We start from the raw sequence: 56873 nt of genomic DNA on the forward strand, positions 1-56873 counted from the left end.
CTCCTTGTCTTCCTGATTATCCTTGTTGTAGGCCAGCGGCTGGGACTTCATCAGGGTCAACAGGCTGATCAGGTGGCCGTAGACGCGGCCTGTCTTGCCGCGCACCAGCTCCGGCACATCCGGATTTTTCTTCTGCGGCATGATGGAAGAACCCGTGCAGAAGCGATCCGGCAGGTCGATAAAATCAAACTGGGCGCTGGTCCATAGCACCAATTCTTCGCTCATTCGCGACAGGTGCATCAACAGCAGGCTGGCAACGCTGGTAAATTCAATCGCAAAATCGCGATCCGACACGGCATCCAGAGAATTTTCAGCCGGTCGCGTGAAGCCCAGCAGTTCAGCACTCATATGACGATCAATCGGGTAGGTAGTGCCGGCCAGAGCGGCAGCTCCCAAGGGCAACACATTGATGCGCTTACGGCAATCCAGCAGGCGCTCATGGTCACGTGCCAGCATTTCCTGCCAGGCCAGCAGATGATGGCCGAAAGTAACCGGCTGCGCGGTCTGCAGGTGCGTAAAGCCGGGCATGATGGTGTCAGCTTCACGGTCGGCCAGCTCTACCAGCCCTTCACGCAGACGAATCAGCTCACCTTCAATCACATCCACGGCATCACGCATGAAAAGGCGAATATCGGTCGCTACCTGATCATTACGCGAACGGCCGGTATGCAACTTTTTGCCAACAATGCCGATTTTCTGGGTCAGCCGCGCTTCAATGTTCATATGCACATCTTCAAGGGGCACTGACCACTCAAACTCACCGGCATCAATTTCGCTACGGATCTCAATCAGCCCCTGAACAATCGCCTCACGCTCGTCATCCGTCAACACCCCGATGCGGGTCAGCATGGTGGCATGCGCGATAGACCCTTGAATGTCCTGATGCGCCAGGCGCTGATCAAAAGTGACCGAAGCGGTGAAGCGCTCTACAAAAGCATCAGTAGGTTCACTGAAGCGACCGCCCCAGGATTGATTGGTGGTTTGACTCATGACAACAGTATCCTGCTTGAACATTGAAATAATCGTTGGCAGAAAGTGTACCAGAGTCGCCCTTATCAGCGGCATGTCTGCAAGCGGGATTTTTCCTTGGCTGTCGAGTGCTTTATGATAAGAGGGATTATTGTTTTCATACGCCGTCATGGCGACTAGGGAGAAAAACGTGCAATCCATCACCAAGCTGCGTATCGCCACGCGCAAGAGCCAGCTGGCCATGTGGCAGGCTGAGCATGTACGTGATCGCCTGATAGCGTTCCACCCCGGCCTGGACGTCGAGCTGGTCGCACTCTCCACCAAGGGCGACAAGATTATCGACACGCCACTTTCCAAGATCGGCGGCAAAGGTCTGTTCGTCAAGGAGCTCGAGGAAGCCATGCTGGACGGGCGCGCCGACATTGCCGTGCATTCCATGAAAGACGTACCGATGCATTTTCCTGAAGGTCTGGGTCTATCGGTAATACTTGAAGGTGCCGACCCCACGGATGCCTTTGTCTCCAATCACTACCATCACGTTGATGAACTCCCGGAAGGGGCACGTATCGGCACCGCCAGCCTGCGTCGTGGGCTACAACTACGTGAACGCCGTCCGGATCTTGAGATCCTGAATCTGCGTGGCAACGTTCAGACCCGTCTGGGCAAGCTTGATGACGGTGAATTTGATGCCATTATCCTGGCGACTTCGGGGCTCAAGCGCCTTGGTCTGGAGGCACGGATTGCCCAGGCACTACCGCCAGAAATCTGCTTGCCTGCCTGTGGTCAGGGTGCTCTGGGTATCGAATGTCGACTGCATGATCCCGAACTTATCGCACTGCTGGCCCCGCTGGATGACCCGGATACAGCCACCCGGGTGCGCGCCGAACGCGCCATGAACACCCGCCTGGAAGGGGGTTGCCAGGTACCCATTGGGGGCCACGCCGTGCTCGACACGGATGCTGAAACCCTGTGGTTGCGCGGCCTGGTCGGCAACCCCGAAGGCACTGAAGTACTGCGTGCTGACAGCAAAGGTTCCATGCATGAACCGGAAGCACTGGGTATCAGGGTTGCCGAGGAACTGCTGGAACAGGGCGCAGGCGATATTCTTGCCGAGGTGTATGGCGCGCAGTGATGGCTCCTGTGCTGATCTTGCGCCCCGGCGAGCGTGGCGAGATGCTGGCCGATACACTGCGGCAGCAGGGTTTCAATGTTGAGCACCTGAACACGCTGACGCTGCAGCCACTGCCGGAAAACGCTGAATTGCGTTCACTCTGGCTGGATTTTGATCAGTTCCGTAAAGTTATCGTTATCAGTCCGTTTGCAGCCCACTGCCTTGAAGAGGCGCTGGATCGTTACTGGCCGCAACTACCAGCCGGCATTGATTATTATTGCGTTGGGCAGGGCACCGCTGACATATTACATCAACAGCTCGGCGTTCAGGTGCACGTCCCTGAGGCAGAACGCAATGAGGATACCAGTGAGGCTTTACTCGCGTTACCATCATTGCAGCAGGTCGACCAGCAGAAGGTGCTGATTGTCGCAGGCGAGGGCGGTCGTGATCTTCTGGCGGATACCTTGCGCGCCCGCGGTGCCCGTGTGACCCGCGCCAGCGTGTATCAGCGACGTTATCAGCCGCCGGATCCCAGCGGCATGGCACGACTTGAATCAGGAAATTTTCAGGCGTTGATTGTTACCAGCGGCGAACAGCTGCAACATCTGGCAAAATGGTGCAATCAGGCAGCCTTGAACCAACCGCTAATCGTTTCCAGTCGCCGTTTAGCTACACTAGCGGCAGATTTGGGGTTTTGCGCCCCAACGGTGGCAACGGGAGCAACTCCGGCTGCACTGACAGCCGCGTTGACTCGCACCTGCAACCCACCGGGTGCCGATGTCGATCAAGGAACTTAACAAGGGCTAGCGACAGATGAGCAAACAAACAAACGATCAGGATGACGCACAGAAGACGCCTGCCGAGGCTTCGCAGAGTGACGCGACATCGTCATCGTCTGCGTCTTCAGTAAAGACGGCCAATCAGCAACAGCGTCGTGGCAAAGGCAGTGCTAACACGTCTTCCAAGCCGAGCGGCCAGCAGAATTCAGCCAAGGGCAGCCAAAGTGCTGCACAGCCTGCCAGCACCCAGTCGGCCAAGACAGATAGCGCTGCCAACAATAGCGCTGCCAACAATAGTGCCACTACAAAAGGGAGTGCCGCTAACAAGGATAACGCCACTGCCAGCCCGTCGGCTGCCGCTTCCGGTGCAGGCACCCCAACTGACGCAGTCCCACAGCAAGGCAGTGGCGGCGGCGGCAGCAAAAGCGGCATTTTTGCCATTGTGCTGGTGGTTGTCCTGGCGGTTGCCCTGGCCTTTCTTGCCTGGGAGGGTTGGCAGCGCCTGGAGAACCAGCAGCAACGCCTTGATGAGCTTGCCCAGAAAACTGACAACAGCGCTACACAGGCAGACCTGGCCGAGTTGAATGAGCGATTGGAAAGTGGCGAAGCCGAGCGTAATCAGGCGCTGGAAAGCACCACCAACGAGATGCAGCAGGCCTTTTCAGAGTATCGCTCTGAGGTCAATGACACACTTGATCAGGTGCTCGACCAATTATCCCAGGAGCAGGATGCCGATGAGCGTGAATGGCTGCATGCCGAAGCTGCCTACCTGTTACGCCTGGCCAACCAGCGCCTGCAACTGGAACGCGACGTAGAAGGCGCTGCTGCCCTGCTGCGCACGGCTGACAGCGTTCTTAACAGCGCGGACAACCCGGCGTTGACCCCTGTCCGGCGTGAAATTGCCAGTGAGCTGGCTGCCCTGGATGCTGTTCCACGCGTCGACCGCACCGGCATCTATCTGGCGCTCAATGCCCAGCAGGAACGCATTGCCACTCTGCGCCTCGATCAGGAAGTTGAGGAGCAGCCGGTGTCGTCCAATATGGAAGAACCGCCCACCGGCACTTTCCAACGCCAGCTGGCACGCTTTGGTGAAGAGCTGAAAGACCTGGTGGTCGTGCGTGGCCACGACGAAGCCATGGAAGTGCTGATCACGCCCGAGCAGGAGTCCTATCTGCGTCAGAGCCTGCGCCTGATTCTTGAGCAATCCCAGCTGGCAGTCCTCAAAGAAGAACAGGAGCTGTTTGAAGCCGGCATTGACAAGGCACTTGACCTGCTTAACCGTTACTACGACACCTCGCGCAGCGAAACCCAGGGCGTAATCTCCCGTCTGGAAGAAATCAGGCAGACTAATGTGACGCCTGAACTGCCCGATATCAGTCGTTCACAGCAGGCACTGGCCGAATTCATCGAGAACCGCTATGAATCGCGCGGAGGTGAGTCATGAGAAAACTCGTTCTCCTCATCATCGCCGGTCTGGCCGTTGGCGCCTTTTTCGGCCACCTGATGATGTCGGTTCCCGGCTACTGGTTGGTACGCGTTGGTGATACCTCAGTGCAAACGTCCTTCTGGTTTGGTCTGGTGCTTCTGTTTGGCACCTTCATTGCCTTGCACTTTGCGCTGCGCCTGCTGACCGGCATTATTCGTCCGATGGGGCGCTTTCGCAGCTGGAACAGCCGGGCTCGCAACCGCCGTGCCATGAAACGCACTGTTCATGGCCTGGTGGCATTGACCGATGGCAAATGGAAAAAAGCGGAGAAGACCCTGGTGCGGGCCGCAGATGATTCCAGCACGCCCTTGGTCAACTATCTGTCAGCCGCCCTGGCTGCCCACTACCAGGGCAACCATGACAAGTCTCAGCAACACCTGAACCAGGCCCAGCTGACGACCGATGGCGCTGATACGGCTATTGGCCTGATGCAGGCTCAACTGATGATTGACCGTCAGCAGCCTGAAGATGCCCTGGCGATCCTCAACCGTCTCGACAAAAAGATGACCAACCATCCTCAGGTGCTCAAGCTGCTCAAGCAGGTGCACCTGAGCGTCAATGACTGGGACGGCCTGCGTCGTCTGATCCCCCGGCTGGCAGCCCAGAAGCTGATCTCTCCGACGGAACGCGAGCAGCTGGAATATCGCGCCTATCGCGAGATGATTCTTTTTGAGGCCAGAAATCCCGACGATATCGAACGAATTCGCAGCCTGTGGGCGGACATGCCGGATTATCTGCGTGGCAATACTGAACTGATCGTCCTGTATACAGATGCCTTGGTGCAGGCTGATGAAGATGCCATTGCCGAGCGGCTGCTCAACCATTCTCTGGACCATCACTGGGATGCGCGCCTGGTGACCCGCTATGGCCTGTTGAACGTGGATGCTAACCGCCAACTGGTGAAGGCCGAAAAATGGCTGCAGGAAAGGCCAAATGATCCTGAGTTGCTGCTGACCTGCGGTCGACTGTCGCTACGTACCGGCAAGTGGGAAAAGGCGCAGGAATACTTCGAAGCCAGCCAACGCCAGCGTCCCAGCGGGGTGGTATGTGCTGAGCTGGCGCGCCTGTATGCAAGCCTTGGCGAACATAACAAGAGCCAGCTTTACTATCGCCAGAGCGTGGAAATGCTGGCCAAATCGCTGCCTTCCTTGCCACAGCCCAAACAGCCGGAGGGAACATCTTCAGCGACAGATGAGGTTGTCGACGCCAAGGACAGCACCAAATCAGCCTGACGCCCACCTTCTCAGCGAAATTCTGTCGTTTTATATTTCGGGTGCCTTTACCGGCACCCGTTTTTTTTCACCATCAGGTACTGCACCCAGCCTGCCGCCATGATCCAGCCCATGACGCTGACGCCAAGATAAACCACTGCCAACCAGGGTAGCTCCCCTTGCCAGAGCACCCATACTTCGAGGCTGAACAGCGAAAACGTTGTAAAGCCGCCGCAAAAACCGCTCGTCCAGAATGCCTGCCAGCGCACCCGGGACAACCAGACGATCAGCGCTGACCCCAGTACGTTGACTCCCAGAGTCGCCCAGGGAAATCCTGATCCAAAGAACTCTATTGCCGTCATCGACATCCAGTAGCGCAAGCCTGCACCCAGTCCACTTCCCACCCCGACGGCGAGATACATCATCAGCGTGCGGTTCATGTGGTTATCGCCGCCATAATCCCCAGATGGCCGCCGGCGATCATCGCCAGACCACCGCCAAGGCTGACCACAAGATAGACGATCGCCAGCACAGGGTGGTACGTCCAGAGTCTCAGCACCTGCAGGCTCAGCGTTGACACCGTGGAATATCCGCCTAACAGACCGGCCGCCATCACGGCCCAAACCAGTGCTCCGGGGTTCTCTCCCGATGCCTGCCAGATCCCAAAGGCAGCGCCCATCATCAGCGCCGCCGTCAGGTTGACCGTGAGCGTGCCCCACGGGAAAACGCCACTTGCATAACGGCTGACGCTGCTGCCGATCCATAACCGCAGCATGCCCCCCAAGGCACCACCCAGCATGACCCCGATTATTGTTATCATATCCACCAATGACTCTCCGACTTTATGCATCCTCAACCGGCGTTTGACACACCATGACACTCCCTTTGTATCTGGGTTTACCCATGTGGGCCAACCAGGACTGGTGCGGCAGCCTTTATCCTCAGCATGCCAGATCAAACCTGCTAGGTGACTATTCAGCGGTTTTTTCCAGCGTTGAGGGCAATACCACGTTTTATAGCGGAGCACCTTCAACGTCAACGCTGAACGCCTGGGCGAGCCAGACACGCAGTGCATTTCGCTTCTGCTTCAAGTTGCCAGCAGCCATTACCCACGAACAGCGCCTGGCTGACCCGCAGGCTGCGCTGGACTTTCTCGACGCATTGGCACCGCTTCATCATCAGCTGGGGCCTACCATGATTCAACTGCCGGGCGATTTTGGCCCTCGTGACATGCCTCGCCTGGAAGCACTATTGAATATATGGCCACGCCATTTACCCTGTGCCGTTGAAGTCCGTCACCCAGCGTTTTTTCATAAAGGGGCGGCTGAGCAAGCGTTGAACCGATTGTTGATAACTTTTTCAGCTAACCGCGTCATGCTTGATGTCCGCCCGGTCTTTGCTACCTCGGCCGAGGATAGCCCGGGGCTTGCTCACGCCCAGCAGGAAAAACCCAGACTCCCGTTACACGTGCTTTCCACCGCTGGTCAGCCGGTCATACGCTTTATTGGCCATCTTGACAAACAAATAAATTCTGATTACTTCGCGGCCTGGATAAAACAGCTTTCCTTGTGGATAAATCAGGGGAAAACCCCTTTCTTATTTGTGCATACCGCGGATAATCGCCATGCGCCCGCCATGGCGCGATGGCTGTATCAACAACTCACAGCCCACACCGGATTAGCCGCTTTAGGTGCTTTTCCAGGCGAAAAGCAAGCTGATCTTTTCTAGTTATTTTTTTCAGTTGAGATCACTGGCCAGCCTGCCTTTGATCGGATAAATTGTCCGCCATGCTCGGAAAGTAGTGATTATTCGACGGTTGCTGTCGACTTATTCCGGCCTGCTGTTCAGCATACGCAATGTTACGCATCCATGATGCAACACATATGCCGTTATCAAATCGAACACAACTATTAAACAGGTGATGTATGGCGAAACATTCACATGCACAGTGGTCATCGCGAATGACCTTTGTGCTGGCGGCCGCAGGTTCTGCGGTGGGTCTCGGCAATATCTGGCGCTTTTCCTACCTGGTAGGTGATAGCGGGGGCGCTGCCTTTGTACTGGTCTATCTGGCGTGTGTCGCCCTGGTCGGCATGCCTATTCTGCTTTCCGAGTGGATGATCGGTCGTCGCGGCCAGCAAAACCCTATCGACAGCATGGTGACGCTGGCCAAGCAAAGTGGCATCAGCAAGTCCTGGGCGCTGATCGGATTCAGTGGAGTATTGGCAGGGTTCCTGATCCTGTCTTTCTACAGCGTGATCGGCGGCTGGTCGCTGAACTATACCCTGAATGCGGTCACCGGCACTTTCACAGGCCAGGACGCTGACAGTATCGGTGACATTTTCAGCAATATGCTGGCCAGCCCGGGTACCTTGCTACTGTGGCACAGCGCCTTCATGCTGCTGGTAGTGGGCATTGTCGCCCGCGGCGTTACTCAGGGTATTGAAAGTGCCGTCCGCTCCATGATGCCTGCATTGGTCATCCTGATGCTGATTCTCGCTGGCTACGGCATGACTACCGGCCACTTCGGTGAAGCCCTGGGCTTCATGTTCAGCCCGGACTGGGGCGCCCTGGATGGCGGCGTCGTACTGGCTGCCATGGGGCAGGCATTCTTCACTCTGTCGTTAGGCATGGGTATCATGATGGCCTACGGCTCCTACCTGGGCGAAGACGTCAACCTGTTGAGCACAGCGCGCACGGTGATCATTATTGACACCGCCATTGCCCTGCTGGCAGGTCTGGCCATTTTCCCGATCGTGTTTGCCAACGGCATGAGTGCTGGTGAAGGCCCGGGACTGATCTTTGTCACCCTGCCAATTGCGTTTGGCAACATGACCGGCGGTATTGTGCTGGGGCTGATGTTCTTCCTGCTGTTGACCTTTGCAGCCCTGACCTCGGCCATTTCACTGCTGGAACCCACCGTTGAAATGCTTGAAGAACGCACCGGTCTATCCCGCCTGACGGCCACCGTTATCAGCGGGGGGGCTGTCTGGCTTCTGGGCGTCGCGGCACTGCTGTCATTCAATCTGTGGTCGGAGGTACTCTTCCTGGGGCTGAATATCTTTGATCTGCTCGACACCTTCACCGCCAAGATACTGTTGCCGTTAACCGGGCTGGGCGCCATCGTCTTTGTTGCCTGGTGCCTGAAGCGCCAAAGCGTGGAAAAAGAGCTGGGCCTGTCTTCAACCGGCATCAGGGTGTGGAATATTATCGGCCGCTATATCGCGCCGATAGGAGTGATAGCCGTCTTCATTGCTGGCTTTATCTAACACCAGAACGCGTGAAAACGTTTCTGCGCCCTGTCATGGTTCACTCATGACAGGGCGTGTTTCATATGTGCGGGCCACCGGCTGAAACAGGCAGATGGCCTTGGAAAGGATGCGGAAGATTAATGCAGCTCAGGTTCCGGCAGATCTTCGATTTCCTGGGTAAGCTGCTGAAACTCCCGATGCAGCTCGATACCTCGCCGGGCGCGCAGGCTGCGCTGGGCGGAAACGCGCTGGCGTTCAGCATGTTCATTGACCTGCATGCTCATGAAGATATCGAGCAGCTCGCTTTTGACTGAGGTGACTCGTTCGATATTACGCATGATCGACGTTCCTCCAGGTGAATATGCCTTCGTCCACCTGCACCTGCCACGCCTGTTGCTATCCATGACGCCTACAGCATGATGCAGTGCGGCACTTCAATTATTACTATAACCTAGTTGACAAAATGATGAACCTTTACGAAAAAAATGCCCAACGCTGTTTAAACGACAACATTCTAACAAATATATTAGTAGATGATAACACTGCCATTTTTGTAAAGGAATCAGGCATACTGACGCCTGGAGACCCCCTTACTGTCCTTATCCCCCAAAGGCGAATCTGACAGGGTCAAAAAAAAGACTGTTAATCATTAGAGGAGCTGAATGTGAGCCGCGCCCTGTTCGATGAAATGAGACGCCGTATGGAGCACTTCCGTCGCTCCGAGCAGAAAGTGGCGCGCTTTGTGCTACGCAACCCTGACGAAGTCATTCATATGCGCATCGTTGATCTGGCCACTGAGGCCAAGGTCAGCGAGCCAACAGTGGTGCGTTTTTGTCGGGCCCTGGGCTGTAACGGCTTTCAGGATTTCAAGTTACAGCTCGCCCAGATGCTGGCCACCGGTAGCCAGTTTGCCCAATTTTCAATGAACGACAGCGACTCGGTGGCTGAATTCTCCTACAGTATCTTCGATTCGACGGTAGGCACCCTGCTGTCAGTCCGCGACCGCCTTGATAACGACGCGCTGGGCCGTGCGGTCAATGCGCTGGCCATGGCAAACCGGGTCGAGTTCTACGGTTTCGGGGCTTCCGGGGCGGTGGCCTTTGATGCCCAGCACAAGTTCTTCCGTCTGCAGATTTCCACTTCCGCCTATGCCGACCCGCATATGCAGAATATGTCGGCTGTCACGCTTAATGAAGGCGATGTCGTCGTGGCGATATCCCAGACGGGCCGCACCAGGGCCCTGGTGGCCAGTGTACGTCTGGCCCGCGAGGCTGGTGCTACGGTGATCGGCCTGTGCCCGAGCGACTCCCCCCTTTCCGAGGAAGTTACCCTGCCACTGTATATCGATGTACATGAAGACACCGAAATCTATACGCCGATGAGTTCACGTATTGCCCACCTCGTACTCATCGATGTACTGGCGGTCGGGGTTGCCAAGACCCGAGGACCCAAGCTTGCCGAACAGCTCAAGGCGGTTAAAAAAAGCCTGAACCCGTTGCGCTTTCCGGAAGACAACTGATCCTGTGGTAGAATCCCTGTTCATCTTTCGACCTCTGCAGTGGCTTCTATGGACGACGTGACGGCGATTCTCGATCAGCTTAATGCCGATCAACGCGAGGCAGTCAGCGCCCCGCAAGGTAATTCACTGGTACTCGCGGGCGCCGGTTCCGGCAAAACCCGGGTATTGGTGCATCGCATCGCCTGGCTGATGCAGGCAGAAGGTCTCTCGCCTTATGCGCTGCTGGCGGTAACCTTCACCAACAAGGCCGCCCGCGAAATGCGCACCCGGCTGGAGGCCTTGCTGGGTATTTCCCTGCGTCATGTCTGGGTCGGTACCTTTCACTCCATCGCCCACCGCCTGCTACGTACCCACTGGCAGGATGCGCGCCTGCCCCAACACTTCCAGATCATTGATTCCGACGATCAATTGCGCCTGGTTAAACGTCTGCTGAAGGATTACGCGATTGACGACGAACGTTTTCCGCCCCGCCAGGTGCAGGGCTTTATTTCAGGCTGCAAGGAAGAGGGGCTGCGCGCCCATCAGGTCGATGTGGCAGGCGATGCCTACATGGGCCAGATGGTCGAACTTTACGAGCGCTATCAGCTGACCTGTGAGCGCGGTGGCCTGGTTGACTTTGGTGAACTGCTGCTCAGAAGCCTGGAGCTTCTGCGCGACAACCCTGCCCTGTTGGCCCATTACCGCGAGCGTTTCGGCCATGTGCTGGTCGATGAGTTCCAGGACACCAACACCCTGCAGTATGCCTGGCTAAAGCTGATGACCGGCATGCAGATGCCGATGACCATCGTGGGCGATGATGACCAGTCGATCTACGGCTGGCGGGGTGCCAAGGTCGAAAATATACGCCGCTTCGAGCAGGAGTTCCCCCAGGTTAAAACCATACGCCTGGAGCAGAACTACCGCTCAACCAGCGCCATTCTGGAGGCCGCCAACTTCCTGATCGGCCATAACAGCGATCGCCTGGGCAAGAACCTGTGGACAGAAGGCGCCGAAGGCGAGCCGATTTCGGTCTATGCGGGTTTCAACGACCTGGAAGAAGCACGCTTTATTGTTGATACCCTCAAGGAACAGGTCGACAAGGGCATTCAGCGCAGTGACGTGGCAATTCTTTACCGTTCCAACGCCCAGTCTCGTTTGCTGGAAGAAACCCTGATCCGTCAGGGCGTGCCCTATCGTATCTATGGTGGCCACCGCTTCTACGAGCGACTTGAAATCAAGAATGCCCTGGCTTACCTGCGCCTGCTGCTGAACCGTGATGATGACGCCTCATTGGAGCGGGTCATTAATGTGCCTACTCGGGGTATCGGCACCCGCACGGTCGAAATTATTCGCCAGCGCGCCCGCGAACAGGGCATCTCGCTATGGCAGGCGCTTCACGACAGCCTTCAGGATGCCACCCTCAGGGGGCGGGCAGGCAATGCCGTTCAGCAATTCACCAACCTGATCGAACAGCTCGATAATGATGCCTCAGGGCTTGTCCTGCATGAGATCATGGATCATGTCATTGCCCATACCGGCCTTATCGAGCATCACAAGAGCGAGCGCGGAGAAAAGGGCCAGGCCCGAGTGGAAAACCTCGAGGAACTGGTGACCGCTGCACGGGCCTTTACCCAGGGCGATGCCTTTGAAACCCCCGAAGCCGGTGAAGGCATGGCTGCACTGGAAGCGTTTCTTTCCGAAGCGGCGCTGAATGCCGGTGACCACGAAGCCGAGGAATTTGAAGACAGCGTCCAGCTGATGACCTTGCATTCCGCCAAGGGGCTGGAGTTTCCGGTGGTATTTATTGCCGGCGTGGAAGAAGGCCTCTTCCCCCACAAGATGTCGCTGGAAGAACCCGGCCGGCTGGAAGAAGAGCGCAGGCTCTGCTATGTCGGGGTCACCCGCGCCATGCACAAGCTCTACCTGACCCATGCCGAAACCCGCCGCCTGCACGGCAAGGAAGTCTTCCCGCGGCCATCGCGCTTCCTCCGCGAGCTGCCCCCCCATCTGCTGGAAGAGGTACGCATGCGCGGCCAGGTATCGCGCCCGGTCACCGCTACACGCAGCTCCCTCAGCCAGCAAAGCATTGAAAGCAGTGGCGATATTCCCAGCCTGCATGTCGGGCAAGGGGTTGAGCACCCGGTGTTTGGCGAAGGCATTATCCTCAATGCCGAAGGCGAAGGCCCCCGCGCCCGGGTGCAGGTCAGCTTTGAAGGCGAAGGGGTGAAATGGCTGGTACTCGGGTTTGCCAAGCTGACGCCGCTATAAAGCCTAGAGATATTCATAAGCATAAAAACGGGGCCTGCATGGCAGGCCCCGTGGTCTGATTCAGATTGCTTGGCGGAAATACGTCAGACGTTCACACCAAACGAGCTGGCCAGCGGATGCAGACCGCCGCCAAAGCCCTGGCCAATCGCCTTGAATTTCCACTCATCACCGTGGCGATAGACTTCGCCAAAGATCATCGCGGTTTCCACGCTATAGTCTTCGCTAAGGTCATAGCGGGCCAGTTCCTTGCCGTCCTCGCCATTGACAACGCGCATGAACGCATTGGACACCATGCCAAAGTTCTGCTTGCGGCTATCGGCGTCATGAATGGTTACCGCGAAGGCCAGCTTCTTGACGTCAGCAGGAACGCTTGAAAGATCAATCTTCACCTGCTCATCGTCGCCGTCACCTTCACCGGTCCGGTTATCGCCCTGATGCTCTACCGCGCCATTACCACCGACCATGTTGTTGTAGAACACAAAGTCGGTGTCGCTACGTACCTTGCCGTCTTCGCCACACAAAAAGACCGAAGCATCAAGGTCAAACTCCTGACCGTCGGTAACGCGCGGGTCCCAGCCAAGGCCGACGACCACGTGCTTGAGCCCAGGGGCTTCTTTGCTAAGGGAGACGTTACCGCCTTTGGAAAGAGAAACTGCCATATCTGACTCCTTTGTCCATATTGGATCGTTCACATTGAATCGTAAACGCCTGGCGGATTCAGTTGCCAGGCAATGGGTTACGCTGTGGCATTGACACCGTAGCGCTGGCACATGGCCAGCAGGCCACCGGCATAGCCCTGGCCAACGGCACGGAATTTCCACTCACCGTTATGCCGGTAGACCTCGCCGAACTCCAGGGCAGTTTCAGTGGAGTAATCTTCACTCAAATCGTAGCGCACCACCTCATTGCCAGTGTCGTTATTGACGACCCGGATAAAGGCGTTCTGCACCATGCCAAAATTCTGTTTACGGCTATCCGCTTCATGGATGGTCACCGTCACTACCAGACGCTGGATGTCGGCGGGCACCCCGTCGAGATTGACTTCGATCGCCTCGTCATCACCCTCGCCTTCACCGGTGCGGTTATCGCCCGTATGCACGACTGAACCGTCCGCCGACTTGAGCTGGCCATAGAAGATGAAGTCTGCGTCGCTGCGCACCTTGCCTTCGCTGTTGACCATAAAGACCGAGGCATCCAGGTCGAAATCGTTGCCAGAAGTGGCACGCTCATCCCAGCCAAGCCCGATCAGGATGTTCTTGAGCCCCGGGTCGGACTTGGACAGCGAGACGTTGCCACCTTTGGAAAGCGATAGTGCCATATGCGTGTCTCCTTTCGTGTGCTGTGACGTTTGCGTGCGTACTTTGAACAACTTTTAAAATGTGTGAATCACAAAATCACCTAGGGGTCAGGGCGCCATGACAACAAGACTGTCTGCCACCGTGTACTGGGCGACGATAAAGGCAACATAGCACACCGCCATCACTGCCCCTGCGATACGCCCGATCCTGCCCACAAAGAACAGAAAGGCGGCGAAGATCAGTGTCACTGCCACCACAGCGACCAGATCCAGGGACATAAAGCGAGGATCAATCAACAGCGGCCGTGCGATGGCAGAAATAGCCATGACTGAAAATATATTGAATATGTTGCTACCGATGATGCCCCCGACAATCATGTCATTCTGGCCCTTGCGCGCCGCCGCCACGCAGGCGGTCAGTTCAGGCAGTGAGGTGCCGAAGGCAATCAGCGTCATACCAATGACGGCTTCAGGAACATCAAGGGCAAGTCCGCCTGCCACCGCCCCCTGAACCAGAATTTCGGAACCCACCAGCAGGGTCAGTATGCCCACCAGCAGCATCAGCCCCGGGAAGCGACCGCCCGCATCGTGCTCTTCAACTTCATCTACATCGAGCTTACTGGCCTTGTACTGGTAGAAAACATAGCCGATCAGCGCTGCAAGCATCACCAGACCGCCCCAGGTAGGCAAAATGCCGGCGACTATCGCCGCCACCATGCCGGCAGTCGCGACAAGCATCACGACTGTATCAAGCCTTACTTCGGCACGACTGAAAATGACCGGTGCGATCAACGCTGCCACGGCAATCACCATGAAGACGTTGGCAATGTTGGAGCCGATGACATTACCTACCGAAATACCGGGAAACCCCGACAGGTTGGCATTCATCGAGGTAAAGAGCTCTGGCGCAGAGGTTCCGAAGGCCACCACGGTGGCGGCAATAAACAGTTTGGATAACCCCGACTTGCCTGCCACTGTGACTGCATTATCAACCGTCCAGTCTCCTCCCTTGATCAGCAGCCAGACGCCGAATGCGATAGCGCCAAGCGCAATGAGAGAAAGCTGGTAGGTACTGAGTTCATGCATGTGGATTCCTGAAAAAATGCAGCAATAAGAAGAGGATCAGTCAGGGTAAACAAAGCGCTTAAAGGTCGAATTCTTCAGGCTTGAGGCCAAGCTCCTGGGCGATTTCACGAACAACGGCCTTCTCGTCATCGTCAAAATCACCGTCAGCGGCACCAATGGCGCACACAACGCGAACAATGACCCGGGCCTGGTCGTCTTTACCGCGCACCTTGCTGATCGTTTGCAGCGCATTGGTCTTGCCAATTGCCTGATCAAATTCGAAATCACCCACCGCCTTGTTGAATACCTCGATCACCTCACGGATGTCGAAATGCTTCAGTTCATCAGAGCGTTCCAGAAAGGCGGCCATCTTCTGCTTTTCAGACGCATCCACACTCCCGTCAGCCGCAGCCACCAGTGCACAGCCTGCGACCACGGCTTCCATAAAGGAGCGGTTCTTGAATTTCGCGACCTCAGCGGTGAGGTTTTCGCGTGCCTTGGTGATATTTTCTTTCAGCCAGTTCATAGCCATCTTGTTTCTCCTTTCAGTCTTGCCTTAGGTATCTTGAGAGTCTGTCGTAGTCAGATGACAGACACAGCATCATCGGCCAGATCATTGACGGTGCGCCCTGATCCCGGTTTACCGTGGGCCGTCATCGTCCAACCCTCAGGCGTCCGGGTCATCGAGGCCATGATGACGCCGGTGTGGCCCCCCTGATCGGTCAGGGTGTAACGGCATAATTCTTCATTTTTTGCTTCGTCGACGAGGCGGCAAAAGGCATTTTCAACTTCATTGAAGGTCTGGCCACGGAAGCTGTTGACCGTAAAAACAAGGTGAGTGACGTTCGAGGGCAAATCGGTCAGGTTGACGTAGATAACTTCATCGTCGCCTTCACCCTCACCGGTCAGGTTGTCGCCGCCGTGACGAATCGCGCCATCCTTGGAGACCAGTTGGCCAAAGCTGACGGTATCAACAGGCGTTTTGGCCGCATCCAGCAGGATCACGCTGGCATCCAGGTCTATTTCACCGCCGCCACCACCGCCAAACAGGGACGCCAGAAACCCGCCGCTTTTCTTCTGAACCGGGTCCCATCCCAGTCCCATAAAGACCTTGCTCAAGCCTGAATCGCTGTTCTTGGCCAAAGAAATGGTCTGGCCTTTGCTGAGTGAAATTGCCATGATGACGGCGCTCCCGATAATGGTCCAATGGATTCAATGATAAGGAGATGCACATTGAATTAATAATCACTTAGTAATGATAATGGGGGTAGAGTTCCGCTTTTTAAAGCCATTCTGTCTGCTCATTGCAGGCCCATTGGTTCAATGCCTCCTGCAGCAACCCAGTTGATCGGTCCCGCTACTCAGCTGAGAGGGCTGTAGAATCCATCAGTTATCGGGTGACATTGATCAGATGATGGCATCTGCATGGCCGTAACGGCCTTGGTTCTGGCAGCCTCATCGACAACCCCGAACACCTCCTGACGCGCCACTGTGCGCCTTGCCCAGGCGCGATGGGTGGCAGGTTCGCACATCATTCCGCCCACCCTGAACACTGCCTGTGCCTCACTATCCAGCGCGGCACGCGCATGTGCAACGTCTTCTCTCGATACTTGAAAGGCGCGGTTGATAACCGGCGTTTGGGCCGGATGAATCACGGTTTTCGAGATAAAGCCGGCCGCTACATCACGCAGCGTTTCGCGTCGCAATGTGTCAAGGTCATCAATCACATCATAGACCGGAGCCGCCACCGGGTAGCCCGCTGCAATCAGGAGGCTGCTGGCCATGGAGAGAATCCAGCCAAGCGGGCCTTCCCAGGAGGTCACTCCTCGTTCACGGCGAAGCGCCAGGGTTGAGAGCAGATCATTGCCGCCCAGGCGGATGGCCGCGAGACGCGAGGCATCCTCCGGGTGATCATCCAGGATGTCACGCAGAGCGCATATCTTGCCAGGATCAAAGAAGCAGGCGCTTTCAAGCGTCGGCATGACGGCAAGCCCGGCGTCTCGCGTCAGCGCAAGCCAGTCAGGCAGTGTTTCTGGCACAACCTTGGGCGCGACCAGCCCTTCAATCGCCGTTCCCGCTGCCCGAGCGCTCAGCGCATACGCCATTTCCCTGTTCCGGGGGCGCAAGAAGGTACGCACCGGCAGGCGCTGGGGCAGGTCACTCATCAGCTGATCAAGGCAGCGGAGGCCATCGTCAACATCCTGGGCGGCCAGCGCATCCTCAAGGCAGAGAACGATTGATGCAGCCGGCGGTGGCAGGCGACCGTGGAGAATATCAGCGACCCGAGGATGTAAAACCGGCATGTAAAGGGTGGCCCCCAGCGAGTAAGCGTCAAAACGGTGCATGTCAGGACACCTTCTCGATCAGGGTAATCGCCCGGAAGGGGCCGGTAAGATCAGGGTTCACCTCTGTTTCGATGCCATCCTGCTGGCACAGGTGCACCAGCGCCGCCAGGTCCGGGTCATCGGCGTCACGCAGGTAAACCTTGCGCGGCCGACGACGCAGGACTGCCCGCGTGGCTTCGGCAATACCCGGCTTGATGCGGTTGAGATTATCAACCTCATGGCGCGCGGCAATGGCTTGCACACACGCCGCCGCTTGCTGCTGATGACGCCCGCGCAGCGCCGAATCGCGCTCAGCGGGGCTTGCCTGGGTCAGCGCAGCGTCAAATACCGCCATGACCCGATCCACAAACCCACGCGAACAGTCGATATCAGCAAGGTGATCCACCGTCATGGCGGCGTGAAAGTCGCCCGGGGCAAGCAGATCAGGACGCAGGATTGAACGGCTGATCAGGCCGGATACATTGGCGCCCAGGATGCCGCTGGGAATCAGCCAGTCGTCGTGAGAACCCGACAGCCAGGCGTGGCCTGAAGGGTCCGCCAACACCACAAGGCGCGGCGGCTGGCCCGAGAGCGCCTGCCAGGCGCGGGCTAGCTCGCCTGAAATTGCGCCCTTGCCGGTCCAGCCATCCACAAACAGGATATCGGCATCGGGGCGCTCGGCGCGTACGTGGGCCATCGCCGCTGCATCCAGCCCACGGTCACGGATGATCGATACGGCGTAATGCACAACATCAACGCCCAAATAGGTCAGGGCGCGCCTTAGTAGCACCCCATAGGGAATACCGGCGCGCACCAGGGAACACAACGACAGCGCTGGAGATAATTCACCGTCGGCAATATCTTGGCGGATGCGCAGGGCAATCCGGGCAATATCGGCGGCAATCCGCTCCAGATGGCGTTCCAGCGCCTGTTCGTAGATCGCCAGGTAACGGGCGTCCGGGCGGCGCTCTTCCGAGATCATTTCAGAATAGTGTGCCTGCCCGGCCTGGATCAGGCGCTCCTTTTCGGCAATATCCGTCGGCGCCATGCGGATTGGGGTAAGCAATAAGGTAACGTCTTCAGGGGCATAGCTGTGCTGAAGAGGCTTGCGGGGTTCGGGCATGCTTACTCCTTGCCAATCGCGCTGGCGACCTGGGACCCTGGCGGTATCATCATCATATTGGCCAACTGCATAAACGGCAGATCCGTCAGGCTATCACCCATGGCCAGAATGATACCGTGCCGAATTTCCGGGCGTATGTCGATCAGGTGGGCCACAGCGGCGCGCTTTGAAATGCCCTGGGGCGTAAAGCTCAGGTTATTACCATTGCGATGGTAGACAAACTGCTCACCCGCCAGGAGGCGTAGAAAGCCTTCGAGATCATCAAGCCAGGCTTCCTCGCCGTTGGACTTGACGCAGAAATAGATGGAGCGCCCTTCTTCACGCACGACCCAATGGCGAAAACGCCCGGCAGCATTGTGCTTGGCGGTCTCGGCGTTCAGGGCCTCAAGGCCCGCTTCAGCCGCGCCTGAAAGGCGGCTGATGTGGTGCGACCAGTCCCGCTCGATCCTGCCATCAGGGTCGAGAATCACCGCACCGTTAGACGCAATCTTCCAGCTATCAAACGCAATGCGACAGCGCGAGAGCGCTTCTGTCGAGCGTGCTGTTACCGGCACCAGGCAGGTGGCCTTGAGTAACCAGGCCGTCAGTGCGGCCTGGGAACCGGTCATATAGGAATGGTGACCATTGGTGGCCTCTGCCGCGAGGCGCGATGCGCAGACGGGTTCAGTCATCTTGCGTGCGGTCTGGAAGAGGGTATCGTCGAGGTCGGTAAACAGCACAGGGCGCTGGCCACTTTCGGGCCGCCCGGGTAGCGAAGCATCGGTGGGTGTCATGAAATAGCGCCTTCCCTGACCAGGTGTACCTGCTGATTCCCATCCACCACCCAACAGCGGCCCAGGGCCGATGTCAGCGCGTCGGGAACGCCGGAAAGCCCGGTTTCGGTAAACACTATCATCTCGTCCCACTCCCCCGGGTCGACGTTATTGAGGTACATGCTGATGCCGATACCGTAATGGTCGGGAAACGTGATCTGCTGGCGGATCACTGGGCCTGGCAGCACGGGTGAGCGGGTGGTGGAAATAAAACTTGCCGCATGGCCGTGGCGTTCCAGCTGCTCAGCCGCCAGAAACGGGTGCCAGACATGTTCGCCGGTGCCAATCACCAACACCCGCGACTGCGGAACCAGCAAGGGGCACAGGTGGCGGTCGATATAGGCGGCCCAGGCCAGCCTGTCGGCAGCCATGGCAGCTGGACTCAGCCCGCTTCGCGGCACCCCGAAGGCAGCGCTGGGGTCGGGTGCCCAGGGCGGGCAAACTGCCGCGCATGCGGGCGGAAGGCTGCGCGCCTGGCTGCCAGGAGCAGGAGACCAGGCATAACGCCCCGAGAGCAGCGCCAGCGCACTGACGGAGACGCCAGGCAACGCTTGCTTTATGGTCGTTATGCAGCCCCCATCTGACCAGTCCGTCAATGTGACCAGAACGATTTTCGACACAGCGACTCCCGCTTGATGAAGCGCCCCGACAAGCCCTTTAAAGGTGTTGCCAGTGGTCGTTTCATCATCTACCAGCACCAGGGTGACGTCTTCCGTATCGGGAAGCACACCGGCCCGGGGCGGCAACACCATATGCTCAGCCGCGTGTGAGTGCTCTTCACGGGTATTCAGCCAGGGGCTGACGCCTTCCGGGCACAGCCGTGTCGTGGGCAGATAGCCCGCTGCAAGGTGCGGGCGCTTGCGACACAGGCCATCGAAGACGCCCAGCCCCAGGCCAACGGCTGTTTCCGCATAGCTCATCACCAGCACCGGCCCGCTGCCCAGCGGTTCCAGCAGCTTTTCAGCCAGCTGATCCAGGGCGGCGCGGTGGCGGGCAGCGCTGACCGGTATATGGCGGCCCAGCACGGTCGAGACAAACAGAAAGGCGCGCTTGGGGTTCTGGCGCTCGGCGATCCGAAAAAGGGCCTCGTCCGTGCCGTCTCCCTCATGATCATCGATTGCAAGGGTCAGGGTGCCGGTACCCAGCAAATGCTCAATCATGACGATGAATTGTCATCAGACAGGAACGCATCCCGGGCGCGCTGGCTTTCATCGTTATCACGGCGCGCCATGCGTTCACGTTCCGCCTGGGCTTCGCGTTCAACCCGAGCGGCCTCATTCGCTTCGCGGCGGGCAGAAATCACACGACGAATCCGCCATGCCAGATAGCCAATACCTGCCGCCAGCAGAGTCAGAAAGACAATGTTGAAAATCGGCAAATGGCGATAGCCCGGTTCAACCTGCCAGACTTTGACAGCGTTCGGGAACATCGAAAAGATTGGCAAACGCCAGCCGTAATGACGAACGGCGACCAGGTTCTCTTCGTCCTGAGCAATCGACCGGGCGCGGGTATGCAGGTTGGAGCTGTCAAACTTGCCGTAGATAATGGCATCTTCATTGCGGTAGTTACGCGGTTCTCCCTGCTCTGTTTCTGTCAGTACGAAGTAGACGTCTGTGGTGCTGACGGAGCTGCCGGATTCGTTATCAGCGCCATTTTCCTGGGTATCTACCCGCTTGACGTCTGTGCCCACCAGGCGCACCACATCCACCTGTGGCAAGGCATAATGCAGGCCTGCGCCGATGGCGATGACAATCACTCCGATCAGAGCGTATCCAAGGCGTTTCATCTATGATCTCCTGTAAACTCATTGCTGGGGGTGGCGACATGTTAGGGTCTGAATATTATTCGCCATGATGCCAGTTTTCGCATCATCGTTCTTCTCTAATCCGATGCTAATCGACGCACCAAGGGATAACGCCATGGTTACTACGCTGATCGCAGGACAAAACGCCAAACTTGCTAACCAGAAACTCACCTTTCGCCTGCTTGTCGGTAATGTGCAGAACGTAAGCCTCGATGCCTCAGCCATTCTGCTGGCCAACACAGGCAAGGTATCCAGTGATGATGATTTCATTTTCTTTAACCAGCCCACCCACCCCTCGGGTGCACTGATTCAACAGGAAGGCGCTACTTTTGCGGTTGATCTCAGCAACGTCCCCGGCCATCTTGAACGTATCGCCTTTGTGCTGACCGCTGACCCCGGGCTGTCCGCATTATCAGACGGTTACCGCTTTGAACTGACCGGGACTACTGATCAGTTTGATTTTAGTGGCCAGGGTGCGGGGCGCCCCGAAAAATCCCTGATTGTCTGCGAACTGTATCGTCGCAATGGTGACTGGAAGGTAAAAGCCGTTGATCAGGGCTTTGCCGGTGGTATGGCGCCTCTGGCTGAGCACTTTGGCGTTGACGTTGAGGGGTCGCCTGACCAGGCATCGCCCACTCCAACAGCGGCCCCTACTCCGCCCCCCAAGCCCCAGGAAAAATCCTCCGTCAATCTCAGCAAAATCACCCTGGACAAGAAAGGCGACACCATTTCGCTGGAGAAAAAGTCCGCCTCCTTCGGGAAAATCCACATCAATCTCAACTGGAACCAGACCGCAGGCACGGGCAAGAAGGGGTTGCTGGGCGCCTTGATGGGCAAACAGGGCGGTATCGATCTTGATCTTGGCTGCATGTTTGAATTCAAGGATGGCACCAAAGGGATTGTTCAGGCCTTGGGCAAGCACTTTGGCAGCCTGGAACAGCCGCCTTACATTTTCCTGGATGGCGATGACCGCACGGGGTCTATCAACCAGGGTGAGAACCTCTACATCAATGGCAAACAGTGGAGCGATATCAAACGCGTCATGGTGTTTGCGTTCATTTATGAGGGCGTCGCCAACTGGGCTGAAACCAACGGCCGGGTCTCCATCAAGGCGCCTGACCAGCCGGAAATTGAAATCCAGATGGATGCCAGCGGCCGGAACGAGAATTTCTGTGTGATCGCAATGCTGGAAAACAACAATGGCGACTTAAGTATTTCCAAGGAAGTCAATTACTTCAGCAGCCATAAGCCCGCCGATGACCATTACGGGTTTGGCTTCCAGTGGAAAACCGGCAGCAAGTAAACAACCCGACATCACTGCCTTTGGCAAGCGCCTGAGAGACGTTGTGAGGCAGTGCCGCGCCATGATGGTCCTGCTTCAGACGCTTTGTTTGCCTTTCTGGCCTCAGCCATAACAGGGGTCTGGGAAAGCGATGCCGGGTCCTCCGCTTGCCCTGCAAAACCTGCTTGGCGCATACTCATTCATGGACACCGCGCTTATAGCGCTCAATAAAAAAACCGGATGTGGAGTTCTGCTCATTATGCAACGCCGTCACTTTCTTAAAACCGCTGGTCTGGGCGCTGCGGGTGTCGCCGCCGCGCCTTTTGTTTCTTCGGCTCACGCCCAGGAAACCATTACCTGGGACATGGTGACCTCATGGCCGAAAAATTTCCCTGCTCTGGGGACTGGTGCCAACGACTTTGCCGCACGCGTTGAGGCACTTTCCGGCGGGCGGATGCGTATCCGCGTTCATGGGGCGGGTGAGCTGGTGCCCGCGCTGGAAGTGTTTGATGCGGTATCGGCAGGCACCGCTGAAATGGGCCATTCCGCTTCTTACTACTGGCGCGGCAAGGTGGCAGCATCGCAGTTCTTTACCGCCGTGCCGTTTGGCATGAACACTCAGGAAACCAACGCCTGGCTGTATTACGGCGGTGGCCAGGAACTTTGGGACGAGGTATACGCCAAGCACAACCTCAAGCCGTTTGCCGTGGGTAACACCACGACGCAACCGGGCGGCTGGTTCAAGAAAGAGATTAACTCACTGGACGACCTGCAGGGTGTAAAGCTGCGCCTGCCAGGGCTTGCCGGTGAGGCCATGAACCGCATTGGCGTGACGACAGTGACGATTGCCGGCGGCGAGATCTTTACCGCCATGCAGACCGGTTCTCTGGATGCCGCCGACTGGGTAAGCCCCTACAATGACCTGGCGTTTGGCCTGCACCAGGTGGCCGATTACTACTACACCTCGGCCTGGAACGAGCCCAGTGCGGTGTTGGAAGGCACGGTGAATCTGGACGCCTGGAACGCCCTGCCGGATGATCTCAAGGCGGTGGTTGAGGAGGCGGCCCGTGCTTCCAACCTGTCGATGATCAGCGAATTCACCTACCGTAACGCCGAAGCCTTGAACACCCTGGTTAACGAGCATGACGTCAAGCTGCGCGCCTTCCCTGAAGACGTCATGCAGGCGCTTTATGACGCTTCTCAGGACGTTATCCGCGAACAGACTGAAAACGACGCCGATTCCAAGAAGGTCTATGATTCCTACCGCGCCTTCCAGGAACTGGTCCGCCCTGTTACTGACAGCGGCGAATTTACCTATCTGAAAAACCGTGAACGCGTCGGTGGCTGATTGCCCTGGTGATATCCACGCCACCGCAAAATGCAGTGGCGTGTTATTGATCCCGGGGAAAACCGTCAGATCGTATCGTGTACCGAGCGGATTCGGCCGTTGTCGTCCAGCGCCACCATCACAAAACGCGCTTCCGTCACCTTCTGGCGCTCATCCAGCCGCTGGCCACAGGGTGGACGAACCCACACCTCGACATCTATTTTAAGAGAGCTGTGACCAATTTCTTGCACCTGGGTAAAGACACTTACCATTGAGCCCACCCGCACCGGGCTTAGAAAATCCATGGCTTCAATGGCCACAGTGGCCGTGCGGCCACCTGCCTCTCGGCCTGCGGCAAGCTCGGCGGCCTGATCCATCTGGTTGACCAGCCAGCCTCCCGGGATATCGCCATAGAAGTTGGTATCCTGACGAGACGCCAGCAGTTTCAGCGTAAGCTGGCCCTTTGGGGCCGGTGCGTCATCCACGTCGTTAGTTACCTGATTGTCCAAAAGAGTCATATAAACGTCGCTTTTTAGGGTTATTGTTTTCGCGCAGGGCATAAAAGCTCATGTTACTTTTACTATCTGAGTCAGTAGGCAGACGGCCAACTATTTGTTGCATTGCAATAACATAGCAGCAGTTAACCACAAGAGGACCTTTGTTTGAACAGCTGCGCGACATCTTTCTTGCTTCTTCGCCGGCCAGTGCACGCCATCTCGCTTAGCGTACTGCTCATGTTGGCCCTCACCTCAGCCAATGCAATGGCATCGCCGGTCAGTGGCACCTTGAGTGCTGTCGGGTCAGATACCATGGCGGGCCTGATTCTGCGCTGGGGTGAAGTCTTGAGCCAGCGCCATCCGGACGTCAACATCCAGTTCCAGGCCAGTGGCTCAGCCAATGCGCCTGCAGCACTGATGGCGGGTACGACTCGGCTAGGGCCGATGTCCCGCCAGATGACGGACACCGAGCGCCAGGCCTTCGAGCAACGTTATGGTTACCCGCCGCTGGAACTCAAGGTCGCCCGCGATGCACTGGTGGTCATTGTCCATCGTCATAACCCGCTGGCCGAGCTGACACGCCAGCAGGTGGATGCTCTGTTTTCGACCACTCGCGAGTGCGGTGCCGACGCCGCCATCAACCGCTGGCAGGCGCTGCCCGCTACCCGTGATTGGCCATTTGGTGCCATTAGCCTGCACGGACGCAACAGCGCCTCCGGCACTTACGGCCTGTTTCAGCAAAGAGCTCTCTGCGGCGGCGCGTTTCGCCCCACGCTCAGCCAGCACCCCGGCGCTTCCGCCGCAGTCGCCGCGGTGGGCGAATCGCCAGGCAGCATCGGCTATGCAGGGTATCATCACCTGACGCCCAACGTTAAAGCGGTCAGCCTGATCAATGCCGACGGCCAGGCCATTGCACCCAATGAAAATAGTGTGCAAAACGGTGACTACCCCTTATCGCGCTATCTTTACCTGTATGTCAATGCGCCGCCCGAACGCCCCTTGCCTGCTGCAGAAAAAGCGCTGTTAGACTTGATATTTTCACCCGAAGGTCAGCAGATTGCCCGTTCAGCGGGTTTTGTACCGCTCAGTGAAACTCTTCGCCAACAGCAGGCAGACTGGTAAACAGTACGGGATAGACAGCCCGGCAAAATGTCATCTAAATGTCACAAAAAAGTCTTACGCTATGTGCTAGGCCATGACAAGCGTCCTATCAACCACCTTCTGCGACCTCAGCCTGCACCATGCTATCACCATGACCCAGCCACCACGGCTTTCATCGTCAGCTCCGCGGACACTTGCGGAACCGCGCTACCAGCGCCCCCATCGGCAACGCCTGGATCGCCTGGCGACATCGGTGATTACTGCGGGTGCCTTTGCCGTGCTGGCTGCCATCCTGGCCATCGGGATCTTCTTGCTATGGGAGAGCCTCCCTCTGCTGGCGATGGACGATATGGCGCTGATCAGCTCGCTTTCGCCACTGGCATGGGGAACATTAAAAGCTGCGCTGGCCGCCATGCTGTTTGCCCTGCCACTTGCGCTGGGCGCGGCTGTATATACCGCCATGTACATGCCCGCACGCCAACGCACCCGGATCAAGCCACTATTGGAAATGATGGAAGCCATTCCCGGTGTGGTGATCGGTTTTATTGCCGGGCTGATACTCGCGCCCTGGGTGGAACGACACCTGACAGTTACCCTGGTTCTGCTGGTCTGGCTGCCTGCTAGCGCCCTGGTGGCAGGCATGCTGTGGCATGCCCTGCATAAACGTTGGCGTCAGCGTCTGCCTTTCAGCAGCGCTGCCCTCTGGCTGATTCCCTGGTTTGCGCTGATGGTCCTTCTCGCGCTCTGGGCAGCCCCACTGGCTGAACAGTACCTGCTGGGAGAAGATTTACGTCGCTTTCTTGATTTACAGCTAGGCATCGATTACGCCACCCGCAACGCCATGATAGTGGGCGCGGCAATGGGATTTGCAGTGATACCCAGCGTCTACGCACTGGCAGAAGACGCTCTTTCGGATGTGCCACCTGCCCTGCTGGAGGGCGCTCAGGCGCTGGGAGCTGACCGCTGGCAGGCACTCTGGAAAGTCGCCCTGCCAGCGGCCGGGCCAGGCATATTTTCCGCGGTGATGATCGGCGCCGGGCGAGCCGTAGGTGAAACCATGATTGTATTGATGGCCAGCGGCAATACGGCCTTGCTGAGCGCCAGCCCGTTTGAGGGCATGCGCTCCATGGCCGCCGCCATCGCCATAGAGATGCCGGAAGCAGCACCAGGCAGTAGCAACTACCATATGCTGATCTTTGCCGCCTTACTGCTGTTTGGCTTCACTTTTGTGGTCAATACCCTGGCTGAAACGGTCCGATTGCGCTTGCGTACCCGCCTGAAACGTATGGGGGGTGGCGCATGACACGCATCTGGCCATGGCTATGCGCTGCCAGTGTGGCGCTCTCATTATTCATGCTAGGGCTCTTGCTGGCCCTGTTGCTGACCCGTGGTTTAGGTCATTTCTGGCCATCCACCCTGGAGGTAGCCACCCTGGATTCCGGCGAGCTGATTGCCGGAGAAGCCGTGCGGGAAACAGCGCTACCCCAGCGTGACGGCAAAGAGCGGCTCTACTTTACCGCCAATCGGGATATCGACGGCGCCCGCTGGCGCTGGGTAGCTATAGACAGCATCGCCTCACGACAGACGCCCACCAAGCTTTTACGCCTGCAGCGCGGCCCCTGGGGGGATTTTATCGGCTATCTCTCTGCCTACGAAGATGGCCAGCAACGCCTGGAAGGCGAAGCCGCCTGGCAGGCATTGGCAACTGCCCTGGCAGCCCCGGCCAATACCCGCCCCCCGGCGACCCTGGTACTGGAAACAGCAGACGGTCAGCTCATTCGACAGGCGCTGGCGGATATTCACCGCGCCCAGCGGCCCAACGCCATGCACCCAGGTGAAAAGCTGCGCTACTGGGCGCACGGGGTCTGGCAGTTTCTGAGTGAAGGGCCGCGAGCCGCCAATACCGGCGGGGGCGTCTGGCCGGCGATTTTTGGCACCGTGCTGATGGTGATTGTGATGTCAGTGATTGTCATGCCCTTTGGCGTGCTGGCCGCGATTTATCTGAACGAGATTGCCCATCAGGGCCGCCTGACCCGGCTGGTGCGGATTGGCGTACGCAACCTGGCGGGTGTGCCTTCGATTGTTTACGGCGTGTTCGGCCTGGGCGTATTTGTTTACGGTATCGGCAGCTCGGTGGACCAATGGTTTTTTGAGGACACCCTGCCGTCTCCCACCTTTGGCACCGGCGGCCTGTTATGGGCATCCCTGACGCTGGCGCTACTCACCTTGCCCGTGGTGATTGTCGCCACCGAAGAAGGCCTGGCACGCATTCCCGATAGCCAGCGCGAAGGCGCCGTGGCCCTGGGCGCGACCCGGCTGGAAACCTTGACCCGCATCGTTCTGCCCATGGCCATGCCGGCCATGCTGACGGCGGTCATTCTGGCGGTAGCCCGCGCAGCGGGTGAAGTCGCCCCCCTGATGCTGGTCGGTGTTGCCAAACTGGCCCCGCAGATGCCGCTGGATGGTGACTTTCCCTATCTGCATCTGGAACGCAAGTTCATGCATCTGGGCTATCATCTGTTTGATACCGCCTTTCACGGCGACGATGTTCAGGCAGCCATTCCGTTGGTCTACGCAACAGCGCTCCTACTGGTTACGATTGTGCTGGTCCTTAACCTAACTGCCATATTCTTGCGCCATTATTTACGTCGTCAGCGAGGTCAGCCATGTTAGCGTCCAATCAAGGTCACAATAACATGCCACGCCAGGACCAAAGCTGCCTGAGCATTGATGCCTTCAGTCTGGCCTACGCGGGCAAGCAGGCGCTGCACGAGCTGACGCTGGAGATACCTCGCCACCGGGTAACCGCCTTTATCGGCCCGTCAGGGTGCGGCAAATCAACATTGCTCAGGGCGATCAATCGCCTGCATGACCTCAACGATGAAACCTCGCATAAGGGTCGCATCATGGTGGAGGGCATCGACATTCATTCACCCGACATCGACGTGTCGGAATTGCGGCGGCGAATTGGCATGGTCTTTCAGACCCCGAACCCTTTTCCCATGTCGATTTATGAAAACGTCGCCTTCGGGTTGCGATTACAGGGTCGGACGGCCAAGCGTAAGCGGGACGACATTATTGAATGGGCGCTCACCTCGGCGGCACTCTGGGACGAAGTCAAGGACCGTCTGCATCAGTCAGCCTGGCAGCTGTCCGGCGGGCAGCAGCAACGCCTGGTGATTGCCCGTACCCTGGCCGTTCAGCCCGAGATCCTGCTGCTTGATGAACCCGCGTCAGCGCTTGACCCGGTGTCGACGCTGAAAATCGAGGAGCTGATCTGCAACCTGAAATCGCAGCTGACCCTGGTACTGGTCACCCATAACATGCAGCAGGCCGCCCGGGTGTCCGATTTCACCGCGTTTTTAAGTCAGGGTGAACTCATCGAATACGGGCCGACGGACCAGTTGTTTACCAACCCACGCTTGCGCCACACCGAAAACTACATTACCGGGCGCATCAACTGACAGGAAGGTCGGTGACCCTGGACCTTACCTGCTTATAATTAATTTCATCACCCCGCAACCGCCATCAGGAGCGCACTATGGAAATCAACAGCGAAAGCCACAGCCAGCATATCTCACGTCAGTTCAACCAGGAACTGGAGGAGCTGAAAACCCACTTGATGGCCATGGGTGGCCTGGTGGAAAAACAGGTGCAGGATGCGATAACAGCCTTGCTGGAAAATGACAGCAAACTGGCCACCAAGGTGCGCGATAATGACCGGGAAGTGAATGATCTGCACCTGCAGATTGATGAGGAATGTACCCGCATATTGGCGCGTCGCCAGCCCGCGGCCTCGGACCTTCGTCTGGTGCTTGCCGTGATTCGTGCTTCCTCTGATCTGGAGCGTATCGGCGATGAGGCCAGCAAGATTGCCCGCAATGCCATCTCGCTGACTGAAAGTAACAATGTCATACGTGGGCTGGTCGAGGTGCGTCATATCAGTGAGCACGTGCGCAAGATGCTGCGTGATGCACTAACGTCCTTTGCCCGCTTTGACCTTGAGCTGGCCATCGAGGTGGTCCGCGAGGACGAGCTGGTCGACGATGAGTATGGCAGCGCCATGCGCTCGCTGATTACCTTTATGGCCGAAGATGCCCGCTCGATTTCATCGGTGCTGAGTGTCATGTGGATTCTGCGCGCCCTGGAACGGGTTGGCGACCACGCCGATAACCTGGCAGAACACGTTGTGTATCTGGTCAAGGGCCTGGATATCCGTCACAGCGACCCGGACACGCTGGAAGCGACCGTGCTCGACCGCGACAAATCCTGAGCTTCAGGCCAGCGTTTGCTGGCCATCACCGCTGGGTACGTATGGGTAGACAACATACGAGCCGGCAAATAACCGAACGGGCCGCATCCAGCATGCGGCCCGTTTCGTCGCTCCCCTGGACAAGGAAACCTCGAATGATCAATGCGTTCACCGCCATCACCCGAGGAACACGCTGGGTCTATCAACCCGGCCTGCGGCGTTATATCTTCTTCCCGATAGTGGTCAACTTCATTGTCTACGCCGGTCTGATCCGTTTTGTATGGCAACGCTTTGACGGTTGGCTGAGCTACTGGATGAGCCTGGTGCCGGGCTGGCTGGAATGGCTTTCCTGGCTGATCTGGCCGCTGTTCCTGATCAGCCTGGTCGCAGTGGTGTTCTTTTCCTTTACCCTGGTCACCCATCTGATTGCCGCGCCTTTTTACGGTTTTCTGGCCGCCAAGGTTGAAGCTCGAGCCACCGGCAAGGCGCCTATTGACGACCGTGGCCTGATCCGCACGGCCGTCGATACGCTTAAACGCGAGGTGGTCAAGCTGGGGTATATTCTGCCGCGCATGCTGGTGTTGTTCGTCATCAGCTGGATACCGGTGCTCAATCTGCTGGCCCCGTTTTTATGGGCGCTGTTTTCAGCCTGGGTACTGGCGATAACCTATCTGGATTACCCGATGGACAACAACAGGGTGAGTTTTGCCGATATGCGCTCGCGGCTCTCGGCCCGCTGGTGGCACAGCCTGAGTTACGGGGGGCTGGTGATGCTGTTGACCCTGATACCGCTGGCCAACCTTTTCCTGTTACCCGGCGCCGTTGCCGGAGCGGTGTTGATGTGGGATGGCCACTACCGCTAATGACGAACCCCACTATGCACGACTCACCACCACTGCAGCCCGACATCCCGGGTCAAAATGGATGCCCACTAACGGCGCGCGGGCATGACGGGGATGAGGGAGATTCACGACTCACCCGCCTCGTTACGGGGAAGTGACAGCAGAAACGTGCCCCTTCCCCCGGGTGTGAATCAATCTCCAGCTGGGCATCGTGGCGCAGCAGCACGTGCTTGACGATCGCAAGACCCAGCCCCGTTCCTCCCGTCGCGGTGCTGCGGCCTTTATCAACGCGATAGAAGCGCTCGGTCAAACGCGGAATGTGTACTGGGTCAATGCCGTCGCCATCGTCTTCAACCGTTATATAGGCGCCCTGAGCATCACAGACCCAGTGCAGAGTGATCTGGCTGCCTTGTGGGGTATAGCGCACGGCGTTGAAGGCCAGGTTGGAAATCGCGCTACGCAGCTCCTGCTCGCTGCCCATCAACTGCGCATTACTGCCAATGACCAACTGGATATCATGTTGCTCTTTGGCCAGCGCCCGCGCATCGTCAGCAACTTTATGCAGCAGGGCATGCACGTCAATCGGCGCGTGATCGTCGCCGCCCTGATCAATTTCCAGGCGCGACAGCAGTAAAAGGTCATCGACCAGGTTCTGCATCCGGGTGGTCTGGGCCTGCATCTGACCAATACTGCGGCCCAGGCGTGGCGGCAACTGCTCGGCCAGGTCGGAGTAAGTCTCCAGGTACCCGGCCAGGACGGTGAGCGGCGTGCGCAACTCGTGGGAGACGTTGGCAACAAAATCGCGACGCATCTGCTCAAGGCGATGCAAGCGGGTAATATCGCGGGCCATCACCAGACGTTCATCGTCACCGTAGAGGGTAATCTGGTATTGCAGGATGCGCCGCTCGTCGATGGGCGATGCCAGGGTCAGCGGTTCGCCATAGTCACGGGCGTTAAAGTAGCCCACAAAACGCGGATCACGCAGCAGGTTGGTAATATGCTGGCCACGGTCCTGAGCAGTCTTCAGACCCAGCATTTTGGCGGCGGCGCTGTTCCACCACTCAAGGTCACCGTGACTATCGAGCATCACCACGCTGTCGCGCATGGCTTCGGAGGATTCCTGGATGCGCCCCAGGGTAGCGCGCAGGCGATTCTGGGTAATCCGCTGACCTTTCTGATAGCGATACAGCCGATCAAACAGCTCGCCCCAAAGGCCGGCGGCAGCGGGCGGCTCGTCATGGGGATGCAGGGTCAGCCATCGATACAGGGCACGCAACTGATAAAGGTGGTAGCCAAGGCAGGCGGCCAGGCCAAGCGCCAGCCCAAAGCCTGCGCTGCCGACAATCGCCCCCAGCACAAAGCCCAGGGCACTCAACCAGATTAAACGCCATATTTCACGGCTCCACAGACGCACCCTTACCCCCGTGCAGAGAAACGATAGCCGGTTCCACGCACCGTCTGAATCAGGTGATGGTGATCAATTAACGCCTTGCGCAAGCGGCGAATGTGTACATCCACGGTGCGTTCTTCCACGTACACATTGCCCCCCCAGACCTGATCCAGTAGCTGGCTACGGGTGTAGGCACGCTCCTGATGGGTCATGAAGAACTGTAGCAGACGATACTCGGTAGGGCCCATATCCACGGCTTTGCCATAAGCACTGACGCGGTGGCTGACCGGGTCAAGCAGCAAGCCTTCGATTTCGATCGGATCTTCCACACCACGCGGTGTGGTACGCCGCAAGACCGCCTTTAGCCGGGCGACCAGCTCGCGCGGTGAGAAAGGCTTGGTGATGTAATCGTCAGCACCGGCTTCCAGACCCTGGATCTTGTTGTCTTCCTCGCCTTTGGCCGTCAGCATGATGATCGGCATTTCAGCGGTGGATTCCTCACGTTTGAGCCGCCGCGCCAGCTCGATTCCGCTGGTGCCTGGCATCATCCAGTCAAGCAAGAGCAGATCAGGCTGATGATCGACCACCATGGCGTGGGCATCCTGGGCGTTGTCCGCTTCAAGCACACGATAGTCAGCCATTTCCAGCGCTACCGCAATCATTTCACGGATAGACGCTTCATCATCGACAATCAAAACGGTCTTGGCGGTCATTCCAAAGCCTCAAGGTGTTAAACAAGACATTTCCATGACGATCTCACCATGAGTTGATGACATTAAGATGACAAAAGGCCGATTAACGCGGGTTTAAGCCCCCGTGGGCCATAAACTGAGCACAATGCCAGCAAATACCAATAGCCCCGACCAGTGGTTATTGAGAAAGGCCTGAAAGCAGCGTTCACGCTCGCGCTGACGGATCAAAACCTGCTGGTGCGCAAAGGTCGCCGCCATGGCAATCAGCCCCAGCCAGAAAAACCCACCCAGCCCCAGCCGCCAGCCAACCGTTGCCAGAAGGCCCAGTGTTGCCAGTTGCAGCAGGCCAATGATCAAGCGGTCAGCCTGGCCAAACAGCACCGCCGTCGACTTGATGCCGATTTTCAGGTCATCATCACGATCTACCATGGCGTATTCGGTGTCGTAGGCCACCGTCCACAGCAGGTTAGCGCAAAACAGCAGCCAGCCTTCCAGGGGGACATAACCCAGCACTGCGCCACAGGCCATGGGGATCGCCCAGGAAAACGCCGCCCCCAGCACCACCTGCGGGAAATGGGTATAACGCTTCATGAAAGGATAGACAGACGCCAGCACGACCCCACCAATTGATAACAGAATCGTAAACAGGTTGGTGAACAGCACCAGCACAAAGGCCACCGCTACCAACCCTACAAACAGCAGCTGAGCTTCGCGCTCACTGATGCGCCCGTTCGCCAATGGGCGGGTTTTGGTGCGCTTGACATGACCGTCAAAATGCCGGTCTGCGTAATCATTGATCACGCAGCCTGCAGCACGCATGGCATACACGCCGCCAACAAAAATCAACAGCAATGAGCGCTCAGGCACGCCCCCGGCTGCCAGCCACAGAGCCCACAGGGTTGGCCACATCAGCAGCCAGGTGCCAATCGGACGATCAAGCCGGGTAAGCTGCAGAAAATCCGTCAGGCGGGCAAGCCCACCGGGACGCAGAAGTGAACGATCCATGCTGACTCCATTAAAAAGTGTGCGTGCCTGACCCGGGTACTCAAACGCCTGGGCAGCCAAAGACCTGAACCTGATAGCCTAGCGTGAAGGGCCTTCCAGTGCATCTGCCATGGCAGTCAGAAAATACTCCTGTACCAGCAGGGACATACCGGTGTGGGAAAAACATGACCGCCGCCCCCACAGGCCGCTGGCCGCCACAAAGCGCGGCGCATGGCGAGTCACCTCGATCGGCCCGCGCCGCAGATCGGCCTGCTGAAACAGCCAGCTGCCCAGCGAGCGATCTCCAAGCCTGTCCAGACGCTGGCCATGCAGTTGATCAAGGGGAGCCACCGAGCGCGCTACCACCCAGGGTATATCGTCCAGACACAAGGCTACTTCGCGCAGCCAGGCATACCGCCTGAGGGGCAGCGCCAGCGCTCTGGCTTCATCCACGCTGGGGTAACCTACCCCCTGGCGCAGCACCCTGACGCGAAAACGCCGCCCCTTGCCTGCATTGATCAGGCGTGCCGTCAAGGAATCCGTCGACGCCACCCAGCGCCACCAGAAAACCGACATGCCGGGACGAGCCGCTGGTGCAGGCATCCAGCGAACAGGCAGTTCCGGCTCGGGTGGCGGCAGTGTGAGGGCATGTCTTGAAAGCGTTGCGTTCAAAATCTGACTCTTTAGGATCAATGATCAGCGGTGCCGATTAACCAAGTTGATCAATCGCCTTGATAGACCCCGCCATGCAAGCGCTAGTGTACCATGATGAGACTTGATGCCATGGGCGCGATAACGCCCTGATAACACCACTTCAACAGGGAACAGTATGTCAACTGACGCCGATTTAGTGATTGTGGGTACTGGCATGGCAGGTATTGGCCTGGCCCGAGCATTACGCCGTGCAGGAGATACCCGTTCGATCACCCTGATCAGCAGCGATAGCGGTGACGATTACAGCAAACCGCTGCTTTCAACCGGTTTTGCCAAGGGCCTGCCGCCTGCCCGGCTTGCCCAACGCAATGCGGATGCACTGGCCGAGGAACTCAACGCCAGGGTACTGGCCAACCGCCCGGTCACGGCCATCGACCCCGAGGCTCACCAGCTAACCCTTCAGCCAGACCATGACACTCCAGGCGGCCAGCCAACACCGCAGCGTCTCGCATACCGTACCCTGGTACTGGCCACGGGAGCCGCTCCGCGTATGCCATTTCAGCTACCGGATGCCTGTGCATCACGCTGCTTCACTATCAACGACCTTGACGACTACCGTCGCTTCCACGCGGCCCTGGGTGATGCTCCAGCCCGGGTGGCGATTATTGGCGCCGGGCTTGTCGGTTGCGAGTTTGCCAACGACCTCCACGCTGGCGGACACCAGGTCACCCTGATTGCGCCGGAGCGTGCCCCCTTGCCGCGTCTGCTGCCAGAACGCCTTGGGCACGCCCTGGCAGAGGCCTTCAGCACAGCGGGGATCAGATTGGCGCTTGAGCAAAACCTGCACGATATCACCTGCCACGACGGCGGTGAGGTTCGTCTTACGCTGGCGCCTGCCTCCTCGGGCAGCACAACCGGCAATACCCGTATCGATGCTGATATTGTCTTGTTGGCCACTGGCCTGGCGCCACGTACTTCCCTTGCCGAAGCTGCCGGGCTGGAAGTGACACCCCGGGGCATTACCGTTAACCGCACCCTGCAAACCAGCCACCCTGATATTTATGCACTGGGAGATGTAGCCTGTGTTGAGGGCGTGAACGCCATGTATGTACAACCGCTACAGGCCAGTGCCCAGGTGCTGGCCACCACACTGGCCGGCACGCCGACTCCGGTTCACTTCGGTACCTGGCCGGTACTGGTCAAAACCCCGCTCCTGCCGGTGGTTGCCTACCCGCCCCAGAGCACGCCAACCCACTGGACAATCGATGCCGACGGTCACAACATGACGGCGCTGGCAAAGGACGCCAGTGATCAACTGCTCGGCTTTGCGTTGACAGGCAATTGCGTACGTCAAAAGGTGGCACTTTCCAGAGTGGCACCTCCACTGCTAGGCTAGTGAAGGTCAAACGCAGGGTTTTAGCGAAACACAATATGACACTTGAGCGCTGTTTTTTAAGGTCAAATTCCACTACCGTTTGATCTGTCTATTCTGACCACTTCTATGGAGACTGATAATGCGCAAACCTGAACTCGCGGCCGCGATTGCCCAGAATGCTGATATGTCCAAGGAAAAAGCCGGCCAGGTATTGAACGTCGTTCTCGACGAGATCACCAACAGCGTTGCCAAGGGTGACGACGTTGCGCTGATCGGTTTTGGCACCTTTACTGTGCGCGAGCGTGCTGCACGCACTGGCAAGAACCCCCAGACTGGCGCCCCGCTGGAGATTCCGGCCAGCAAGAATGTTGCCTTCAAGCCGGGCAAGGCCCTCAAGGATGCCGTTTCCTGATGAAACTCAAGCTGGTGCTGTGGTTATTGAGCCTGTTGCTAAAACGTGCCTTGCGTCGCAAGCCGCGTTTTCGCGAAAAGCTTGAGCGCATGCGCCGGCTGGATTGGGGTGTGGCCACCGAAGATCTCAGCATTTGCCGTTACTATCGGATGTCACCCGAAGGCATCACCTCCGCCCGCGGCCTGCCGGTTGATCTTGACTTGGAGCTGCGCTTTGCAGACGCTGACACCGCGCTCAAGATTTTAAGAAAGCCGACACAGCAGGCCTTTCTCGAGGGTATGATGGCCAACAAGGTCAGGGTAGTTGGTGATACTGGCGACATGACCCGATTACAATCCTTACTTAAGCATCTGTAACACTACTCGATCGATCATAGGCTCTGGCCCGTAACAGTGAGTTCACCCACTACGCCGCTGACTGATGACGGCGTGGTGATCAGCCTGTTATCTCTCCTATACTGTTGTTCTGGTTGTTGGCAATCACCGCTTATCACCCGACGCTATTGCCCTGTCCATGGAGTCCAGCTTACCGCCTCATGCCCATTACCCTGTCGCTACGTCGTCTTTGGACACTGGATAAGTTTGCCTACAGCCTGCGGGTATTTGTGGCATTCAGTGGCGCCTTGGCACTGATAGCGGTATGGGGCGACATCGGCTTTGTTATCCCACTGTTTCTGGGCATCATTGCCAGCGCCCTGGCCGAAACCGACGACAGTTGGCAGGGTCGGCTGCAGGCACTGCTCGTCACGCTTGCCTGCTTTGCACTGGTGTCCTGGATCATTCGCTGGATCTTTCCCTGGCCATGGTTGATGGCGTTATGGCTGGCAGGTGCTACCTTTGGCCTGATCATGCTCGGGGCCATTGGCCAGCGCTACGCCACCATCGCTTCTGCCACCCTGATTCTGTCGATCTACTCCATGATCAATATCGAGCAGCACGGCGGCGTGGATGGTGATGTCACGCTGCGACAGCTATTGCTGTGGGTGGGGGCTGCCTGGTACGGGCTGATTTCAGTGATCTGGTGCGCGCTGTTTTCCCGTCAGCCGGTCAAGCTCAGTATGGCGCGCCTGTATAAAGCCTTGGGCAAATACCTGATGCTGAAAGCTGAACTCTTTGAGCCGGTGCGCGGCGTGGATATCGAGGCGCGCCGGATGGCCCTGGCACGCCAGAATGGCGTGGTCGTGGAAGCCTTGAATCAGGCCAAGGACATGCTGCTGAGGCGCATGGAAGGTCAACGCGGCAGCCGCAAGCTGAACCGTTATCTGCAGGTCTACTTCATCGCTCAGGATATTCACGAGCGAGCCAGCTCGACCCACTACCCCTACACTGCCCTGACCGAAACCTTTTTTCACCACGACGTCCTGTTTCGCTGCCAGCGGCTGCTGGATCAGCAAGGGCTTGCCTGTCGCCGCCTGGCCAGGTCACTGCTGCTCAACCGCCCCTTTGATCACCGCCAGAGCGAGGAAGCGTTGACCGACCTGCGTGCCTCGATTGACAACCTGCGCCACCAGGACAGGCCCGAATGGCGCCCCTTGATGCAGCCGCTGAATGCGCTAGCAGATAACCTGACCACCCTCGAAAAGCAGATTGCCAGCGCCCACAACCCGGCCACCCGCCAGCCACGCCAGGACACTGCCCTGTTTGACCGCTCGCCGGGCACCCTGAAAGAAGCCTGGCAGCGTATACGCCTCAACCTCACCCTGGGTTCCCCCACTTTTCGCCATGCCATACGGCTATCAGTTGCGCTGGTCGCGGGCTTTTTACTGCTTCAGTGGCTGGACCCGGAACAGGGCTTCTGGATACTGTTGACCATACTATTCGTCTGTCGGCCCAACTTTGCGACGACCAAACGTTTCCTGTTCAAGCGCATTACCGGCACAGTCCTCGGGCTTATCGTGGGCTGGGCATTGATCAGCCTGTTTCCCCAGGCAGCGGTCCAAAGCCTGGTGGCCGTTGCGGCCGGGGTGGCATTTTTTGCCACCCGAGAAAAACACTATATGGTGGCCACGGCTTCGATCACCCTCTTGGTGCTGTGCGGCTTCAATCAGGTAGGCGACGGCTTTGACCTGATCTGGCCGCGGTTATTCGATACCCTGATTGGCGCCTTTATTGCCGCGTTGGCGATCTTCTTTATCTTCCCTGACTGGCAGGGACGCAAACTCTACCGGACCGCTGCCCGGGTGATGACCAGTCACCGCCACTATCTGGATGAGATCATTCAGCAGTATGCCACCGGCAAGCAGGATGACCTCAGCTACCGACTGGCTAGGCGCAATGCCCACAACAGCGATGCGGCCTTTTCCAGCCAGGTGAACAACATGCTCCACGAGCCAGGCCACTACCGCCGCCAGGATGCAGACAGCGGGCTGCGTTTTCTGCTGCTGTCGAACATACTGCTCAGTCACCTGTCCGCTCTGGGCGCACATCGCCACCGTATGACCGACGATGAGGATGACGCCCAATCCATTCCTGTCGCCAAACGCATCAGCGCCCTGATGGACTATATAGCGGGGCAGCTGGAATCTGGTACGCCATGCGGTGCGATAGATAGCGATATAGAGCGACTGCTTGAACATCTCGATGAGCCATCAGCCCCGCAAGCCAAAGCAGCCAATCTGTATCGTCCGGTACAAAGCCAACTGCGCCTGATTGCCACCCAGCTGCCTCCTATTGTGGATGTGGCCAACCGGTTGACGGCGAGCGCCTCCCCCGGCCGTCATTGAAGGGATTCATACCTGCCCGTAGCGCCCGGCGGCTTCGCCCAGCCAGCGGCGTACCAGCACCGCACTGACATGCGGGTCGCCCTGTAGCTCCCGGGCCAGGGCGCTCACCCTGTCAAGCAGGTCACCATCGCGCTCCAGGTCGGCAATCTTCATCTGCGCCAGACCGGTCTGGCGAGTACCCAGCACTTCGCCCGGACCACGAATCTGCAGATCCTTTTCAGCAATCTGAAAGCCGTCGTTGGTATCGCGCATCACGCCCAACCGTTCGCGGGCGCTTTTGGATAGCGGGGGGTGATAGAGCAGCACACAGAAACTCTCGGTACTGCCACGCCCCACTCGGCCACGCAGCTGGTGCAGCTGGGAAAGCCCCAGCCGTTCAGGGTTTTCAATAATCATCAGGCTGGCATTGGGGACATCCACCCCCACTTCAATCACGGTGGTGGCTACCAGCAAATCCAGCTCGCCCGCTTTGAAGGCCGCCATGACCTCGGCTTTTTCAGCGGCCTTCATACGGCCATGAACCAGTCCAATCGCCAACTCCGGGAGAGATTCCGTCAGCTCGTCACGGCTGACTTCAGCTGCCTGGCATTGCAGCGCCTCAGACTCCTCAATCAGGGTACACACCCAGTAGGCCTGACGCCCATCGCGACAGGCCGACCGAATACGCGCGACCACGTCCGGCCGACGTTCATCGGAAATGACCACTGTCTTGACCGGTGTGCGCCCCGGCGGCAATTCGTCAATGAGGGATACGTCCAGGTCGGCGTAGGCGCTCATCGCCAGAGTGCGCGGAATCGGCGTGGCGGTCATGATCAGCTGATGGGGCGTCAGGCCTCCACCCGCGCCCTTTTCACGCAGCGCCAGGCGCTGGTGGACACCAAAGCGGTGCTGCTCATCAATAATCGCCAACCCCAGACGCTGGAAGGTAACGTCTTCCTGAAACAGGGCATGGGTACCCACCACCATCCGCGCACGTCCGTCGGCAATCGCTGCCTTGGTATCCAGCCGCGCCTTGCCCTTGAGCTTGCCCGCCAGCCAGGCAACCTCAATGCCCAGCGGTTCGAACCAGCCCTTGAAAGCCTGGTAGTGCTGCTCTGCAAGCAGTTCAGTGGGCGCCATCATGGCCGCCTGGCAACCGCCCGACAGCGCCGACAGGGCTGCCATGGCCGCCACCACCGTCTTGCCGGAACCCACATCCCCCTGCACCAGACGTAGCATGGGGGCCGGGCGGGCCAGATCCAGGCCTATTTCTTCAATCACCCGCCCCTGAGCGCCCGTCAGGGCAAAAGGCAGCTGGGCGAGAAACCGCATCTGCAGATTGCGCCCAGTGGGCAGCACGGGAGCACCGTCTGACTGGATACGCAGGCGTACCTCTCGCAGGCTCAGCTGGTGGGCGAGCAATTCCTCCAGCGCCAGCCGCCGGGTGGCAGGGTGCTGGCCTTGCGTCAGCTGCTCCAGATCAATCTCCGGCGGCGGTTGGTGCAGAAGATGCAAACTGGCATGCAGGCCGGGCAGCTTGAAGCGCGCCAGAAGTGGCGCCGGAATGACATCCGGCAGGGCCTCAGGGTGGGCATCCAGCCGGCCCAGCGCTTCTTGGGTCAGCGCCCGCAAACGCGGTTGATTGAGCCCTTCGGTCGTCGGATAGATAGGCGTGAAATACTCTTCAACCGGCGCGGCTCCCGTACTGGTTAAACGATATTCAGGATGATAGATCTCCAACCCCGTTGCACCGGCCCGAGCCTCTCCGAAGGCACGCAGCCGCACGCCAGGGCGCAATTGCTGCTGCTGGGCGGGCGCAAAATGAAAGAACCGCAGACTCAGAATACCGCTACCATCACTCAGCCGGATGAGCAGACTGCGACGCCGTCCTTTCACCACATCGCTGGCTGTGATCTCGCCTTCTATCACCGCTTCCTGACCGGCATGCAGGCTGCCGATCGGCGTCAGCCGGGTACGATCCTGATAGCGCAGCGGGAGATGGAACAGCAGGTCACTGATCTTCTCTATACCCAGTCGCGCCAGTTTCAACGCCAGGGCTTCGCCGACGCCTTTCAGTGCCGTGACTGACGCGTCCAGGCCACTCATGACGGCTGACCCGTCTCACAAAGGGGTTTACGGCACTGGGCAATCGCCTGAATCAAGGCATCAATCGCCTTGGGCCTTGGAAAACTGGCGCGCCAGGCAATTGCGACCGAGCGGGTAGGCGCCGGAGGTGCAAAGGGACGGCTGATCAGCAGGGTATTGCCGTAGCTGTCAGTCCCCAGCGCAGACTGCGGCAGGACGGTAATGCCTAGCCGCGACGCCACCATATGACGAATGGTTTCCAGTGATCCCCCTTCGGCGATAAGAGTGTTATTGGGGCTGTTTAACTTATGGGTAATCGCCGGACAGGCTTCAAGAATCTGGTCGCGAAAGCAGTGGCCCTCGCCGAGAAGCAACAACCGCTCCTTGAGCAGGTCTTCCTTGTAGATGGTCGTGCGCTCGACCCAAGGGTGGTTGGCGGGCATCAGGACTTCGAATTGCTCTTCATAGATAGGCCGGGTGACGACATCGGTTTCATTGAACGGCAGCGCGACAATGATGACGTCCAGCTCCCCGCTGCGCAGCTTGGCACGCAGGGTGCCGGTCAGCCCTTCTTCTATATACAGTGGCATCTGCGGCGCGGCATCGGCCAGGGCCGGCACCAGGTGAGGGAAAAGATAGGGCCCTATGGTATAGATGGCACCAATACGCAGGGGGTTGGCGAGCTGATCTTTACCGGCGCTGGCCATGGTATAGATCTGGCTGCTTTGTTCCAGTACCTGCTGCGCCTGAGCAATGATCTTTTCCCCCAGCGGGGTGACCTGAACATTGGATTTGGAACGCTCGAACAGAGCCGCGTCGAGCTCTTCTTCAAGCTTCTTGACCGCCACCGAAAGCGTTGGCTGAGAGACGTGGCAGCGCTCTGCAGCCCGTCCAAAATGACGTTCCTGGGCAAGGGTTACGATATAACGCAGTTCTGTTAAAGTCATAAAGCGCAGTGGCATCCTCTCGTGGCAGTCACTGGTGTCGTCGTCACCCGCGCGACAACGTCCATTACTGGCCGACCGGCCAACGCCCGCCAACCCTCTTAGCATTCTAATGGAGGGAAGCGGACGCTAATAGGGATACTTTATCGCAGGAGTGAAACCAGATGGGATTCAGTGTATTGATCATTGGCTGTGGCGATATTGGCACAGCGCTTGGACGCGAGCTGATTGACGAAGGCCACAGCGTTATCGGTGTACGCCGCAATGTTAAGGCGCTGGAAGGCAGCGGTATCCAGCCTATGGCCCTTGACCTTGACCACCTTGATGACAACGATGCCCAGGCACTGCCTCAGGCTGATTACGTTATCTATACCGTCAGTGCAGATCACTTCGAGGAAAGCGCTTACCAAAGCGCCTATCCACAGGGTCTCAAGCGCGTACTTGGCGTGCTTGAACGTCAGGAAACACCGCCCAGGCGGGTCTTTTTTGTATCCTCGACCAGCGTTTATGGCCAGCAGGAAGGCGAAACCATCAATGAACAGAGCCCGGCTGACGCGTCGAGCTTTTCAGGCATATTGATGCGCCAGGCCGAGCAGGCGTTGATCAACCATCCGCTGGCCGGGAGCGTGGTGCGTTTTTCCGGCATTTACGGGCCAGGCCGCGACCGCCTTATTCGTCAGGTGGCTGAGGGGCGTGTCGCGGCCGTTACACCCGTGATGTATTCCAACCGCATTCATCGCGATGATTGCGCAGGAATTCTCAAGCACCTGATGTATCTCGACCAGCAAGGCCAGGCGCTGGAAGATATCTATCTGGGCAGCGACTGTGAACCCGCTGCCCTGCATGACGTGATGACCTGGCTGGCAAAACAGCTCAAGGTAGACGCGACAGAAACCATGCAGTCACCGCTGCGTCGTCGGGCCAGTAAGCGCTGCGATAATAGCCGACTGATCAGCAGTGGCTATGCCTTTCGCTACCCCAGCTTCCGGGAAGGCTACCAGCAGGTATTGAAAAAAGGCGGGTTTCTTGACGCTTCCCCGTCAACCTCCTGAGCGACCTGATCAGTCGCCGACAATCATCACCGCTTCAGCTTCCACCTGGGCATTCTTGGGCAGCGCCTTGACACCCACCGCTGCCCGCGCTGGAAAAGGTGCCGTGAAGAACTCTTCCATTACCTTGTTGACGATAGCAAAGTTACCCAGGTCGACCAGATAGAGGTTCAGCTTGACGATATCCTGGAGTGATCCCGCGGCTTCCTCACAGACGGCCTGCAGGTTGCTGAATACCTGACGGGCCTGGGCTTCAAAGTCGTCTGAGACCATTTCCATGGTTGCCGGGTCCAGCGGAATCTGGCCCGACATATAGACGGTATTACCTGCCTTGACCGCCTGCGAATAGGGGCCAATCGCGGCAGGTGCCTTTTCAGTATTGATAACGGCTTTGTTGCTCATCTTGAGCACTCCTTAGGGGGTTGAACATCAGGAAGAAAGGCTTACTTGCCCAAGCGGGTAATTTTGCCCACATTGGGGAGGTTGCGTAGACGTTTGATAATGCGGGCCAGATGAACACGGCCTTTGACGGCCAGCGTCAGATTCACCGTGGAGAGACGCTCATCACGCTCTTCTATGCCGATACGTTCAATATTGGCGCCCGCATCGGTGACCAGACCGGCCAGTTCTGCTACCAGACCGCGACGACTTTCAATTTCCAGACGCAGCGCAACCGGAAAGTCATCATCAATACTCTCAGACCACTCCAGCGTATAGAGTTTGTCGGGGTCCTGCTTATCGGTAATGTTTCTGCATTCGGCACGATGCACCACCAGGCCTTTACCCATGGACAGATAGCCGACAATGGCATCCCCGGGCAAGGGGTGACAGCAGCGGGCAAAGCTTGTCACCATGCCCTCACTTCCGCTGATGACCACAGGTTCACCGTTATGGACCTGATGCGCATGAACGCCCTCGCCTTCCGCCAGATCCAGGCAACGCAGCGCGACGGCGTGGGCCACCCGCTCACCCAGGCCGATGGATTCAAGCAGTGTGTCCAGATTCTCGACTTCAAGTGCCTTCAGAACACGCTCGATGACGCCGTCCTCCAGCTCTTCCAGGCTGAGCTCGAACGCCGCCAGCGATTTATTCAGCAAGCGCCGCCCCAACTGAAGGGCTTCTGCCTGCTGCTGGTGTTTGAGGGCATGACGAATGGCGGAGCGTGCCTTGGCCGTACTGACAAAGCTGAGCCAGGCAGCGTTGGGACGTGCTGCCGGCGCTGTAATGATTTCAAGCGTCTGGCCACTTTCCAGCCGGGTTGAAAGCGGGGCCAGCTTGCGGTCAATCCGGCAGGCGATGCATTTATTGCCGATATCGGTATGCACAAAATAGGCGAAATCAATCACGGTAGCGCCCTGAGGCAGCTCCATGATGTCGCCTTTGGGGGTAAAGACGTAAATATCGTCGGGAAACAGGTCGTTCTTGACGTGCTCGATAAATTCCAGCGAATCACCTGCATGACGTTGCATCTCCAAAAGCCCCTTGACCCAGGCCCGGGCGCGCGCACGGCTACCTTCGGCTATCGGATGCGCTGTCTGCCCTGCCTTGTAAAGCCAGTGAGCGGCGATGCCATTATTCGCCATGGCTTCCATTTCTCGGGTTCGGATCTGCACTTCAATCGGCATGCCCCGAGAGCCAAAAAGCGTGGTATGCAGGCTTTGATAACCGTTGGCCTTGGGAATCGCGATATAATCCTTGAAGCGGCCAGGCACAGGCTTGAAAAGATTATGCACCACGCCCAGGATGCGGTAGCAGTCAGCCACGTCCTCGGTCACGATCCGGAAGCCGAATACATCCATGATTTCCGCAAAGGGTTTGCGCTGGTCTCGCATCTTGCGATAAATCGATAACAGATGCTTCTGCCGCCCCATAACGGTACTGTTGAGGCCTTCGTCGTCCAGGCTTTGTTGCAGGACTGCCTGAATTTCACGCATGGCACTACGCCGATGACCGCGGGCGTTGGATACCGCCCGCTTGATACGTTCGGCGCGCATCGGGTAGATGGCTTGAAAGGAAAGGTCTTCGAGCTCAACGCGGATGGTGTTGATTCCCAGACGACCGGCAATGCGTGCGTAGATTTCCAGGGTTTCACGGGCGATGCGGCGCTTCTTGTCCGGACGCAACGCTCCCAGGGTACGCATGTTGTGAAGGCGATCTGCCAGTTTGACAATGATGACGCGGATATCCTGCGACATCGCCAGGACCATTTTCTGGAAATTTTCCGCCTGAGCGACCGCCTTGTCTTCGAAGGTGATCTGGGTCAGCTTGGAAACGCCGTCAACCAGTTCAGCCACCGGTGTACCGAACTGTTCTTCCAGGGCGGGCTTGTCGACACCGGTATCTTCAATCACATCATGCAGCATGGCGGCCATAAGGCTCTGGTGATCCATGTGCATGTTAGCCAGAATGTTGGCCACTGCCAGAGGATGCGTCACATAGGCTTCACCCGAGCGACGACGCTGCCCGTCATGAGCCTGCTCTGCATAGTAAAAGGCGCGTTTAACCTGCTGAATTTCATCCGAGGGCAGGTAGCCCCCAAGACGATCGGCCAGGTCATCAATCGTAAACATGCAACGCGCCTCACATAGCTATCAATCGTCGGTGGAAACAGTCGCATCCGCTGTCGGACGTCGTGGTGCCGCCTCGACAGGCTCATCCAGTACGCTATGATTCACCAGACCGGCAGCAATTTCGCGTAGCGCCATCACGGTAGGCTTGTCGTTTTCCCAGGGCAGTTGGGCTTCCCGGGAACCACGCGCCAGCTGGCGAGCACGCTGGGTGGAAATCATCACCAGCTTGAAACGGTTTTCAACATGATCCAGGCAATCTTCAACGGTAACTCGTGCCATAAATAAAGCGCCTTCCTGTAATAACGGCGGAAAGCCAGCCAGCGCAATTACCGGAGGGTCTCCGCGCGGGCCAACTCGATAGACTAAAAAAGATATCCAGAACCCGATAGATTACTCGACGCTGGCCTGTTGTGACAAGAGTGCAGCCAATAATGGGGCATGTCGGTCGCGCATTGAGGCCAAGGTGAGGCGCTGACTGATCACCAGCGACCTGAGCTCTTGCAGCGCCGTCGTGAAATCATCATTGACCACCAGATAGTCATACTCATCGTAATGGGACATTTCACTGACGGCATCGTGCATACGCCGGGCTATAACGGCATGCTCATCCGTCCCGCGGCTGGCCAGACGATGCTCGAGTTCGTGAAGCGATGGCGGCATGATAAAGACCGAGACGGCATCCTTGACCTGCTCGCGCACCTGGCGTGCCCCCTGCCAGTCAATTTCCAGAATCACGTCCTGGCCTGCATCCAGCAGCACCTGAACGGCCTGACGGGAAGTACCGTAATAGTGATCAAATACCTGAGCGTATTCAAAAAAATCGCCCTGTTGAATCATGGCTTCAAAACCGGGCACATCGGTAAAGTGATAATTGACACCGTTGACTTCACCTTCGCGCCGCGCACGGGTGGTATGCGAGACTGATACCTGAAGGCCATCGAGACTCTCGATCAGCTCGCGTACCAGACTGGTTTTACCGGCGCCCGATGGGGCAGAAACAACAAAAAGCGTACCTTGGGACATGAAGCGCTTCCCTGTTGGCTAAGGAACTTGAAGGCAACCAGTGCAATCCGCCCTGGCGACATCTCCAGATCAAGTAGAATGTAGTGCACCATAAAGCGACATTATCGCACAACCATGCGCCCGACTGTAGCACAGGGCAAGGAGAGACCGCGTGACACCCACCGTGATCCATCAGGGCATGCAGGCACTCGCCAAAGCGGACCCGGATATTGCCAGAGCGGCTTCCTGGGTAGGCACACCACCCGCGCGAGAACGGGAAAAAGGCTTTGCAGCGTTTTTTGCCACCATTGTCAGCCAGCAGGTGTCCACGGCGGCAGCCAGCGCTATCATGCAGCGCCTTCATCATCAGTTGCCTGAACTGAGCGCTGAAGCCGTCATGGCCATGGATGCCCAGTGCCTGCGCGATGGCGGGCTTTCATGGCGCAAGGTGGAATATGTCAAAGGGCTTGCAGCCGCAACGCTGGCGGGCGATTTTGACGCCCAGGCGCTGGAAAGCATGGACGACGCTGCCGCCATTCAGGCCATCACGGCACTACGCGGATTTGGTCGATGGAGCGCTGAAATCTATCTGATGTTTTCCCTCAAGCGCACTGATATATTTCCCGCCGATGATCTGGCCCTGCGGGTTGCCCTGGGACGACTCAAAGGGCTCGAGGAGCGCCCGACCTCCGGCCAGGCGCGCGCACTGGTGGAACACTGGGCGCCATGGCGCAGCGTTGGCGCGCTGTTTTTATGGCACTATTACCGCGGCGCGCCAGCATAGCCCCTAGCGCACATCCGTCAGCCGCCCGATCACCGTGAGCTCCCCATCTTCCGGCTGCACTACCACCATATCTCCGGAGGCAACGCCACCGCCCACCAGGGCAGTAATATTGACCTGATGCGTCACCAACAAAAGGTTACCAGGCCCCTGCCAGTCCAGTATCCGCTGGCGAGCATCCCGGGTTCGCTGCTCTCGGGCGTGGCGTTCACTGGCAATGAAGAAAGAATCCAGCCAGTTCACTGTCTGCACCTCTCCCAGCGCCATTAACTCAGCGGTCTCCCGTACACGACACCAGTGCGAGGAATAGACAGCATCAATGGGGATACTGCGTGCTCGAAAGGCATCGCCAATCGCCACTGCCTGAGCGCGCCCCTGGTCTGACAGATTGCGCTGGGTGCTGCAGTTGCCGCGCTCGAAATTATCAGGGTCGCCCACACCGGGGGCCAGTGCATGGCGCATCAGAATCACCTGCCCACCTTCCTGTACCGCTTGCCAGGCAGTGGTGTTTGCCATGCTGACTGAAGGACCCAGTAAAGCAATTGATAGTAGTAAAAAGCCCAGCAACCCACGCAACGTACCCATGGTCAACTCCCTCTCATAGCGGCTGAAAACTCCCGCCTATCCACCTGGCACTCCGCCTAGATAAGGGGAACAAAGGGCACATTGATACAACCGGACAACGCGAGAGAGGCGGCCAGAATGAGTAAGAATCGCATAATGTTGCTTATCCTCTTTGGTCATGTAATGAAATCGTCAGCCTTAAGCCGGATTGGGTTCAATGATCATAGACTGCCATCGCGGGAACGACCATACTCGTCGTCAAAGCGCACTATATCGTCTTCCCCCAGATAAGAGCCCGTTTGCACCTCAATGAGATGAAGAGGAATCACGCCGGGATTTTCAAGGCGGTGGGGAGTACCTAAAGGAATATAGGTCGATTCATCTTCAGAGAGCAGAAAGCTTTTCAGATTATTAGAATCCTGATGCATATCGCCCTGAGTGACTTTTGCCGTCCCTTTCACCACCACCCAGTGTTCGGCACGATGATGGTGCATCTGGAGTGACAGCTTGGCACCGGGGTTCACAATAATTTCCTTGACCTGGAAACTGTTGGTGAGTGCGAGGGTTGTATAAGAGCCCCATGGGCGAAAAACAGTCTGGTGGAGCTCGGCTTCTTTACGCCCTTTCTCTTTCAGCCGATGAACAATATGTTTTGTCGCCTGGGCATCATGACGATCGGCAACCAGCACAGCATCCGCCGTTTCGACAATTACCAGATGATCAACGCCTACGGCCGCAACCAACCTGGATTCACTTCGTATCAGACTGTTCCGGACATTATCTGTGATCACATCGCCCTGAACAGCATTGCCATCTTCACCCTCAGCTGTCAGATCATATAGCGCATCCCAGGCGCCAATATCGCTCCAACCTGGGTCCATGGGCACGACCACAGCCTCTTTTGTATGCTCCATTACTGCATAGTCGATTGATTCACTTCGACAACGTGCAAACATTTCAGAGTTGATACGCAAAAAATCAAGGTCTTGCTGGCGCGACGCAAAAGCGTGTTCGCAAGCTTCCAGGATATCGGGCGCATACTGACGCAGGGCGTTGATGTATGCATTGGCCCCGAAAAGGAAGATACCGCTGTTCCATAAATAGTTTCCGTTTTCTATATAGGTTCTGGCTTGTTCAGGATCTGGCTTTTCTACAAAAGTCGAAACAGCAAACCCCTCTCCATCGGCTTGACCACGCTTTATATAACCATAGCCGGTATGCGCTGAACTCGGCGTAATGCCAAAGGTGACCAGTTTACCTTGCTGCGCCAGTCCAAGACCCTGCTTGATGGCGGTTGCAAAACGTTGTTCATCCTTGATGACATGATCAGCAGGCATCGACAGCAGCTCGGCATCTGGATCAATCTGCACGGCCAACAAAGCAGCTAGCGCTAATGCGGGCGCCGTGTTGCGGGCACAGGGCTCGAGGAGTATTTGCGCCGATACCCCTGATTGGTGCATCTGCTCGGCCACCATGAATCGATGCTGTTCATTGCAGACAATCAGCGGTGTGCCTGTTTCTTCCAGATTGGAGAGTCGCTGCGCCGTTTCCTGTAGCAGGCTGACACCAGGCCGATGAAGGCTCAGAAACTGTTTAGGGTATTGCTCTCTGGAGACAGGCCATAAGCGTGAACCAGAACCGCCTGACAGGATAACCGGATAGATCATGCTGACTCCTCAACGCCTTCTGCTGGTTTTTTAAACATCAACTACATTAGTATAATCATGTTTCATGCGAATATACGAAAAATCTTGCGCGATATTTCAGGCCCCAAGATCAGGATCTGGATATCGTTGACTTTCTTAAGAACTTTTGACTCACCGGGACTTACCTGCACCCGGATCTGTTGACGTTTCATCGCGGCCTTAAGGAAGTGCCAACTGACCCTAAACGCCGTCTCTCATTGCCAATCTTCCCGGCTCCGTGGGCGCGTCTGCAAACAGTGAGCGCAGGTTTGTGTTGAGGTAGCGGTCACTGAAATGAGCCTCTCGTGCCAACACCTTCAGATCAGGAATATTGATAGTGTGATGATTGCGGAAAATAATGGCATCATCACTCATAGCCGACAGCGTCCGGCTAACATGCACTGGCGTCATGCCCAGAAGATCACCCAGTTGCTGTTGGGACAGCGGTAGTTGAAAACTCGACCCACACCTACCCATGGTCTGTTCCAGGCGGATGTACATCTCGCACAGAAAGTGCGCCAGGCGCTGGCGAGCGGTACGTCGGGCCAGGGTCACCAGGCGCTCGCAAAGCAGTGCCTGCTGGCGGCTGGAGATAGCGAAAATAACTGTCGTCAGGGTCAAAGAGTGGCAGAACAACTCGAGCATGCGGCCATGAGTGACGCTGCAGAGTGCGCCATCCTCGATCATCGTTACCCCATCGAGGCGCTCGTTGAAGGCAAATTCGCGCAAACCGATGATATCCCCTGGAAGAAATATCTCCATGATCTGGCGAGTGCCATTCTCAAGGTGACGGTATGAATATGCCCACCCCGAGCTTAGCAGGCAGAAATCACTGGCTGCCTTACCCTCCTGCCACAGTGTCGAGCCGGCGCTGACGGCTTCAGGATACCTTTCAAGGTTGACAAGAATGTCCTTCTCTTCAGGACTCAGGCGTCGGTAATGTTCGAAATGGCGAATAATGCTGCTTTCCTCTGGCATCATAGGCGTTCTCCCTCGGCTGGGTTGTCCTGCATAACCCAGGTTATGGCAACTCTCTGGTATTTGACTCTAGGGTAATACAGGGATGTACGCGGGCATATCTGACTATTGATCTGACGGAACAAACCGCAGATGACCAAAGTAACCCCGTGCACACTGATAATCTTCTGCATACGTAAAAATCGCAAGGCCTCTTAACGGTGTCCATGCCGGGTGAGGGGAAGCCAGAAGGGTCAAAACCCAGTGACGTTACCTAGGAGATGATCAATATGGCACCTATCAGCACAAGTAACTCATACGCCGTTGTTCAGAAACAGTACTCCGATACTTCCGAACTTCCCGGCGCTGCATATACCACCCGGCGCGACCCCTACCCTTCGCGCTTTTCTGAATCGCCCAAGAAGCTCTGGCTTGAGCGTCATGAACCTGTGATCAAGGGCCGAGAACTTTCCGGCCCACTAAGCGCGGCGCAACTCGATGAGTTCGAGGAGAAGGGCTTTCTGTTTCTGCCCAATTTCATCCACGGTGCGGCGCTTGAAGAACTTCGTCAGGAAATACGCAAGCTGATGAATCAGGAGGAGTACCTTACGCGCGATTTCAGCATTACCGAGCCGCAAGGCAATGAAATGCGCTCGCTGTTTGCCGTGCACTTTCTTTCCAACACTCTCAAAAAGCTCAGTGAGGACCCTCGCCTGACAGGGGCTGTGAAGCAGATCCTCGGCGGAGAGACCTATATTCACCAGTCACGCATCAACTACAAACCCGGCTTTGCCGGCAAGGGCTTCAACTGGCACTCCGACTTCGAGACCTGGCACGCCGAGGATGGCATGCCGGCCATGCATGCTGTCAGCGCCTCCGTGATCATGACCGATAACCACGAATTCAATGGGCCGCTCATGCTGGTGCCAGGCTCACATAAGGTATTTGTTCCCTGTGTGGGTGAAACCCCGGAGAATAATTTCCGCCACTCGCTCAAGCGCCAGGAGGTCGGCGTTCCCGGGGAGCAGGCGCTAACACGGTTGATTGAAAAAGGCGGCATCGAGTCAGTGACAGGTGAGGCCGGTGGGCTGATTCTCTTTGACTGCAATGTGCTGCACGCCTCCAACGCCAATATGTCGCCCGACCCGCGAAGTAATGTTTTCTTTGTTTATAACCGTCGCGACAACGCCTGCCAGCAGCCCTTTGCCGCCCCCGGGCCAAGGCCTGAATTTCTGGCTCACCACTCCGATAAAAGCTGGTCGCCCTGAAGGGCTGACGACGCAATCAAGCGCCCTATGTCAAAAGCCCCGAATTTTCGGGGCTTTGGTGTATTAGCACAGGCTGGGTAACCAGCCGCACTTATAGCCAGACCCTACTCGATATTCTGGATCTGCTCGCGCATCTGCTCGATCAGTACCTTAAGCTCCACTGCGCAGCGAGTGGTGTCGGCGACCACGGACTTGGACGATAAGGTGTTGGCTTCGCGGTTGAGCTCCTGCATCAGGAAATCCAGGCGGCGGCCCTTGGGGCCTTTCTGGCCAAGCTGACGGCTGACTTCATCGACATGGGCACCCAAACGGTCCAGCTCTTCATCAACATCAGCCTTCTGGGCAACCAGCACCAGCTCTGCTTCCAGACGCTGGGGATCAAGCTCCGTCCTGGCACTGTGCAAACGCTCCAACAGCTGGGCACGCTGGCGTTCGAGAATATTGGGCAGCAGGCGGCGCACTGTGGCTACCTGCTCATTCACTGCTTCCAGACGAGAGGTGATCATCTCAGCCAGCTTGGTGCCTTCGCGGGCGCGGGCATCAATCAGTTCATCCAGCGCCTGCTCGAAAAGCCGGGTGGCTGCCGCCTGAAGGGTTTCCGGATCCAGGTGTTGAGTGGCCATTACGCCAGGCTGGTTGAGCAGGTCAAGCGTGGTAGGGGGCACGGCATCCGGCACCTGTTGCTGAATGGCCGTCAGGGCATCCGCTATTTCCTTCAGGCGCTGGATATTGACCGCGGGGGCCTGGCTTGCTTCAGCGGCCTCAAACCGCAGACTGCATTCCACCTTGCCGCGCACCAGGCGCTGGCGCAATGATTCGCGCAACACCGGCTCCAGGGCTCGAAACGTATCTGGCAGGCGAAAGTGAGGCTCCAGGTAGCGCTGATTGACTGAGCGTATTTCCACTTGCAGGCTGCCGAAGGCGGCGACCTGCTCAACACGGGCGAAGGCCGTCATGCTATGAACCTGGGCAATGGCCATAAGGGTTCCTTGGTTAATGAAGTTTTCATTCAGTCTACCTGATATTCCGCGCCTTACGCTGGCAGACGTGTAGAATACGGCCAACTGAGTTCGGCTATTTTTTTATTGATGACCATGAGAGGTGCTATGCGTCCTGATGTTGTTCGCCCCAGCGGCCGTGCCGCCGACCAACTGCGTGAAATCCGCCTGACCCGTGATTACACCCGCCATGCGGAAGGTTCGGTGCTGGTAGAGTTTGGCGATACCAAGGTGCTGTGTAATGCCAGCGTGGAAGCGGGTGTGCCGCGCTGGCTGCGTGGCAAGAACCAGGGGTGGATTACTGCTGAGTACGGAATGCTGCCGCGGGCGACCCATTCCCGCAGTGGCCGCGAGGCGACCCGCGGCAAGCAAGGCGGCCGCACCCTGGAAATCCAGCGCCTGATCGGCCGCAGCCTGCGGGCTGCCGTGAATCTGAAGAAACTCGGCGAGTTCACCATTACGGTGGATTGCGATGTTATTCAGGCTGATGGTGGCACACGCACTGCCTCCATAACCGGTGGCTGTGTCGCCCTGGTAGATGCCATTCGCCATCTGCAACGCGAAAAGAAGATCAAGGGTGACCCCTTCAAACAGATGGTCAGCGCGATTTCTGTGGGTATCTACAAAGGTGTCCCGGTACTCGATCTGGATTATCCGGAAGACAGCAAGGCCGACACCGACCTGAACGTAGTCATGACCGAAAACGCTGAAATGATTGAAGTACAGGGAACGGCCGAAGCCGGTGCTTTCAATCGCGCTGAACTGAATGCCATGCTCGATCTGGCTGAAAAAGCCGGCGCTGAGCTGCGTGCACACCAACGTGAAGCACTGGGAATTTGTGAATAGGCGTGAGCAGAGTAAGGTAGATAAAACAAAAGGCCAGCATTCGCTGGCCTTTTGAATACTACACGCATGCATGGCGATACAGGGAAGTGAGCGCTTACAGCGCCAGATCGTACTCGACAATCAAGGGGGCGAATTCGGAGAAGGTCGCCTCGTAATCGATCCAGGCATCCACTACATGGCGGCGGAAATTGGGGCCAACCAGTTGATAGTCGATCCGCCAGCCTTCCTGGCGCCCACGGGACACCTCCTGATCCAGCTTGGGCCAGCAGGTATATTCACCCGCGTCGCGATTAACCTCACGGAAAGTATCGATAAACCCGGTTGGGCCAAGTACATGATCCATCCAGGCGCGCTCTTCCGGGCGGAAACCGGATGTCAGCTGGTTATCTGACCAGTTAGCCAGGTCAATCGTCTTGTGGGCGATATGCCAGGTGCCACAGATAATATATTCCCGGCGCTTACGCGCCATCTTGCTCAGGTATTCCTGGTACTGCTCCATGAAGGCCTGTTTGGCCTTCTGGTCACTGCCATCGGGCATCAGGAAGGTGGCAATACTGAAACGGTCGTAGTCTGCCTGTAAAAAGCGCCCTTCATGATCGCACTGTGGAAACCCAAGGCCATACATGATCGCCTTGGGAATCTTGCGGCAATAAAGTGCCACGCCGGCAAAACCATCCTCCTCTGCGTCCAGAAAATAGCCTTCGTAACCTTCCGGATAGAGAATATGGTCGCCTAGTTCGAAACTTTTCGCCTTGATGTTCTGCACGCAGACCACGTCGGCATCCTGCTGAGCCAGCCAGTCCAGGAAGCCACGATCGACGGCATCACGAATACCATTGACATTGATGCTGGCAATTTTCATAGATCGTCCCTTTAGCGTCGCTGCTGTATGATACCCGACGTTTCGACGTTTGAGTAAATCCCCCACAAAAAATCGCGAGGATTATCGTGTCTGCCTCTCTACAATCGTATCAACGCGACTTTATCGCCTTTGCTATTGATCAGGGCGTGCTCAAGTTTGGCGAATTCACCCTGAAATCCGGTCGTATAAGCCCGTATTTTTTCAATGCCGGCCTGTTTCAGACGGGCGGTGCCCTGGCCAGGCTTGGGCGCTTTTACGCCCAGGCGATTGTTAATAGCGGCCTCAAGGCCGATGTACTGTTTGGCCCTGCCTATAAAGGCATTCCGCTTGCAGCCGTTACTGCCGCTGCACTCGCTGATCACCATGATCTTGACATGCCCTACGCTTTCAACCGCAAGGAAGCCAAGACCCATGGTGAAGGCGGCACAACCGTAGGTGCTCCACTAACGGGTGATATCCTGATTATCGACGATGTCATCACGGCAGGCACGGCCATTCGAGAGGTGATGACCCTCATCGAACAAAGCGGTGCCCGAGCTGGCGGCGTCATTATTGCCCTGAATCGCCAGGAGCGTGGTCAGGGCGAGCAAAGCGCCATCCAGGAAGTTGAAGCCACTTTTGGTATGCCGGTTGTCAGTATCGTTACTCTGGCACAGGTGCTGACCTACCTGGAAGAGCAGGCAGACCCCGACATGCAGGTGCATGCCAGAGCCATTCGCGCTTATCGCGCTGAGTACGGTAGTGAATGATTACCTAGCCGGGGGCGGCGGCACCAGCAAAGCCTAGCTGGCGCCAGGCCTCATAGCTGACCAGCGCCACGGCATTGGACAGGTTAAGGCTGCGATTATTAGGCTGCATGGGAATCAGTAACTTGTTTTCTGCGGCGATCAAGGCGTGGGCCTGCTCCGATAAGCCACCTGTTTCAGAACCAAACAGTAAAACATCGCCCGCGCCAAAAGAAGCCTCGCTATAATAGCGCGTGCCGCGGGTTGTCAGCGCCCACAGGGTTCGCCCCTGCATCGCTTCCACAAAGGCGGTGAAATTGGCATGACAGCGCACATTGGCCAGATCCCGGTAATCAAGCCCGGCACGACGCAGTTTTTTCTCTTCCAGATCAAACCCCAGCGGCTCGATCAGGTGGAGCTGGCAACCATTGTTGGACGCCAGGCGCATGATGTTACCCGCATTCGGCGCCATCTTTGGCTCAAACAGCGCGATGTCAAACATTGGTTCTTCCAGACATTGGCTTACCTTCCACATGTAAAGGATGCATTCTGCCATGAACCCCGCCATTGCCCAACGCTTGCGAAACCTCAACCCGCGCCAGCAGGAAGCGGTGCGCTATATTGATGGCCCCTGCCTGGTGCTGGCGGGGGCGGGGTCTGGCAAAACCAGTGTGATCACGACCAAGATTGCCTATCTGGTACAGGAATGCGGCATGAGCGCGCGCCGCATCGCCGCCGTGACCTTTACCAATAAAGCTGCCCGGGAAATGAAAGAGCGAGTCGGGAAAATGCTACAGGGCAAGGAAGGCCACGGACTGACGGTGTCGACCTTTCACACTCTGGGGTTGAATATCATTCGTTCAGAGCTCAAGACCCTGGGCTACAAGCCTGGCTTTTCGCTGTTTGACCCGGAAGATGCCAAGGCCCTGCTGCGTGACCTGATGAACAAGGACGCTCAGGTAGATGCGGAGCAGATCAACGCCGTACAGGGCAAGATTTCCCAGTGGAAAAATGACCTGGTACTACCCGGCAACGCGCTTTCTCTGGCTAACGATGATGACGAGCATTTTGCCGCCCGGGTGTATGAAGCCTATGTGCGCCATCTGAAGGCCTACAATGCCGTTGATTTCGATGACCTGATTCTGCTGCCGGTAGTGCTCTTGCAACGCGACCCGGAAGCCCTGGCCCGCTGGCGGCGCAAGATTCATTACATGCTGGTGGATGAGTATCAGGACACCAACGTTTCCCAGTATCTGCTGGTAAAACTGTTAATGGCAGAACGCGCGACCTTCACCGTGGTAGGCGATGATGACCAGTCCATCTACGCCTGGCGTGGCGCCCGTCCGGAAAACCTGATCACGCTGGGTGAAGATTTTCCACGCCTTAATGTTATCAAGCTGGAGCAGAATTACCGTTCCACGGGCACGATTCTGCGGGCGGCCAACACCCTGATCGCCAACAACCCTCACGTGTATGAGAAAACCCTGTGGTCTGATATGGGCGACGGCGCGTCCATTCGCGTCGTCGTCAGTCGCCATGAGGAAGCCGAAGCCGAACGGGTGGCCAGCGAAATCCTCACCCGACGCATCAAGGAAAAATCCGAATGGCGGGACTTTGCAGTGCTCTATCGGGGAAATTTCCAGGCGCGCCTGTTGGAACTCAAGCTGCAGCACTATCAGATTCCCTACAAGCTTTCCGGCGGAACCTCGTTTTTCTCACGCAACGAGATCAAGGACGCCATGGCCTATCTGCGGCTGTTGATCAATCCTGCTGACGATAATGCCTTTCTGCGTATTGTGAACGTGCCTCGCCGGGAAATTGGCCCGGGTACGCTGGAAAAACTCGCCAACTACGCCACCGAACGTAACATTGCGCTGTTTGCTGCCTGTCATGAACTGGGACTGGAACAGACCCTGCCGACCCGCGCCGTAGAACGGCTTTCACGCTTTACCCACTTTATTGATGGCGTGCGCCAGCGTATGGACAAAGGCGACGCCATTGCCGCCATTCGTGACATGGTGCGCGACATG

General features: G+C 57.4%; 57 protein-coding genes (2 of these 57 running past the window's edge). 26 read left to right on the forward strand and 31 right to left on the reverse strand.

The window, feature by feature from the left end:
- Window positions 1–990 carry the 5' portion of an argininosuccinate lyase gene (gene argH / locus LL947_RS13975; protein WP_290822202.1) on the reverse strand. 414 nt of this gene lie to the left of the window's left edge, so only the first 990 of its 1404 coding nucleotides appear in the window; its start codon is at window positions 988–990; the stop codon falls past the left edge of the window.
- Between the two features lie 169 nt (window positions 991–1159).
- On the opposite strand from argH, the gene hemC reads away from it, so the two are divergent.
- Genes hemC through LL947_RS13995 form a run of 4 tightly spaced genes read left to right on the forward strand, consistent with a single transcriptional unit; the run spans window position 1160 to window position 5577 of the window.
- A complete protein-coding gene (gene hemC, locus LL947_RS13980) occupies window positions 1160–2101 on the forward strand; it encodes a hydroxymethylbilane synthase (RefSeq protein ID WP_290822204.1) in 942 nt (313 codons plus the stop codon).
- A complete protein-coding gene (locus LL947_RS13985; RefSeq protein ID WP_499833531.1) occupies window positions 2098–2877 on the forward strand; it encodes a uroporphyrinogen-III synthase in 780 nt (259 codons plus the stop codon). The genes hemC and LL947_RS13985 overlap by 4 nt, the downstream gene beginning before the upstream one ends.
- Window positions 2878–2893: 16 nt before the next feature.
- The gene (locus LL947_RS13990) at window positions 2894–4303 is read left to right on the forward strand and encodes a uroporphyrinogen-III C-methyltransferase (protein ID WP_499833532.1); all 1410 of its coding nucleotides are present in this window, start codon (window positions 2894–2896) and stop codon (window positions 4301–4303) included.
- Complete coding sequence (locus LL947_RS13995) at window positions 4300–5577, forward strand: heme biosynthesis HemY N-terminal domain-containing protein (RefSeq protein ID WP_290822211.1); 1278 nt, start codon at window positions 4300–4302, stop codon at window positions 5575–5577. Before LL947_RS13990 ends, LL947_RS13995 begins: the two co-directional genes overlap by 4 nt.
- 47 nt (window positions 5578–5624) lie before the next feature.
- Here LL947_RS13995 and LL947_RS14000 read toward each other — a convergent pair whose 3' ends face one another.
- Together LL947_RS14000 and LL947_RS14005 are read right to left on the reverse strand one after the other, a co-directional pair.
- Complete coding sequence (locus LL947_RS14000; protein WP_404414769.1) at window positions 5625–5996, reverse strand: fluoride efflux transporter FluC; 372 nt, start codon at window positions 5994–5996, stop codon at window positions 5625–5627.
- Window positions 5993–6376 carry a fluoride efflux transporter FluC gene (locus LL947_RS14005; protein ID WP_499834435.1) on the reverse strand — a complete coding sequence of 128 codons (384 nt, stop codon included), beginning with the start codon at window positions 6374–6376 and terminating at the stop codon, window positions 5993–5995. The genes LL947_RS14000 and LL947_RS14005 overlap by 4 nt, the downstream gene beginning before the upstream one ends.
- A gap of 53 nt (window positions 6377–6429) precedes the next feature.
- Here LL947_RS14005 and LL947_RS14010 point away from each other — a divergent pair, with 53 nt between their 5' ends.
- Both LL947_RS14010 and LL947_RS14015 read left to right on the forward strand, forming a co-directional pair.
- The gene (locus tag LL947_RS14010) at window positions 6430–7284 is read left to right on the forward strand and encodes a DUF72 domain-containing protein (protein ID WP_499833533.1); all 855 of its coding nucleotides are present in this window, start codon (window positions 6430–6432) and stop codon (window positions 7282–7284) included.
- A gap of 197 nt (window positions 7285–7481) precedes the next feature.
- Complete coding sequence (locus LL947_RS14015; RefSeq protein ID WP_499833534.1) at window positions 7482–8825, forward strand: sodium-dependent transporter; 1344 nt, start codon at window positions 7482–7484, stop codon at window positions 8823–8825.
- A 119-nt stretch (window positions 8826–8944) separates the two neighbouring features.
- Here the strand turns inward: LL947_RS14015 and LL947_RS14020 are convergent, their stop codons facing one another.
- Window positions 8945–9145 carry a PA3496 family putative envelope integrity protein gene (locus LL947_RS14020; RefSeq protein WP_290822218.1) on the reverse strand — a complete coding sequence of 67 codons (201 nt, stop codon included), beginning with the start codon at window positions 9143–9145 and terminating at the stop codon, window positions 8945–8947.
- A 326-nt stretch (window positions 9146–9471) separates the two neighbouring features.
- On the opposite strand from LL947_RS14020, the gene hexR reads away from it, so the two are divergent.
- Window positions 9472–10326 (forward strand): transcriptional regulator HexR, encoded by an 855-nt coding sequence (gene hexR / locus LL947_RS14025; RefSeq protein WP_290822220.1) that lies wholly within the window; start codon window positions 9472–9474, stop codon window positions 10324–10326.
- Between the two features lie 48 nt (window positions 10327–10374).
- A complete protein-coding gene (uvrD, locus tag LL947_RS14030; protein WP_499833535.1) occupies window positions 10375–12573 on the forward strand; it encodes a DNA helicase II in 2199 nt (732 codons plus the stop codon).
- 83 nt (window positions 12574–12656) lie between these two features.
- Here the strand turns inward: uvrD and LL947_RS14035 are convergent, their stop codons facing one another.
- From LL947_RS14035 to LL947_RS14080, 10 genes are all read right to left on the reverse strand, one after another.
- Window positions 12657–13232 carry a TerD family protein gene (locus LL947_RS14035; RefSeq protein WP_404414784.1) on the reverse strand — a complete coding sequence of 192 codons (576 nt, stop codon included), beginning with the start codon at window positions 13230–13232 and terminating at the stop codon, window positions 12657–12659.
- A 77-nt stretch (window positions 13233–13309) separates the two neighbouring features.
- Entirely contained in the window at window positions 13310–13891 is a 582-nt protein-coding gene (locus tag LL947_RS14040) for a TerD family protein (RefSeq protein WP_404414786.1), read from the reverse strand.
- An 87-nt stretch (window positions 13892–13978) separates the two neighbouring features.
- Window positions 13979–14956, reverse strand: coding sequence for a calcium/sodium antiporter (locus LL947_RS14045; RefSeq protein WP_499833536.1), 978 nt, complete (start codon window positions 14954–14956; stop codon window positions 13979–13981).
- A gap of 58 nt (window positions 14957–15014) precedes the next feature.
- Entirely contained in the window at window positions 15015–15467 is a 453-nt protein-coding gene (locus LL947_RS14050; protein ID WP_404414792.1) for a tellurite resistance TerB family protein, read from the reverse strand.
- A gap of 50 nt (window positions 15468–15517) precedes the next feature.
- Window positions 15518–16114 carry a TerD family protein gene (locus LL947_RS14055; protein ID WP_404414794.1) on the reverse strand — a complete coding sequence of 199 codons (597 nt, stop codon included), beginning with the start codon at window positions 16112–16114 and terminating at the stop codon, window positions 15518–15520.
- A 182-nt stretch (window positions 16115–16296) separates the two neighbouring features.
- Window positions 16297–17280 carry an HpcH/HpaI aldolase/citrate lyase family protein gene (locus LL947_RS14060; RefSeq protein ID WP_499833537.1) on the reverse strand — a complete coding sequence of 328 codons (984 nt, stop codon included), beginning with the start codon at window positions 17278–17280 and terminating at the stop codon, window positions 16297–16299.
- A gap of 1 nt (window position 17281) precedes the next feature.
- Window positions 17282–18382 carry a cysteine protease StiP domain-containing protein gene (locus LL947_RS14065; RefSeq protein ID WP_499833538.1) on the reverse strand — a complete coding sequence of 367 codons (1101 nt, stop codon included), beginning with the start codon at window positions 18380–18382 and terminating at the stop codon, window positions 17282–17284.
- A 2-nt stretch (window positions 18383–18384) separates the two neighbouring features.
- Entirely contained in the window at window positions 18385–19155 is a 771-nt protein-coding gene (locus tag LL947_RS14070) for a hypothetical protein (protein ID WP_499833539.1), read from the reverse strand.
- Window positions 19152–20354, reverse strand: a complete 1203-nt coding sequence (locus LL947_RS14075; protein ID WP_499833540.1) for a phosphoribosyltransferase domain-containing protein — start codon at window positions 20352–20354, stop codon at window positions 19152–19154. Before LL947_RS14075 ends, LL947_RS14070 begins: the two co-directional genes overlap by 4 nt.
- Window positions 20351–20980, reverse strand: coding sequence for a DUF1523 family protein (locus tag LL947_RS14080; RefSeq protein ID WP_404414813.1), 630 nt, complete (start codon window positions 20978–20980; stop codon window positions 20351–20353). Before LL947_RS14080 ends, LL947_RS14075 begins: the two co-directional genes overlap by 4 nt.
- A gap of 133 nt (window positions 20981–21113) precedes the next feature.
- Here LL947_RS14080 and LL947_RS14085 point away from each other — a divergent pair, with 133 nt between their 5' ends.
- Both LL947_RS14085 and LL947_RS14090 read left to right on the forward strand, forming a co-directional pair.
- Window positions 21114–22301 carry a TerD family protein gene (locus LL947_RS14085; RefSeq protein WP_404414816.1) on the forward strand — a complete coding sequence of 396 codons (1188 nt, stop codon included), beginning with the start codon at window positions 21114–21116 and terminating at the stop codon, window positions 22299–22301.
- A gap of 238 nt (window positions 22302–22539) precedes the next feature.
- Window positions 22540–23628, forward strand: coding sequence for a TRAP transporter substrate-binding protein (locus LL947_RS14090; RefSeq protein ID WP_290823202.1), 1089 nt, complete (start codon window positions 22540–22542; stop codon window positions 23626–23628).
- A 65-nt stretch (window positions 23629–23693) separates the two neighbouring features.
- Here LL947_RS14090 and LL947_RS14095 read toward each other — a convergent pair whose 3' ends face one another.
- Window positions 23694–24125: an acyl-CoA thioesterase gene (locus LL947_RS14095; protein WP_290823201.1), complete on the reverse strand. Its 432-nt coding sequence runs from the start codon at window positions 24123–24125 to the stop codon at window positions 23694–23696.
- A 216-nt stretch (window positions 24126–24341) separates the two neighbouring features.
- On the opposite strand from LL947_RS14095, the gene LL947_RS14100 reads away from it, so the two are divergent.
- The 6 genes from LL947_RS14100 to cysZ all read left to right on the forward strand — a co-directional run bounded on the left by LL947_RS14100 (window position 24342) and on the right by cysZ (window position 30320).
- A complete protein-coding gene (locus LL947_RS14100) occupies window positions 24342–25226 on the forward strand; it encodes a PstS family phosphate ABC transporter substrate-binding protein (RefSeq protein ID WP_290823200.1) in 885 nt (294 codons plus the stop codon).
- Between the two features lie 130 nt (window positions 25227–25356).
- Window positions 25357–26508: an ABC transporter permease subunit gene (locus tag LL947_RS14105; protein ID WP_404418047.1), complete on the forward strand. Its 1152-nt coding sequence runs from the start codon at window positions 25357–25359 to the stop codon at window positions 26506–26508.
- Window positions 26505–27878: a phosphate ABC transporter permease PstA gene (pstA, locus tag LL947_RS14110; RefSeq protein ID WP_290823199.1), complete on the forward strand. Its 1374-nt coding sequence runs from the start codon at window positions 26505–26507 to the stop codon at window positions 27876–27878. Before LL947_RS14105 ends, pstA begins: the two co-directional genes overlap by 4 nt.
- Before the next feature lie 23 nt (window positions 27879–27901).
- A complete protein-coding gene (gene pstB, locus LL947_RS14115; RefSeq protein ID WP_404414823.1) occupies window positions 27902–28669 on the forward strand; it encodes a phosphate ABC transporter ATP-binding protein PstB in 768 nt (255 codons plus the stop codon).
- A gap of 77 nt (window positions 28670–28746) precedes the next feature.
- Window positions 28747–29478, forward strand: coding sequence for a phosphate signaling complex protein PhoU (gene phoU / locus LL947_RS14120; RefSeq protein WP_290823197.1), 732 nt, complete (start codon window positions 28747–28749; stop codon window positions 29476–29478).
- Between the two features lie 134 nt (window positions 29479–29612).
- Window positions 29613–30320, forward strand: coding sequence for a sulfate transporter CysZ (gene cysZ, locus LL947_RS14125; protein ID WP_499833541.1), 708 nt, complete (start codon window positions 29613–29615; stop codon window positions 30318–30320).
- A 52-nt stretch (window positions 30321–30372) separates the two neighbouring features.
- Here cysZ and phoR read toward each other — a convergent pair whose 3' ends face one another.
- The 4 genes from phoR to LL947_RS14145 all read right to left on the reverse strand — a co-directional run bounded on the left by phoR (window position 30373) and on the right by LL947_RS14145 (window position 33968).
- Complete coding sequence (gene phoR, locus LL947_RS14130) at window positions 30373–31713, reverse strand: phosphate regulon sensor histidine kinase PhoR (RefSeq protein WP_404414829.1); 1341 nt, start codon at window positions 31711–31713, stop codon at window positions 30373–30375.
- A gap of 2 nt (window positions 31714–31715) precedes the next feature.
- The gene (phoB, locus tag LL947_RS14135; RefSeq protein ID WP_499833542.1) at window positions 31716–32402 is read right to left on the reverse strand and encodes a phosphate regulon transcriptional regulator PhoB; all 687 of its coding nucleotides are present in this window, start codon (window positions 32400–32402) and stop codon (window positions 31716–31718) included.
- A gap of 93 nt (window positions 32403–32495) precedes the next feature.
- Window positions 32496–33386, reverse strand: a complete 891-nt coding sequence (ubiA, locus tag LL947_RS14140; RefSeq protein ID WP_290823193.1) for a 4-hydroxybenzoate octaprenyltransferase — start codon at window positions 33384–33386, stop codon at window positions 32496–32498.
- 78 nt (window positions 33387–33464) lie between these two features.
- The gene (locus LL947_RS14145) at window positions 33465–33968 is read right to left on the reverse strand and encodes a chorismate--pyruvate lyase family protein (RefSeq protein ID WP_290823204.1); all 504 of its coding nucleotides are present in this window, start codon (window positions 33966–33968) and stop codon (window positions 33465–33467) included.
- Between the two features lie 226 nt (window positions 33969–34194).
- Here LL947_RS14145 and LL947_RS14150 point away from each other — a divergent pair, with 226 nt between their 5' ends.
- From LL947_RS14150 to yccS, 4 genes are all read left to right on the forward strand, one after another.
- On the forward strand, window positions 34195–35415 hold the full coding sequence (locus LL947_RS14150; RefSeq protein WP_290823192.1) for an NAD(P)/FAD-dependent oxidoreductase: 1221 nt from the start codon (window positions 34195–34197) through the stop codon (window positions 35413–35415).
- A gap of 118 nt (window positions 35416–35533) precedes the next feature.
- Window positions 35534–35806, forward strand: coding sequence for an HU family DNA-binding protein (locus LL947_RS14155; protein ID WP_290823191.1), 273 nt, complete (start codon window positions 35534–35536; stop codon window positions 35804–35806).
- Entirely contained in the window at window positions 35806–36162 is a 357-nt protein-coding gene (locus tag LL947_RS14160) for a hypothetical protein (RefSeq protein WP_290823190.1), read from the forward strand. The genes LL947_RS14155 and LL947_RS14160 overlap by 1 nt, the downstream gene beginning before the upstream one ends.
- 179 nt (window positions 36163–36341) lie before the next feature.
- Entirely contained in the window at window positions 36342–38528 is a 2187-nt protein-coding gene (yccS, locus tag LL947_RS14165; RefSeq protein WP_404414838.1) for a YccS family putative transporter, read from the forward strand.
- Window positions 38529–38534: 6 nt separating this feature from the next.
- Here yccS and recG read toward each other — a convergent pair whose 3' ends face one another.
- Both recG and LL947_RS14175 read right to left on the reverse strand, forming a co-directional pair.
- Window positions 38535–40613, reverse strand: coding sequence for an ATP-dependent DNA helicase RecG (gene recG, locus LL947_RS14170; RefSeq protein ID WP_499833543.1), 2079 nt, complete (start codon window positions 40611–40613; stop codon window positions 38535–38537).
- On the reverse strand, window positions 40610–41539 hold the full coding sequence (locus LL947_RS14175; RefSeq protein ID WP_290823187.1) for a hydrogen peroxide-inducible genes activator: 930 nt from the start codon (window positions 41537–41539) through the stop codon (window positions 40610–40612). The genes recG and LL947_RS14175 overlap by 4 nt, the downstream gene beginning before the upstream one ends.
- A 161-nt stretch (window positions 41540–41700) precedes the next feature.
- On the opposite strand from LL947_RS14175, the gene LL947_RS14180 reads away from it, so the two are divergent.
- The gene (locus tag LL947_RS14180) at window positions 41701–42588 is read left to right on the forward strand and encodes an NAD-dependent epimerase/dehydratase family protein (protein WP_290823186.1); all 888 of its coding nucleotides are present in this window, start codon (window positions 41701–41703) and stop codon (window positions 42586–42588) included.
- A gap of 9 nt (window positions 42589–42597) precedes the next feature.
- On the opposite strand, the gene LL947_RS14185 is transcribed toward LL947_RS14180, so the two are convergent.
- The 4 genes from LL947_RS14185 to gmk all read right to left on the reverse strand — a co-directional run bounded on the left by LL947_RS14185 (window position 42598) and on the right by gmk (window position 46178).
- Window positions 42598–42987 carry a RidA family protein gene (locus LL947_RS14185; protein ID WP_290823185.1) on the reverse strand — a complete coding sequence of 130 codons (390 nt, stop codon included), beginning with the start codon at window positions 42985–42987 and terminating at the stop codon, window positions 42598–42600.
- A 41-nt stretch (window positions 42988–43028) separates the two neighbouring features.
- Entirely contained in the window at window positions 43029–45155 is a 2127-nt protein-coding gene (locus LL947_RS14190) for a RelA/SpoT family protein (RefSeq protein WP_499833544.1), read from the reverse strand.
- Between the two features lie 21 nt (window positions 45156–45176).
- Window positions 45177–45434, reverse strand: a complete 258-nt coding sequence (gene rpoZ, locus LL947_RS14195) for a DNA-directed RNA polymerase subunit omega (protein WP_404414849.1) — start codon at window positions 45432–45434, stop codon at window positions 45177–45179.
- Window positions 45435–45545: 111 nt separating this feature from the next.
- On the reverse strand, window positions 45546–46178 hold the full coding sequence (gmk, locus tag LL947_RS14200; protein WP_290823182.1) for a guanylate kinase: 633 nt from the start codon (window positions 46176–46178) through the stop codon (window positions 45546–45548).
- A 178-nt stretch (window positions 46179–46356) separates the two neighbouring features.
- Here gmk and LL947_RS14205 point away from each other — a divergent pair, with 178 nt between their 5' ends.
- Window positions 46357–46941 (forward strand): DNA-3-methyladenine glycosylase family protein, encoded by a 585-nt coding sequence (locus tag LL947_RS14205; protein ID WP_404418052.1) that lies wholly within the window; start codon window positions 46357–46359, stop codon window positions 46939–46941.
- Between the two features lie 3 nt (window positions 46942–46944).
- On the opposite strand, the gene LL947_RS14210 is transcribed toward LL947_RS14205, so the two are convergent.
- The 3 genes from LL947_RS14210 to LL947_RS14220 form a co-directional block, all read right to left on the reverse strand.
- Complete coding sequence (locus LL947_RS14210; protein WP_404414852.1) at window positions 46945–47523, reverse strand: histidine phosphatase family protein; 579 nt, start codon at window positions 47521–47523, stop codon at window positions 46945–46947.
- A gap of 200 nt (window positions 47524–47723) precedes the next feature.
- Complete coding sequence (locus LL947_RS14215; protein ID WP_499833545.1) at window positions 47724–49169, reverse strand: mannose-1-phosphate guanylyltransferase/mannose-6-phosphate isomerase; 1446 nt, start codon at window positions 49167–49169, stop codon at window positions 47724–47726.
- A gap of 219 nt (window positions 49170–49388) precedes the next feature.
- Entirely contained in the window at window positions 49389–50168 is a 780-nt protein-coding gene (locus LL947_RS14220) for a Crp/Fnr family transcriptional regulator (RefSeq protein WP_499833546.1), read from the reverse strand.
- A gap of 266 nt (window positions 50169–50434) precedes the next feature.
- Here LL947_RS14220 and thpD point away from each other — a divergent pair, with 266 nt between their 5' ends.
- Window positions 50435–51412, forward strand: a complete 978-nt coding sequence (gene thpD, locus LL947_RS14225) for an ectoine hydroxylase (RefSeq protein WP_499833547.1) — start codon at window positions 50435–50437, stop codon at window positions 51410–51412.
- A 104-nt stretch (window positions 51413–51516) separates the two neighbouring features.
- Here the strand turns inward: thpD and LL947_RS14230 are convergent, their stop codons facing one another.
- Window positions 51517–52392, reverse strand: a complete 876-nt coding sequence (locus tag LL947_RS14230) for a YicC/YloC family endoribonuclease (protein WP_404414864.1) — start codon at window positions 52390–52392, stop codon at window positions 51517–51519.
- 126 nt (window positions 52393–52518) lie between these two features.
- On the opposite strand from LL947_RS14230, the gene rph reads away from it, so the two are divergent.
- Entirely contained in the window at window positions 52519–53256 is a 738-nt protein-coding gene (rph, locus tag LL947_RS14235) for a ribonuclease PH (RefSeq protein WP_290822566.1), read from the forward strand.
- A gap of 94 nt (window positions 53257–53350) precedes the next feature.
- Here rph and LL947_RS14240 read toward each other — a convergent pair whose 3' ends face one another.
- Window positions 53351–54118, reverse strand: a complete 768-nt coding sequence (locus LL947_RS14240; protein ID WP_499833548.1) for an exodeoxyribonuclease III — start codon at window positions 54116–54118, stop codon at window positions 53351–53353.
- A gap of 86 nt (window positions 54119–54204) precedes the next feature.
- Between LL947_RS14240 and pyrE the strand changes: the two genes are divergently transcribed.
- Entirely contained in the window at window positions 54205–54867 is a 663-nt protein-coding gene (gene pyrE, locus LL947_RS14245; protein WP_499833549.1) for an orotate phosphoribosyltransferase, read from the forward strand.
- A 4-nt stretch (window positions 54868–54871) separates the two neighbouring features.
- On the opposite strand, the gene LL947_RS14250 is transcribed toward pyrE, so the two are convergent.
- Window positions 54872–55345 carry a tRNA (cytidine(34)-2'-O)-methyltransferase gene (locus LL947_RS14250; protein ID WP_290822560.1) on the reverse strand — a complete coding sequence of 158 codons (474 nt, stop codon included), beginning with the start codon at window positions 55343–55345 and terminating at the stop codon, window positions 54872–54874.
- A 52-nt stretch (window positions 55346–55397) separates the two neighbouring features.
- Here LL947_RS14250 and rep point away from each other — a divergent pair, with 52 nt between their 5' ends.
- On the forward strand, window positions 55398–56873 hold the 5' portion of the coding sequence (rep, locus tag LL947_RS14255; RefSeq protein ID WP_290822558.1) for a DNA helicase Rep. It continues 582 nt past the right edge of the window; the window shows 1476 of its 2058 coding nt (coding positions 1–1476); the start codon lies at window positions 55398–55400; its stop codon lies off the right edge, out of view.

This window comes from Halomonas sp. BLK-85 (assembly GCF_044792155.1).
Lineage (GTDB): Bacteria > Pseudomonadota > Gammaproteobacteria > Pseudomonadales > Halomonadaceae > Vreelandella.

Coding starts and splice junctions, on each gene's coding strand:
- rph (WP_290822566.1), top strand. CDS start 52,519: ATGCGTCCTGATGTTGTTCGCCCCAGCGGCCGTGCCGCCGACCAACTG.
- LL947_RS14205 (WP_404418052.1), top strand. CDS start 46,357: ATGCAGGCACTCGCCAAAGCGGACCCGGATATTGCCAGAGCGGCTTCC.
- LL947_RS14175 (WP_290823187.1), bottom strand. CDS start 41,539: ATGACTTTAACAGAACTGCGTTATATCGTAACCCTTGCCCAGGAACGT.
- LL947_RS14095 (WP_290823201.1), bottom strand. CDS start 24,125: ATGACTCTTTTGGACAATCAGGTAACTAACGACGTGGATGACGCACCG.
- LL947_RS14240 (WP_499833548.1), bottom strand. CDS start 54,118: ATGAAAATTGCCAGCATCAATGTCAATGGTATTCGTGATGCCGTCGAT.
- LL947_RS14070 (WP_499833539.1), bottom strand. CDS start 19,155: ATGACACCCACCGATGCTTCGCTACCCGGGCGGCCCGAAAGTGGCCAG.
- LL947_RS14190 (WP_499833544.1), bottom strand. CDS start 45,155: ATGTTTACGATTGATGACCTGGCCGATCGTCTTGGGGGCTACCTGCCC.
- LL947_RS14185 (WP_290823185.1), bottom strand. CDS start 42,987: ATGAGCAACAAAGCCGTTATCAATACTGAAAAGGCACCTGCCGCGATT.
- LL947_RS14160 (WP_290823190.1), top strand. CDS start 35,806: ATGAAACTCAAGCTGGTGCTGTGGTTATTGAGCCTGTTGCTAAAACGT.
- gmk (WP_290823182.1), bottom strand. CDS start 46,178: ATGTCCCAAGGTACGCTTTTTGTTGTTTCTGCCCCATCGGGCGCCGGT.
- LL947_RS14000 (WP_404414769.1), bottom strand. CDS start 5,996: ATGAACCGCACGCTGATGATGTATCTCGCCGTCGGGGTGGGAAGTGGA.
- LL947_RS14215 (WP_499833545.1), bottom strand. CDS start 49,169: ATGATCTATCCGGTTATCCTGTCAGGCGGTTCTGGTTCACGCTTATGG.
- LL947_RS14050 (WP_404414792.1), bottom strand. CDS start 15,467: ATGGCTATGAACTGGCTGAAAGAAAATATCACCAAGGCACGCGAAAAC.
- uvrD (WP_499833535.1), top strand. CDS start 10,375: ATGGACGACGTGACGGCGATTCTCGATCAGCTTAATGCCGATCAACGC.
- phoB (WP_499833542.1), bottom strand. CDS start 32,402: ATGACCGCCAAGACCGTTTTGATTGTCGATGATGAAGCGTCTATCCGT.
- thpD (WP_499833547.1), top strand. CDS start 50,435: ATGGCACCTATCAGCACAAGTAACTCATACGCCGTTGTTCAGAAACAG.
- LL947_RS14180 (WP_290823186.1), top strand. CDS start 41,701: ATGGGATTCAGTGTATTGATCATTGGCTGTGGCGATATTGGCACAGCG.
- pstB (WP_404414823.1), top strand. CDS start 27,902: ATGCCACGCCAGGACCAAAGCTGCCTGAGCATTGATGCCTTCAGTCTG.
- LL947_RS14220 (WP_499833546.1), bottom strand. CDS start 50,168: ATGATGCCAGAGGAAAGCAGCATTATTCGCCATTTCGAACATTACCGA.
- LL947_RS14005 (WP_499834435.1), bottom strand. CDS start 6,376: ATGATAACAATAATCGGGGTCATGCTGGGTGGTGCCTTGGGGGGCATG.
- cysZ (WP_499833541.1), top strand. CDS start 29,613: ATGATCAATGCGTTCACCGCCATCACCCGAGGAACACGCTGGGTCTAT.
- LL947_RS14105 (WP_404418047.1), top strand. CDS start 25,357: ATGACCCAGCCACCACGGCTTTCATCGTCAGCTCCGCGGACACTTGCG.
- LL947_RS14090 (WP_290823202.1), top strand. CDS start 22,540: ATGCAACGCCGTCACTTTCTTAAAACCGCTGGTCTGGGCGCTGCGGGT.
- recG (WP_499833543.1), bottom strand. CDS start 40,613: ATGAGTGGCCTGGACGCGTCAGTCACGGCACTGAAAGGCGTCGGCGAA.
- LL947_RS14145 (WP_290823204.1), bottom strand. CDS start 33,968: ATGCCTGCACCAGCGGCTCGTCCCGGCATGTCGGTTTTCTGGTGGCGC.
- LL947_RS14010 (WP_499833533.1), top strand. CDS start 6,430: ATGACACTCCCTTTGTATCTGGGTTTACCCATGTGGGCCAACCAGGAC.
- LL947_RS14150 (WP_290823192.1), top strand. CDS start 34,195: ATGTCAACTGACGCCGATTTAGTGATTGTGGGTACTGGCATGGCAGGT.
- LL947_RS14060 (WP_499833537.1), bottom strand. CDS start 17,280: ATGCACCGTTTTGACGCTTACTCGCTGGGGGCCACCCTTTACATGCCG.
- LL947_RS14210 (WP_404414852.1), bottom strand. CDS start 47,523: ATGGGTACGTTGCGTGGGTTGCTGGGCTTTTTACTACTATCAATTGCT.
- LL947_RS14080 (WP_404414813.1), bottom strand. CDS start 20,980: ATGAAACGCCTTGGATACGCTCTGATCGGAGTGATTGTCATCGCCATC.
- LL947_RS13990 (WP_499833532.1), top strand. CDS start 2,894: ATGAGCAAACAAACAAACGATCAGGATGACGCACAGAAGACGCCTGCC.
- LL947_RS13995 (WP_290822211.1), top strand. CDS start 4,300: ATGAGAAAACTCGTTCTCCTCATCATCGCCGGTCTGGCCGTTGGCGCC.
- LL947_RS14040 (WP_404414786.1), bottom strand. CDS start 13,891: ATGGCACTATCGCTTTCCAAAGGTGGCAACGTCTCGCTGTCCAAGTCC.
- LL947_RS14045 (WP_499833536.1), bottom strand. CDS start 14,956: ATGCATGAACTCAGTACCTACCAGCTTTCTCTCATTGCGCTTGGCGCT.
- LL947_RS14100 (WP_290823200.1), top strand. CDS start 24,342: ATGTTGGCCCTCACCTCAGCCAATGCAATGGCATCGCCGGTCAGTGGC.
- LL947_RS14020 (WP_290822218.1), bottom strand. CDS start 9,145: ATGCGTAATATCGAACGAGTCACCTCAGTCAAAAGCGAGCTGCTCGAT.
- LL947_RS14085 (WP_404414816.1), top strand. CDS start 21,114: ATGGTTACTACGCTGATCGCAGGACAAAACGCCAAACTTGCTAACCAG.
- rpoZ (WP_404414849.1), bottom strand. CDS start 45,434: ATGGCACGAGTTACCGTTGAAGATTGCCTGGATCATGTTGAAAACCGT.
- LL947_RS14055 (WP_404414794.1), bottom strand. CDS start 16,114: ATGGCAATTTCACTCAGCAAAGGCCAGACCATTTCTTTGGCCAAGAAC.
- phoU (WP_290823197.1), top strand. CDS start 28,747: ATGGAAATCAACAGCGAAAGCCACAGCCAGCATATCTCACGTCAGTTC.
- LL947_RS14015 (WP_499833534.1), top strand. CDS start 7,482: ATGGCGAAACATTCACATGCACAGTGGTCATCGCGAATGACCTTTGTG.
- LL947_RS14075 (WP_499833540.1), bottom strand. CDS start 20,354: ATGATTGAGCATTTGCTGGGTACCGGCACCCTGACCCTTGCAATCGAT.
- LL947_RS14065 (WP_499833538.1), bottom strand. CDS start 18,382: ATGCCCGAACCCCGCAAGCCTCTTCAGCACAGCTATGCCCCTGAAGAC.
- ubiA (WP_290823193.1), bottom strand. CDS start 33,386: ATGGATCGTTCACTTCTGCGTCCCGGTGGGCTTGCCCGCCTGACGGAT.
- yccS (WP_404414838.1), top strand. CDS start 36,342: ATGCCCATTACCCTGTCGCTACGTCGTCTTTGGACACTGGATAAGTTT.
- LL947_RS14230 (WP_404414864.1), bottom strand. CDS start 52,392: ATGGCCATTGCCCAGGTTCATAGCATGACGGCCTTCGCCCGTGTTGAG.
- LL947_RS14035 (WP_404414784.1), bottom strand. CDS start 13,232: ATGGCAGTTTCTCTTTCCAAAGGCGGTAACGTCTCCCTTAGCAAAGAA.
- LL947_RS14155 (WP_290823191.1), top strand. CDS start 35,534: ATGCGCAAACCTGAACTCGCGGCCGCGATTGCCCAGAATGCTGATATG.
- pstA (WP_290823199.1), top strand. CDS start 26,505: ATGACACGCATCTGGCCATGGCTATGCGCTGCCAGTGTGGCGCTCTCA.
- LL947_RS14250 (WP_290822560.1), bottom strand. CDS start 55,345: ATGTTTGACATCGCGCTGTTTGAGCCAAAGATGGCGCCGAATGCGGGT.